Genomic DNA, 56,937 nt, shown 5'->3' on the forward strand with positions numbered 1-56,937 from the left:
TCCGCATGGCTGGATGATGATTGAAGTCGACGTTACCAATCTGGTTCAGCTTCGCAACAAGGTAAAGGATGAATTCATGAAGCGCGAAGGCATTAATCTGACGTATCTGGCCTTCGTCCTGAAGGCTGTCGTTAATGCTTTGAAGGATTTCCCGATCATGAACTCGATGTGGGCCGTCGATAAAATTATCGTTAAGCGGGATATCAATATCTCCCTTGCGGTAGGAACCGAAGAGTCCGTCGCGACACCGGTTATCAAAAATGCCGACCATAAGACGATTGCCGGCCTCGCGCGGGAAATCGATGATCTGGCACGCCGCGGACGCGAAGGCAAGCTGACGCTCAGCGATATGCAGGGCGGTACCTTTACCGTCAACAATACGGGTTCCTTTGGTTCTATCATTACGAATCCGATTATTAACTATCCGCAGGCAGCTATTCTGACCTTTGAATCGATCGTGAAACGCCCTGTCGTGATCAATGACATGATTGCGATCCGATCCATGGCGAATATGTGCTTGTCGCTTGACCACCGCGTACTGGACGGCGTTATTTGCGGCCGCTTCCTGCAGCGCGTGAAAGACAATCTTGAAAGCTTTAACGTCGATACGAAATTGTACTAGAAGAAACGGGGTAATCCAGCATGACTGACACGGCATCTAAACACGTGGAGCGGCATTTGGAAGCCCGATATATACCAATGATCGGTTATGCGGAAGCTTGGGAGATGCAGAAATCGATCGTGCGGCAGATCAGCCAGGAGGAGCGTCAGGAGACGCTTCTCCTTCTTCAGCATCCGCCTACATATACGCTGGGCACGGACCGTCATCACGAGCATTTGCTGCTAAGCGAGGACGAGCTGAACGAGCGCGGAATATCGGTCTTCGAAATCGACCGCGGCGGGGACATTACTTATCATGGGCCGGGACAATTAGTCGGTTATCCGATGCTGTTCCTGCCGATGGAGGGATTGGATCTGCATGCGTACCTGCGCAATGTAGAGCAGGCAATAATAAATTGGCTGGCCGAATATGGTATAGAAGCGGGGAGAAAGCCGGAATATACGGGAGTATGGGTCGGCAATGAGAAAATCGCCGCAATCGGAGTGAAATTCAATCGCGCCCGCGATCGCGGCGGTTTTGTAACAAGCCATGGCTTTGCCTTGAATATCGAGGCGGGAATAGGCAATGAAGGCTTCAGCGGCATTATTCCTTGCGGCATTCAGGAGTATGGGGTAACATCCTTCAACGACTTGTCCGGCGTTACCCTGTCCGTCGAAGAGGCAGCGCGGCAGCTGTTGCCGCATTTCTGCCGTGTATTCGGATTTTCGACTCCCGCCCTGCTAGAGCAGAGAGCTGAGTGAAGCAACAAGCGTCGTAATGACGAGGGCGGTAACAACAAGAATAGCAACTAGACGAATAAGCTTTTGCATTTTCAAGGGTAAAAACTCCTTTCTTTTAAAAAACAAGCTCCCGTCTATTGTAATCGAAAACAGAGAGCGGAGGAAATAGTTATGGTGAATCAGGAACGGATCGTCAGCGAGTTTATCGAACTCGTCAAGGTAGACAGCGAGACGAGATTCGAGCAGGAAATCAGCAAAGTGCTGAAAGCAAAGTTTTCGGAGCTGGGTCTTTCCATTGAGGAAGATGATGCGATGGAAAAAACGGGGCATGGCGCAAACAATTTGTTCGCTTATTTGGAAGGTGCCGGAGAAGCAGGCGCGCCTACGATTTTGTTCACGTCCCATATGGATACCGTAGCGCCTGGAAATGGCATTAAGCCGCAAATTGACAGTGACGGTTACATACGAAGCGATGGCACAACGATACTCGGCAGCGACGATAAAGCAGGTCTTGCCGCCATGCTTGAAGCGATCCGGGTGCTTAAGGAAAACAACATTCCTCATGGACCGATCCAATTTGTCATTACCGTCGGAGAGGAATCCGGACTTCTTGGCGCACGGAATATGGATGCCTCCAAGCTGAAAGCTTCGTTTGGTTATGCGATCGATTCCAACGGTTCGATTGGGGACATGGCCGTAGCAGCGCCTACCCAAGCGAAAGTCATCATGAAGCTGCATGGCAAGTCGGCGCATGCCGGCGTAAATCCGGAAGATGGCATCAGCGCGATTCAAGTAGCCGCAAAAGCAATCTCCCGCATGCCGCTTGGGCGCATCGACAAAGAGACAACGGCTAATATCGGCAGCTTTGAGGGCGGCGGCGCGACCAATGTCGTCTGCGATTTCGTGAAGCTGGTAGCGGAAGCGCGCAGTATCGTGCAGGAGAAGCTGGACCGTCAGGTGGACGCCATGCGCGAGGCGCTGGAGAGTGCGGCGGAGGAGTTTGGGGCAAAAGCGGAATTTGAAAGCCAATTAATTTACCCGGCTTATGTCCATGACGATCATTCGCCGGTTGTCCAACTGGCCAAATCGGCGGCAACGGCCATTGGACTTACGCCGCGCACGTTCCATTCCGGGGGCGGAAGCGACGCGAATATTTTCAATGGTCTCGGCGTGCCTACGGTCAATCTGGCCGTTGGTTACGAGCATATCCATACAACGAAGGAACAGATCAAGGTCGTTGACCTTGTGAAAATTACGGAGTTCGTGATCGAGATCATCAAACAAGCCGCTAAAGGTTAACAACGGTGAATAAACGGCTTGTCCAAGGCAGGATAAGCCGTTTATTTCATTTTTTGCGGGGTAAGCAGCTTTTGAAGCGGGATATCCAGTCGGGAAAGCTTGCGGAGCTGGCTTTGAATTTCCCAGGCTTTGCCGACGAGTCTCAGTTCATTATGCGTTAGATATTGTTTCATCCTTCACACGCTCCTTTGCGTATTTCGTATATGCAATGGATATGTAAGAAGGGGACAAGTTATTCCGTATTTCATCATTCGAAGAACAGGGGAGAATCAGGATGACTCAGAACAACGAGCTTTGGCGGGAAGAAACAATCAGCACGCAACCTATTTTCGAGGGGAAAATGATTACGCTTCAGGTGGACACCGTAGCGATGCCGGATGGCCGTACGGCTACGCGCGAGATTGTAAAGCATCCGGGTGCGGCTGCCGTTATGGCGCTGCTTGACGGCAAGCTGCTAGTTGTCGAACAGTTCCGCAAGCCGCTGGAGAAGTTCCAGATCGAAATTCCCGCAGGCAAGCTGGATGCCGGAGAAGATCCGATGGAAGCCGCGGCACGCGAGCTGGAAGAAGAGACCGGCTACAAGTCTGACAGCCTGAAGCTTGTCAGCGGCTTTTTCACCTCGCCCGGCTTTGCCGACGAGAAGCTGTACCTGTATTTCGCGGAAAATGTGACGGCGGGCACGCAGCATACGGATGAGGATGAGTATTTGCAGGTAGAAGCAATTACGCTGGAGCAAGCGGAGGCTTATATTGCGGAAGGCCGGATCAGCGACGCAAAGACGATACTGGCCGTGTATGCATGGAAGCTTTATCTGTTAACGGGTACGATCTAAAACTTGTCCCGACCGCTCTCTTGGACGTCATACGGTGAATAAAGGGAACATACACTTTATCATCAGGACAAGAAGGGAGAGTGTTCCATGCGTTCGCCAGCTTTTCAAGACGCGGTAAAAAACCAGCTGACCTTGTATGTATTCGTCGCCGTACTGTTTGTTGTAGGAGCCATATTCGGCGGGCTGATGGTCAACGCTTTGACACTGGAGCAGCAGCAGGATTTGGCGGCGGATGTGAATCAATATATCAGGCTGGTGAATGACGGCGTAACGCCCGATGCGGCGCAGTCGTTCTGGGACAGCTTTATCTTTCATGGCAAATGGCTGTTTTTGTTATGGTTTCTTGGCATATCGGTAGTGGGGATTCCGTTCGTGCTGGCGCTGGATTTTCTGAAAGGGGCGTTGGTCGGCTTTGCGGTAGGGTCCTTAATTTCCCAGCATGCCTGGAAAGGCGTGTTGTTCTCGCTCGCCTCCGTCGCTCCGCCGAATCTGATCGTAGTGCCGGCCATTATGATAACGAGCGTTGCGGCCATTACCTTTTCGACCTATGTCATCAAAAATCGCCTGCTCCAGCAAAAAGGAGCTTTGGCTCCTCAAGTCGCGGCGTTTACGTCTACGGCACTGCTTATGCTGCTGCTTTTGGCCGGAGCGTCTTTGCTGGAAGCGTATCTTTCGCCTTACTTCATGCAGTGGGCGGCTCCTTTACTGACAGGGGCTGCAACGGCCGTCTAACGGCAAAATGTTTGACTTTAGGAATGGTTAACCCCTATAATGAAAGCAAACGTTTCCTGATGTTGGCGCAGACATGTGGTAGGGGGGAAATCATGGAAGCCCGGATTGAGAAGATAAAACAACAGTTGCAGTCGCAGGGCTACAAATTAACCCCGCAGCGTGAAGCAACCGTTCGCGTATTGCTTGAGAATGAAGAGGATCACTTAAGCGCCGAGGATGTATTCATGCTCGTAAAGGACAAGGCCCCGGAAATCGGACTCGCTACGGTATACCGTACGCTCGAATTGCTGAGCGAAATGCATGTAGTCGAGAAACTTAACTTTGGTGACGGCGTTGCCCGCTATGACCTTCGTACGGATAGCAGCAAGCACCATCATCATCATCTGATTTGCGTACAGTGCGGCGCAATGGACGAGATCAAGGAAGATTGGCTTCTTCCATTGGAGGAACGGCTGGAGCAGGAATACGGCTTTACCGTTATCGACCATCGTCTCGACTTCCAAGGCGTATGTCACCGTTGCAACGCGAATAATGACAAAACAAATGAATAAACGGCTTTGCTGCCCAGCGTAACTGGACGGCAAAGCCGTTTTGGCGTTTTTTGGGCGTTATATGCGATCCAGCTGCAGGAGGCCGGCTCCTTGTTTGTTCTCGCTCTCGGACGGAAGCGGGTGCGCCCAGCTCTTAAGCTGCTCCGTTACCTGGGTTGGGCTAAGTCCCGACTGCTTGGATAACAGGAGGGCAACGCCGCCGGCTGCATGCGGGGAGGACATACTGGTGCCGGACAGCGACATGTATCCGCCATTCAGCCATGTGGACTTTATTTGCTCGCCCGGTGCGGCAAGGTCAATGCCGGAACCACGGCTGCTAAAGCCGGTTATTTTATCCGACAGGTCGGTAGCGGCGATGGCCATTACTTCCGGAAATGAAGCAGGGGCGTCAATCATGCCGTTATCTTCCGTGCCGGAGTTGCCGGCAGAAGCCACAATGACGATTCCTTGATTATAGGCTTTCGTAATAACGTCCCGCAGCGCTCGGCTTACGGAAGTTCCTACAAGGCCAAAACTCATATTGATGACATCCATCTTGTTGCGGATGCACCAGTCAACGCCGGAAATGATGCTGGATACGTATCCGCCGCCGCGGCTGTCCAGCGCCTTAATGGCATAAAGCTCGACATCGGGGGCTACCCCTTTAATCCCGTCCAAGCCTTGGGCTGCGGTGATTCCCGCGACATGAGTGCCGTGACCGTTATCGTCCGCGTAGCTGCCGCCTCGAATCGTGTTGACTCCTCCCGCGATCCGCAGGTTGGGATGCGCTGCAATTCCCGTATCGATAATCGCGACCTTTATCTTTCCGCCGGTAACCCGCGGCCAGGCTTCATGGGCTTTGACGCGGCATATATTCCATGTCAGCTCGGGCGGGCATGCCGACATTGCATGGACCTTTTTGCTTCTCGCCGATACCTTATGCTTCCTGAAAAGATGAACCCGGATCCGGACATCGCTCTCGACCCTTTTTACTTCCGGGTGCCTCGCAATGGGTCTCCAAGGACGGCGCTTGTCGAAATGGCAGCCGATCGTTCGGAGTGCCGGCATTCGTTTGTAAGGCTTTAAGCCTTTGATACGCAGCTTTCTGAGATATTTTTTATATGATGGACCCGTTTTGAAAGTAATTAATTTACGAAAAGTATTTCTGGATGGGACACGCTTTGAACTAGTGAACAGCAGCTTTTCCAGCTTTGGCATATACATTCTCCTATTCGTTCTATATAAAGATCGTCAAAGCCAATGAAAATGTGCTTGTTCAGTGTATGGAGAGCCAGCCGCGTTCGTTATGGACACCTGTACGGAATAAAAGCACATATTTTTTGATCGGGCTGGAAAAGGTACGCTTATGGGCTAACATTTGTCCCTAAAGCTACATACAACATAGTAGATAGCGCGCCACATTCCAGGAGGGGAAGCTAATGATTATCGGCGTTCCGAAGGAAATTAAATCGAGCGAGTACCGTGTTGCGCTTACCCCGGCGGGCGTAACCATGCTGAAGGCGGCAGGCCATAAGGTGATTGTGGAGACGAAAGCCGGCGAAGGAAGCGGATTTGAGGATCGGGATTACGAGGCGGAAGGTGCGGAGATTCGAGGGAACGCATCGGAGGTGTGGACAGAAGCGGATATGATCATGAAGGTCAAGGAGCCGCTTAAGGAAGAATACGCCTATTTTCGCGAAGGACTGATCTTGTTTACGTATTTGCATCTTGCCGCGGCACCCGAGCTTACGCGAGCTTTGATGGACAGCGGAGTAACGGGGATTGCTTACGAGACGATTCAGCTTGCAAACGGAAGCCTGCCCTTGCTAACGCCGATGAGCGAAGTGGCGGGACGCATGTCCGTACAGGTGGGTTCGCAGTTTCTTGAAGCTTTTAACGGCGGCAGGGGAGTGTTGCTTGGAGGCGTTCCCGGAGTGCCGCCCGCTGAGGTCGTTATTATTGGCGGCGGAATTGTAGGAACCAACGCAGCGAAAATAGCATTAGGCATGGGCGCTAACGTTGTTATTTTGGAAAAAAGCACAGACCGCATGAGATACCTGGATGATGTGTTTGGAGGGCGGCTTCGGACGGTGATGTCGAGTCCCTATAATATTGCGGAAGCTGTAGGAAAAGCGGATCTACTGATTGGAGCGGTCTTGATACCGGGAGCAAAAGCGCCGCATCTGGTAACGGAAACGATGGTGCAATCCATGAAAAAAGGCTCGGTTATTGTCGATGTCGCGGTTGACCAGGGCGGGTCGATTGCAACCGTTGACCGTCCAACCACGCACAAGGATCCCATCTATATCAAACATGGCGTGATCCATTATGCGGTCGCCAACATTCCGGGCGCCGTTCCGCGTACGTCCACCTTTGCTTTAACGAATGTTACGATGCCGTATGCGCTTGATCTTGCAAGCCGGGGATGGGAGGCGATTAGAAGCAGCGTGCCGCTGCAGAAAGGCGTCAACACTCACAGGGGCACTGTCACCTATGAGCCTGTCGCTGAGGCTTCGGGACTCCCCTACACCTCCCTGCAGCGCTGGCTGGACAGCATCGCTTTCGACAATCTGGAGCCTTAACTTCAGGCGATTCCAGGCGTAATTAAAGGTATAACCGCAATGCCTCCTTCATAGATTGTTACGGATGGACAACCGTAAAATTAAAGGAGGAAGGCAGATGGTCCTCTCCCTGCGCAGATGGTTAAGCCGTATCCTGTTTGTTGTGATATTCACCTTATTGCTTTTGATCGTGACGGGCAGCTATCGCTGGCTGGTTGACGCGATTGCGCCCGTCCACCCTTATAGAGAACCCAAAGGCGCTGCATTGAAGGTTTTCCAGGCTGATGCGGAAAAGGGCAGCATGGCGAATCGGCTAAGATGGTTTTATTGGTATGGGGAATGATATAACCTGTTATAAAATAAAGTGAAAAAGCAGGATTTGAACGGCCGGTTGTGGAATAGTTGGTTAGCAGGATAACTTGCCCGCAGACAAGGTCCATAGTCCTATGGCCTTGATCATCCTTCTTGAACGAAAGGAACCGGCATGAAAGCTCAAGTAGAATCCTTTATACAATATTTAATGAACGAGCGCGCCTTATCCAGCAGTACGCTGGAGTCTTACGGACGTGATTTGCAAGGCTTGCTCGACTATCTGGAACAGCAATCGATTGCGAATGTGGCCGACGTGGGGCGTCACCATTTGTCGCATTATTTACTGCGTCTGAAAGAGAGCGGACGCAAGACTTCGACGGTATCGCGGCATATCGCGTCCATACGCGCCTTTTTTCATTATTTGGCGGTAAATGGGTATATTCAGCTGAATCCCGCCATCTACATAGAGTCCCCCAAGCAGGAAAAGAAAGAACCAAGCGTGCTGTCGATGGAGAACGCCGGCCAGCTGCTTGAAACGCCTCAGCCGGTTACGGCTGCCGGGAAGCGGGACAAAGCAATGCTGGAACTCCTGTATGCCACCGGGATACGGGTGTCCGAGCTGATCTCGCTTAATGTGGACAGCGTGAATGCGCAATTAAATATCATTCGATGCGTAGGCAGCGGCATGAAAGAACGGATTATACCGTTTGGGCGAATGGCGGCAGCTGCCCTTGACGATTATTTGTCGAATGGCAGAGCGGAGCTGCTCCGGCAATCGGAGGACGAGCCCGCTTTGTTTCTCAATCAGCTTGGCACCCGGATGACGAGGCAGGGCTTCTGGAAGATGGTTAAGAAATACGCGAAGGAAGCGGGAATCTCCGATGAGATTACACCGCATACTCTCCGGCATTCGTTTGCGGCGCATCTGCTGGAGAACGGGGCTGATCTTCGGGCGGTTCAGGAGCTGCTTGGCCATGCGGACATTTCGACCACCCAGCGTTATACGAAGGTCTCCAAGGTAAAAATGAAGGACATATATTCAAATGCCCATCCCCGGGCTTGATTGCAAGAATGGCAACAAAAAATCGTGTTGCCATTCTTTAGGTTTACGCTTACGAAGCAAGAATGGCAACGAGAAGCGTGTTGCCATTCTTTAGGCTTACGCTTACGAAGCAAGAATGGCAACAAAAAATCGTGTTGCCATTCTTTTTAGGAGGATACCCATGAAATTTGATCGTATTGCAGTAATCGTATTAGACAGCGTCGGCATCGGCGAATTGCCGGATGCGCCGTCCTTCGGAGACAGCGGTTCCCATACCCTTGGCCATATTATCGAACGCGTGCCTTCCATTCAACTTCCGAACCTGCGCCGCTGGGGACTTGACCGGATCGCCGATCTGGCGGACTGGAGGCCGGAAGGCGAAGCAGCCGCTTATTACGGCAAAATGGCTGAAGTCTCGGTTGGCAAAGACACGATGACCGGTCATTGGGAGCTGATGGGGCTTAACATTACCGTACCGTTCCAGACGTTCCCGGAAGGCTTTCCGGCTGAACTGATTCAGGCTTTTGAGGAGCGTACCGGCCGCAAGGTAATCGGCAACAAGCCGGCCAGCGGCACCGAGATTCTGGATGAGTTAGGCGCGGAGCAGATGCAGACAGGGGCCTGGATTGTTTATACGTCCGCCGACAGCGTGTTCCAGATTGCGGCTCACGAGGACGTTATACCGCTCGAGGAGCTGTACCGCGGCTGCGAGATTGCCCGTGAATTAACGATGGACGAGCGGTTTGCCGTTGGACGGGTTATCGCTAGGCCGTATGTCGGATCACCCGGCGCTTTCAAGCGGACGCCGAACCGTCACGATTATGCGGTAAAACCGCCCGAAGCTACCGTCCTGAACCTGCTGAAGGACAACGGGCTCGATACCATCGCCATCGGCAAGATTAACGATATCTTTGACGGCGAAGGGATTACGGCGACAACGTCGACCAAAAGCAACGCCGACGGGATTGCCCGTACGGTTGAAGCATTGAAAAAACCGTTCAAAGGTTTGCTGTTCACCAATCTTGTCGATTTCGATTCCCTGTACGGACACCGGCGCGATCCGGAAGGTTACGCGAGAGCCCTGGAGGAGTTTGACCGTGCGGTACCGGAGCTCGAAAGCACGCTTGGGGAACGAGACCTTCTAATCGTAACGGCCGATCACGGCAATGATCCAACCCATCCGGGAACCGACCATACGCGAGAATACGTACCGATTCTGTTGTACAGCCCGGCATTTGCAAATCCGGAGCGCCTGGACGCAAGAGCAACCTTCTCGGATCTCGGCGCTACAATCGCCGAAAATTTCGGCGTTCCGACGCCGCCAAACGGCGCAAGCTTTTTAAGCTTGCTGAAGACCAAAGAGTAATAAGAATGAATAGGAGGAACTAACGATGAGTTCAACTACAATGACAGCAGCGCAGATTAAGGAGGCTGCTTCTTTTATCGCCGGCAAAGTACAGGTGAAGCCGGAGATTGGCCTGATTATGGGCTCCGGCCTTGGCGTGCTTGGCGATCATATCGAAAACCCGGTTACGATCGACTATAGCGAGATTCCGCATTTCCCGGTTTCGACGGTTGAAGGCCATGCGGGGGAACTGGTAGTCGGAACCCTGTCCGGCAGAGCCGTCGTGCTTATGCGCGGCAGATTCCATATGTACGAAGGATACGGACCTGAGCTGACGGCATTTCCTGTTCGCGTCATGAAGGCGCTTGGCGTGTCGTCCTTGCTGGTAACAAATGCGGCAGGCGGCGTGAATCTCGATTATGAGGCCGGTAACCTGATGTTGATCTCCGACCATCTGAACATGACGGGAAAAAACCCGCTGATCGGTCCTAATGACAATGAGCTAGGCGTAAGATTCCCGGACATGTCCGAAGCCTACAGCAAGCGTCTGCGCGCGATTGCCCGCGAAACGGCGGCTAAACAAGGCCTTAAGCTGCAAGAAGGCGTTTATGCAGGGCTGCTTGGACCAACGTACGAGACGCCTGCCGAAATTCGCATGCTGCGCGTATTGGGTGCGGATGCTGTCGGCATGTCGACTGTTGCGGAAGTCATTGCTGCCCGCCATTCCGGCATTGAGGTTCTCGGTATTTCCTGCATCAGCAATATGGCGGCAGGGGTGTTAGACCAGCCATTGTCGCATGACGAGGTTATAGAAACGACGGAACGCGTAAAAGCTGAATTTTTGGCGCTTGTGAAGGAAGTTATCCGACTTTTTTAGTAGATCTTTGTAATAAAAATGTAACATTCGGCTCGACGGAATATGACAGTATTTGATGGCGTGGTCGTCGTATAATGTCCATGATTATGCGATGATGGAGTGGAGAAAAAGTGGATAAGCTATTACTCGTCGAAATCGAGCAGCTTAGAGGGAAAATGGTTGAAAAAGCAATGAAAAAGAAAACATTTGTACATCGTGAGGTGCTCCAGCTGAGTCAGATGCTGGACGAACTGATCGTTCGGCAACAAATGCTGCGAGCGCATTCTCATAAATGACTGCGCGGCAGAAACGGAGTGAATAACATGCGAGCAGTAGATCTAATACAAAAGAAGCGGGACGGCGGAGAGCTGACTGCAAAAGAATTGACGTTTCTGGTGGATGGCTATTGCGATGGGGACATTCCGGATTATCAGATGTCGGCTTGGGCTATGGCGGTACTCTTCCGGGGAATGACACCGGCCGAGACGGCGGCGCTTACGCTTGCCATGGCGAATTCGGGAGACCAGGTAGATCTGGCTCCGATTGCGGGAGTAAAGGTAGACAAGCACAGCACGGGCGGCGTAGGCGACAAAACAACGCTGATTATTGCCCCGCTTGTTGCATCCGTTGGCGTTCCGGTTGCCAAAATGTCCGGCAGAGGGCTTGGCCATACCGGAGGAACGATTGACAAATTGGAATCGATTGCAGGCTTCCAGACGGAGCTGACGAGGGAGAAATTCCTCGAACAAGTGAATGAGCTTGGATTATCGGTAATCGGACAAAGCGGAAATCTGGCACCGGCAGACAAAAAGCTGTACGCGCTGCGGGATGTGACGGCTACCGTCGAATCCATTCCGTTAATCGCGAGCTCTGTCATGAGCAAGAAGATTGCGGCCGGTGCCGATGCCATCGTGCTGGATGTGAAGACGGGAAGCGGCGCTTTCATGAAAACCGTGGATGATTCCGAGAAGCTGGCCCAGGCCATGGTGGATATCGGTACCGAGGTCGGCCGGCAGACGGCTGCTGTCATTAGCGATATGGATCAGCCGCTTGGCTTCGCTATCGGCAATGCTCTGGAAGTCCGGGAAGCTATTGAAACGCTGCAGGGCAACGGTCCCGCGGATCTTACCGAATTATGTCTTACCTTGGGCGCGCATATGGTTGTTCTTGGCGGAAAAGCTTCGACGGTTGCAGAAGCGAAAGGGCTGCTTCAAAGCCAGCTTGATAATGGCGAAGCCTTAGCCAAATTCAAGCAGTTTGTCGCCGCGCAAGGCGGCGATGCGTCGGTCGTGGATGACGTTAGTCGGTTACCGCAGGCTGCGGAGCTAGTTGAGGTAAAAGCCGCATCCGCAGGGTATATCGCTGCGATTGATGCGGAAGAGCTTGGGATCGCAGCGATGCTGCTGGGCGCCGGCCGGGCAACGAAGGATGCGTCCATAGACTATTCCGTCGGCATCACGATCCGCAAGAAGGTTGGGGATTCGGTGAGCGAAGGCGACACGCTTGCCGTGCTTCATACGCGCGCTCAGGATTCCGCCGTGGAGGAAGTTTTGAATAAAGTCCGCGAAGCTTACGCCGTAGCGGCCGAGAAGCCTGAAGAACGTCCGCTTCTCTTATCCGTAGTTACAGCAGAAGGAACGAAGCGCTACTAGTCCCGTTTCATATACCGCCGTACTCCCTTAGGGAGTACGGCGTTTTTTTGTTAGGTTCGACATCTATTTCCGTGGAATAATTTTCTTGAAAGAGGTCAAGACTGGAGAAGACAATATAGCCCAATTGCGGTGTAAAACTTATGCGACAAGAACCGCATCATCTTTGAAGGAGACCTGCACAATGAAAAAAGTTTGTACGAAGCTGTTCATTCTATTCGCTGCATTTGCCCTAACCGCAATGCCGGCTGCTGCTAACGCCAATGCCGTAACTAGCGCGAAAGAGCCCGTTCCCGGCGCTCAAGGCCAGCAGCAGAACGCATCGCTTGATCTAGCACCTTCCGCGCGCTCCGCGGTCCTGATGGATGCGGATAGCGGAACCGTTATTTACGAGAAGGACAGCAACGTCAAGCTTCCTCCGGCGAGCATTACGAAAGTCATGACGATGCTGCTGATCATGGAAGCATTGGACGACGGGAAAATCAAATTGACCGATAAGGTGCCAACTAGCGAATACGCGGCATCTATGGGCGGTTCCCAAATTTTCCTGGAACCCGGTGAAGAAATGACGGTTGACGAAATGTTGAAAGGGATCGCGATGGCTTCCGGCAACGATGCCTCTGTCGCCATGGCGGAAAAACTCGCGGGTTCCGAGCAGCAATTCGTTGTGTTAATGAATGAGAAGGCGCAGCAGCTTGGCTTGCAAAATACGCATTTTGCCAACTGCAATGGGCTCCCGGCTGCCGATCATTACACTTCCGCGCATGATATTGCCGTCATGTCTCGCGAGCTGCTGAAGCATTCCGAGATTACGAAGTATACCGGGTCCTACCAGGATTATTTGCGCAAGTCATCGGAGAAACCGTTCTGGCTCGTAAATACGAACAAGCTTGTAAGGTTCTACAGCGGTGCCGACGGACTCAAAACAGGCTTCACGAATGAAGCGAAGTTCTGTTTAACGGCAACGGCTAAACGCGATAACCTGCGAGTGATCGCGGTTGTAATGGGCGAGCCGAACACCAAAACAAGAAATGCCGAAGTATCGCAGATGCTGGACTTCACATTCGCGCAATACACGACCCATCCGATCTTCAAAGAAGGAGACACGATGGGAACGATCAAGGTCGAGAAGGGCGCAGTACGGGAAATACCGCTGGTTGCTAAGCATCCTTATAGCATTTTGCTCAAAAAAGGAGCTGCTACGCAGGATATCCGTTACGAGCTGCAAATCGATCAACCGCTTAAAGCGCCGGTTGCGATCGGACAATCCATCGGCAAGCTTGTCGTCTATCAGGGCGACCAGGTTGTGAAGGAGTTCCCGGTAGACGCGCCTCAGTCGATTGATAAAGCCGGTTGGTTCAAACTTCTTAAACGTTCCTTCGGCGGGCTTTTCTCTTAGCGCATTTTGTCAGCTTCTAGCGCTTCTCTTCTAGTTTTGTCGCCGTGCAGGAAACCTGGGGATTCGCGGAGAAATCGTAGTGCGATCCAATAGCGAAGCCCAAAGGAGTTGAACGGCGACAATGAGTCTGCAAGCAGAACTGGAGCATTACCGTAATGTACTGATCGTGCGTCTCCGCGGAGAACTTGACCATCATACGGCGGATATTGTCCGCAATAAGATGGAGGCGGAGATCATGAGAGGGGAAAGCCACCACATTATTCTAAGCCTGAAGGATCTGCAGTTTATGGACAGCTCCGGATTAGGCGTCATTTTGGGCAGATACAAGCAGATTCGCAGCAAAGGCGGCAAAATGGTCGTATGCGACGTGAACCCGAGTGTCTACCGCCTGTTTGAAATGTCGGGCTTATTTAAGATAATGAGCATTTACGACAATGAAAGAATGGCGATTTCTAGTCTGGAGGTGGTCTCGTAATGGGACGCAACGAAATGACGTTATCCTTTAGCGCCCGGTCGGAAAATGAGGCTTTTGCCCGTATTGCGGTGGCATCTTTCGTGTCGCAGCTGGACCCGACGCTTGAAGAACTGAACGATTTGAAGACGGCTGTGTCTGAAGCGGTTACGAATTCGATTATTCACGGCTACGACAGCGATCCTGCCGGCAAAGTAACCATTGAAGCCTCCATTGACGGCGATGTGGTTTCCATTGCGATTTGGGATAATGGCAAGGGAATCGAGGACTTGGAGCTGGCGCGTCAGCCGCTTTTCACCTCTAAGCCGGAAATGGAACGTTCGGGTATGGGCTTTACGATTATGGAAAATTTCATGGACCGTTTCGAAGTAACCAGTGAGCTGGGCCAAGGTACGCGGGTAGCGATGCTTAAGCGTATTGAATCGAAAAAAGCGCTGTATAACTAGCGTATAGGGGTTGAACCTCATGGATGTCGATTTGAAGCAAACGGCTCAGCCGTATTTGGATGATGCGGAAGTCAAACGCTTGATAGCGTTAAGTCAATCCGGCGATACGATCGCCCGGGATACGCTTGTTCAATGTAACATAAGATTGGTTTGGTCAGTCGTGCAGCGGTTCATTAACCGTGGTTACGAGCCGGAGGATTTGTTCCAAATCGGGTGTATCGGGCTGCTGAAGTCCGTCGATAAATTCGACCTGTCCTATGACGTGAAGTTCTCTACCTACGCGGTGCCGATGATTATTGGCGAGATTCAGCGCTTTTTGCGTGATGACGGTACGCTGAAGGTCAGTCGTTCATTGAAAGAGACGGCGAATAAGGTTCGGAAAATGAAGGATGAGCTGTCCAAGACGCTTGGCCGTCTGCCGACGGTCAGCGAAGTGGCGGATCGGCTGGGCATCACGCCGGAGGATGTAGTCTTCGCGCAGGAAGCGAACAAGCCGCCGACTTCCATTCACGAAACCGTATTCGAGAATGACGGCGATCCGATTACCCTGATGGATCAAATAGCGGACGATTCCCAGGAGCGCTGGTTCGACAAGCTTGCCTTAATCGAAGCGATTGAGGGCTTGAGCGAACGCGAGCGCCTGATCGTATACTTGCGTTACTATAGGGATAAAACCCAATCCGAAGTCGCCAGCCGCTTGGGGATATCCCAGGTTCAGGTGTCGAGGTTGGAGAAGAAAATTTTGCAGTCTATACGAGAACAAATTGCGCAATAGTTGCGATTTGTTCTTCGTAAATACGAGAACAAATTGCGCAATAGTTGCGATTTGTTCTTCGTAAATACGTGAACAAATCGCGCAGTAACCGCGCAAAAAGACCAAATGGCCGCAGCCTTTTCAAGGCGCTGCAAAGCCATTTGGTCTTTTCTTTTTTGTCTCGCTGCAGCGGACAACCTTATCTCCATGCTCCTGCAGCTTGGCTTCAAACGCGGTTTTGTTCCGCTCGAAATCGTTTGTCCACTTGAACATCATACGGAGCATATGAAGATCGGGCTTGTAATGACAAGGCTCCAAACCAAGCTTTTGCTTTAAGAAGCGGGATACGATTCTCCAGCGCCGTACCTTGAGCGGCGTATCCACAAAAATAATCTTCTCCGCCATCTGGTAAAGGAATTGGTAGGAGTCCCGATCTGTCCCCTCCAATATCCATGATCCGTTACGGTCAATGTCCATAATGATTTCAAGCTGCTCTTCGGCCGTCCGCTTCGTTCTCCCCGATTCAATGCGATGATGAACGATAGCATCAAGCTCATACCAAGGAATACGAAGCTGCTCGGATAATTGCTTGGCCAGCGTCGTTTTGCCGCTTGCCACGATGCCGACAATAAATATTTTGTTCATCCCCGTTCCTTCCTCAGACGGTTCAAAAAACGTTTGGCCTCGCTTGGCGATTTCAGAACCAAGACCTGCTTTTCATCCGATAATGACTTGTTTAACGAGTTCGTTTTGGACGATAATCTGCTCCTGCCGCGGTACGCCTACCCAATTCGGCTTCCAGAATAACGCATCCAGGTGAGCAACCTCGCTTTTAAGCGCCAGGCCAAGCTGCCTCGCCAAAGTGGATTTGCCCGCTCCGCCCGATCCTATGATGGCAATTCGTTTCATGGTGTCCTCCAAAAGTTGTGATGTTCTTTCACTTATTCCATCCGTCGAAGGTTAATCCTTGCGGGAGTTTCAATTTTTTACCTTTATAAGCATGACTATCCGGTATCTCCTTTTCTCATACTAACAGGGAAGTAAACCCTAAGCGGGAACAAAGGAATGATGACAGATGGAAGCAACTGAGCCATCCGCCCTCTATCTGCGACTAAAGAAGAAAGTAAGCATCCGGCCGGAGCGCAGCGTAACGCTGGGACAGGTGTCCAGGATGCTGGCGCCTAACGAGAAGCTGGAACAGGAGCTTAGCGAGCTTGTGCTGTACCGCCATCACAAGGGGGATGGTAACCGGGTCGTCATTGATCTGCTTCAGATCGTGCGGGTAGTCAGGGAAGCAGCCCCGGAACTATCCGTGGAAGCTTACGGCGATCCGCAGGTTCTTATCATGATATCCCCCAAACCGCAGAAGCCGCGTATTGCCGTGCTTATTTTCGCCTGGCTGCTGCTCTTTTTCGGAGCGGGACTCGCGATTATGAACTTCCACACGGATGTCAGCATGAAGGAGGTTCATATCCGAATCGTCGAGCTTCTGACCGGCAAGCGGACCGATCACCCTTTATGGTTCCAGATCCCGTATTCGATCGGAATTGGCCTAGGCATGATTCTGTTTTTTAACCATCTCTTCAAGAAGCGGTTCAACGAAGAACCCAATCCTCTGGAGGTGGAGCTGTATACGTATCAGGAAAATGTAAATGCCTACGTTATCGCGGACGAGATGCGCAAAAAAAACCGCCAGCACGGAGAACGGTGCGATGACGATGGGTGATTGGCTGATGCACATATTCGTGATGCTGCTCGGTCTCTCCGGAGGGCTTGCGGTCGGCAGCGGGCTGGTCGCGTTTTTGATCATACTCGATCTTATCCCTAGGCTTGCCCAGATCGCATACGCCTATCGCGTGTCCGTATGGTTTGAGACGGCTGTTATTTGCGGTTCGATGTACTGGACGTTCGCCGACTTTCTGGATTGGCGGTTAACGCTGCCGAAAGCGATTATTCTGACGGTTTCCGGTCTGATGACCGGCATGTTCGTCGGCATGCTGGCTGGAGCATTGACCGAGGTTATGAACGTGCTGCCGATTCTGGCGAAACGAATGAATCTATCCGATTATCTGGTTGGTCTTGTGATGGCAATGGTGCTGGGCAAAACACTGGGTTCTTTGTTTGATTGGCTGTATTTCCAGTGGTAGCAAGTAAAACAGACACGAAAGGTTGATGACGATGACGGACCGGGAGAAGGACAGGGAGAAGGACCGGGAACATTCGAGCGGGGAACCCCCGTTTATGTACATACCTGAAGCGCAGAAAAACGAAGAGCAGGGAATAGCTATCCCGACGCCACCTTTCGAATTAACCGAGCGGACGGCTAAACACGGTCAGGCGCTTGCGAGGCATGACAAGGCCGAGGGCAAGGATGATGTGATCCCCGACAGTCTGGACGAGGTCTTTGAGCGGCTTGAGAACGAAGTCGGTTATAAAGTAAGCTTTGATATCGTCGTGCGCGAAATGACGTTTGGAGAAAGGCGCGTTGCCTTTTTCTACATGAATGGCCTCGCCAAAGATACGATCCTGACCGAAATTCTCAAACGGCTCACTTATTTGCAGCCCGACGATGTCTCCGGTGATGCTTTTCATGATTTCCTGCATTTGTATGTGCCTGCCGCGCAGGTGGATAAGAAGGATAAATGGAATGAGATGCTGACCTTCGTCCTATCCGGAGCGACTGCCATGTTTATTGACAAAGAGCCGCATGCCATCATTATTGATGCCAAAGCCTTCCCGGCGCGCAACCCGGAGGAGCCGACTCTTGAACGCGTTGTGCGCGGCAGCCGCGACGGCTTTGTCGAGACACTTATGACCAACATCTCGCTTGTGCGCAGGCGCCTGCGCGATCCTCAGCTCCGTTACGAGCTTCTCAGAGTTGGTGAGCGTACGCAGTCCGATATTTGCATTGCTTATATCAACGACCTTGCGGATCCGGAGTTAGTCAAATCGATTAAGGATAAAATCAAACTGGTCCATATTGACGGGCTGCCGCTTGCGGATAAGCAGCTGGAGGAAGCGACCGTTCAACGGGGGTGGAATCCATTCCCACTCGTGAGGTATTCCGAACGCCCGGATGTAGTTGCGGCCCATCTGCTGGAAGGCTCCGTTGTGGTGTTTGTGGATACTTCGCCAAGCGCGATGCTTCTGCCGACAACTTTCTTTGACTTGATTCAGCATGCCGAGGAAAACCGGCAGACTCCGTTTATCGGAACGTACCTGCGATGGGTTCGTTTTCTCGGAATATTCTCCTCGTTGTTCCTGTTGCCTTTATGGCTGCTGTTCGTAGTGCATCCGGAGCTTAAGCCGCAGGTTCTAGCCTTCCTGGGACCGGAGAAAATCGGCAAGCTGCCGCTGATCGTGCAGTTTCTGATCGTGGAGGTTGGCGTCGATCTGATGAGGCTCGCTTCGGTGCATACGCCGTCAACGCTGGCGACCGCCGTATCCCTCGTTGCGGCTATCATGGTTGGCGATATCGCGGTGAAGACAGGGCTTTTCATCAATGAGGTTATTCTCTATATGGCGATAGCCGCCGTCGGAATGTTTGCGACGCCAAGCTATGAGCTGGGGCTGGCGAACCGTATCGTCAGGCTTGTGCTGATCATAGCCGTATCGTTGTTTAACGCGCCGGGATTTGTCATTGCGACAACCGCGATTCTGATGATGCTGAGCATGCAGCGTTCGTTCAACCGCCCGTATATGTGGCCGTTTATTCCGTTTGATTACAGAGCGATGTGGAACATCATCGTGAGGAAGCCGGTGCTCAAAAACCGTACTCGTCCCAACCTGCTCCGACCGCAGCAAAGCGACAAAATGCCGAGGACCGAATAGCGACCAAGAAATACAAATGAAATGTGAATTTATCCATTTCTCTCAAGGGTAGATTGCGATATACTGTGGCTATTGGTGCAAATCGTAATCAACTTCTATTACGTTCCTGTAGTAGATATCTGAGGGGGAGCATAATTCGTGTACTTACATGGCACAAGCAAAATTAATGCCCAGGGACATTTGGAGATTGGCGGAGTTGATGTAACGGATCTGGCGAAAGAGTACGGCACTCCGTTATACATCGTCGACGAGACGCTAATTCGTCAACGGGCGAATGAATATGTATCCGCATTTAAGGAATCCGGTCTGAAATTCCAGGTTGCCTACGCTAGCAAAGCATTCTCGGTTATGGCGATGTGCGCTATTGCCGATCAAGAGGGCTTGTCGCTCGACGTTGTATCCGACGGAGAGCTGTATACCGCTCTGCAAGCAGGCTTTCCTGCAGCCCGCATTCATTTCCACGGCAACAACAAAACGCCGGACGAAATCAACATGGCGCTGGACGCCAACATCGGATGCTTCGTTGTAGACAACTTTGTCGAGCTTCACCTGCTGAACGCGCTTGCGGCGGACAAAGGCAAAAAAGTAAAAATCCTGTTCCGCATTACGCCGGGCGTAGAAGCGCATACGCATGAATATATTTCGACTGGCCAGGAAGACTCGAAGTTTGGCTTTGACCTTGGCAACGGTGCCGCGAAGCAGGCCATTCAGGAAGCCCTTCAGCTTTCGAATCTCGAAATTTTGGGCGTGCATTCCCATATCGGTTCCCAGATTTTCGAAGTCGACGGTTTCCGCATGGCGGTAGACAAGGTTGTAGCTTTCGCGGTACAAATCCGCGACGAGCTGGGACTAACCTTCAAGGTGATCAATCTTGGCGGCGGCTTTGGCATCCGTTACGTGGAAGGCGACACTCCGCTTCCTGTAGCCCAATATGTGGCTGCCATTACCGACTCGGTTATTTCGAATTTTTCGGCCGCAAACTTCCCGCTGCCCGAGATTTGGGTTGAGCCGGGCCGCAGCATCGTTGGGGATGCAGGCACAACGCTGTATACCGTAGGCACTATGAAAGACATTCCGGGCGTACGCAAATATATCGCGGTGGACGGCGGCATGATGGATAACCCGCGTCCGGCTCTGTATCAATCCCAGTACGAAGCGATTCTGGCGAACCGCGCGAACGAAGCGAATGCGGAAACCGTTACAATCGCGGGCAAAGCTTGCGAGAGCGGCGACAAGCTTATCATCGACCTCGAGCTGCCCAAAGCGGTAACGGGCGATTTGCTTGCCGTTTCCTGCACGGGAGCTTATAACTACTCGATGGCGAGCAATTACAACCGTTTCCGCCGTCCTGCCGTTGTCTTCGTAAAAGACGGCCAATCCGACCTCGTCGTGCAGCGCGAATCGCTTGAAAATATCGTCGGCAACGACGTAATTCCGGCAAGACTTCTCAAATCGCTTGCTAAGTGAGGGAGATTTTTGGTAACGTAGTCTTATTCGACATAGAAAGGTAGATGTTAGACATGGCTAAACAAGCAAAAATCACACTTGAGAACGGCGCAGAGGTTATTCTCGATCTGTTCGACCAAGATGCTCCAAATACGGTAGCAAACTTCGAAAAACTTGCAAACGAAGGCTTCTATAACGGCGTGGTATTCCACCGCGTTATCCCTGGTTTCGTTGCGCAAGGCGGCTGCCCTAACGGCACAGGCACTGGCGGTCCAGGCTACACCATCAACTGCGAGATCAACCCGAACAAGCATGAACGCGGTACTCTCGCTATGGCACACGCGGGCCGCAACACAGGCGGAAGCCAATTCTACATCTGCTATCAGCCGCAGCCTCATCTTGACGGCCAACATACCGTTTTCGGCAAAGTTGCTAAAGGCATGGAGCATGTTGACGCGTTCAAAGGACGCGATAAAATGCAAAAGGTTGAAGTTTACGAAGTTTAATGTTAAGATACTAACAAATTTATAGTTTGTGGCTTACCTTCGGGGCAGGGTGAAAATCCCAACCGGCGGTGATCGAGCGGCGCTTGCACAACAGGAATCACCTGCGTGCGGCGCTTACTCGTCAGTCCGTGACCCGGGCCATCCCAGGCAAGAGCGATTCATCGCATTGCGTGGGGAGGAACGGTGGACCTGGTGCAAATCCGGGACCGACAGTATAGTCTGGATGGGAGAAGGGGACACATTTGATGCGATTGCGTCTGAGCGTTCATGCTTATTTTTCTTGTGCTTATTTTCACAAGTGAGATAGGTTTGTTTGAAATATAAGAAAGTATATATTCTTTATATTTTTATACTGGGCTTATATTTCTTCCGCGAAACATTTGCGGTTCCCTATTGGGACGGCAACATCGTTTGCGTTTGAACCGTTTCTTTTTGCAAGCATTTAATGGTTATTTTTCCCACCCCCGTTGGCTAAGCTGGCTAATGGGGGTGTTTTTGCATTTATGGAAATTTTAAACGATTCGTATTATATGAATCTTGCTCTTGAGCTAGCCGCCAAAGCCTCCGGTCAGACCGGCATTAATCCGGTTGTCGGCTGCGTCGTTGTGAAGGATGGACGCATTATTGGCGTTGGTACCCACCTTAAGCGGGGAACAGGTCACGCGGAGGTGCATGCGCTGCAGATGGCCGGCGACGAAGCGGAAGGGGCCACGGTGTATGTAACGCTAGAGCCGTGCAGCCATTACGGCAAAACGCCGCCATGCTGCGAGCGGATTATCAATGCGAAGGCTGCCCGCGTCGTTGTGGCGACCACGGATCCCAATCCGCAGGTTGCGGGCAGAGGGATCGCGCGTCTCCGGGAGGAAGGCATCGAGGTAGAGGTTGGACTGTTAGAAGAGCAATCCCGGAGCATGAACGAGAAATTCAACAAGTACATTACGTCCCGGCTGCCTTACGTAACGCTGAAGACGGCAAGCACGCTGGATGGGAAAATCGCTTCCCATACGGGAGACAGCCGCTGGATTACGGGATCAGCCGCTCGCGAACAGGTGCATACGCTGCGCCACCAGCACGAGGCGATTATGGTGGGCATCGGAACTTTGCTGGCGGATGATCCTCAGCTTACGACCCGCGCGGCTGTTCCGGCGATACATCCGGTTCGGATTATCGTGGACAGCAAGCTTCGGCTACCGCAGGACGCAAGGGTAGTGACGGACGGCTTAACCCGCACGATTGTACTAGCTTCTTCGAAAGCTGATCCGGCTCGCGAGAAGGCGCTCACCGAAGCCGGCGTTGAGGTCATCCGATGCGGTGACGGCGAGCAAGTCGATCTGGCTGAAGCGATGCGCAAGCTTGGCGAGCTGGAGATTGGTTCGATCCTTCTGGAGGGCGGCGGCAAGCTTAACGGCGCCATGCTGGAAGCCGGACTAATCGATAAGATCATGATCTACATGGCAACCAAGATTATCGGCGGCTTTGACTCCCCCGGCACCTTTACGTTCGCCGGGTTCGAGAAAATGTCGCAGGCCATTGAACTGGACAATGTGAAGGTGGAAATGGCAGGAGAAGATATTTGCATATCGGGATATCCGGTATACGGTAATGAATAGATTGGGGGAGTGCCCGTGTTTACCGGCCTGATTGAGGAAGTTGGCACTTTAAGACGGGTTAAGAAGCAAGGCGAAGCGATGGTTCTGACGGTAGAAGCTTCCAAGGTTACGGAAGGCGTTGCCCTTGGCGACAGCATTTCCGTAAACGGCGTGTGTTTAACCGTCATTGCCTTCGACCGGACATCGTTTGACGCGGACGTGATGCCGGAAACCTACCGGAAGTCCAATCTGCATCAGCTCCGCCCGGGCCAGGACGTGAATCTGGAGCGGGCGATGATGGCCGGGGGGCGGTTCGGCGGTCACATCGTGCAGGGGCATGTCGACGGGGTTGGCGTGATCACCGGCCGGGAGACGGATGCGAACGCGGTTGTATTCGCCATACGGCTGTCTGACGACGAAATGATGAGGTATGTCATTCCGAAGGGCTCTATTACGATTGACGGAATCAGCCTAACGGTAGTCGGTACCAATGCCACTGGCTTCTCGGTATCGGTGATCCCGCATACGTTGGGAGAAACCGCGCTGATGAACAAGAAAGCCGGCGATTCGGTTAATATCGAATGCGATGTCATCGGCAAATACGTCGATCATCTGCTGCATTACAAACCCTCCGGCAGACCGGGTTCTTCCGGGCGGACCGAATCAAAGCTCAGCGCAGCTTTTTTAAGCGAAAATGGTTTTTTGTAAATACGAGGGTAACCGGATAGCAGGGAGGGAAATTGATGAATAGACAAGAGTTGGAACTGCAAGAAGATCTGTTTGACTCGATGGAAGCCGCGCTGGAGGATTTGAAGGCCGGCAAGCCGATTATCGTAGTGGACGACGAGGACCGCGAGAATGAGGGAGATTTAATTGCCCTGGCGGAGACCGCGTCGCCGGAAGTTATTAATTTCATGATTACGGAAGCACGCGGCTTGGTCTGCGTCCCTATTACGCGGGAGCGCGCCGAGCAGCTTGATCTGCCGCCGATGGTTCAGCATAATACGGACTATCACGGCACGGCTTTTACGGTATCCGTGGATCACGTTTCCACGACGACGGGCATCTCGGCTTACGAGCGCTCGCAGACGGTTAAAGCGTTGATTGACCCGGCGACGAAAGCAACGGATTTCCGCAAGCCGGGACATATTTTCCCGCTGGTTGCGAAGGATGGCGGCGTCATCCGCCGTGCGGGCCATACGGAAGCCGGTATCGATCTCGCGCGCATGTGCGGCTCGGAGCCCGCTGCAGTCATTTGCGAGATAATCAAAGAGGACGGGACGATGGCCCGCCTTCCGGATCTTATCACTTTCAAGGAGAAGCATAACCTGAAGCTGATTACCATCCAAGGAATGATTGCTTACCGCAACGCCATGGAAAAGCTTGTCGACCGCATCGTAGAGGTTGACATGCCAACGGACTTCGGAAACTTCCGGGCAATTGCCTTCTCCAATCAGGCAGACGGCAAAGAGCATATCGCGTTTGTCAAAGGCAAGATTGCTTCTGATAAGCCGGTGCTTGTCCGCGTCCATTCGGAATGCCTGACGGGGGACGTTTTCCATTCGCACCGCTGCCAATGCGGCCCGCAGCTGCAGTCGGCGCTGGAACAAATCAATGAGGAAGGCAGCGGCATTCTTCTTTATATGCGCCAGGACAGTCAAGGACTCGTGAACAAGCTGAAAAATTATGCCCAGCTTGACCAAGGCGCGGACAAAGAAGAGGTTAAGCCCAAGATGGATCTTCGCGATTACGGCGTAGGTGCTCAAATTTTGCGTGACCTGGGTGTCCGCCAAATGCGCCTGCTCACGAATAACCCGCGCAAGATCAGAGGCCTTGAGGGTCACGGAATCGAGATCGTGGAACGGGTACCGATTGAAATTCGCGAAGGCGGCAAGAAATAAAGCAAGCTAAAATATTAAACATAATGATCAGGAGGGCTTAACATGCCAAACGTATTTGAAGCAAGCGTAGTATCGGAAGGACTTCGATTTGGGGTAGTTGTAGGACGTTTTAACGAATTTATCTCGGGTAAGCTGCTCAGCGGTGCGCTTGACGGATTCAAGCGCCATGGCGCGCAAGATAACGACGTGGATATCGCTTGGGTGCCGGGCGCATTCGAAATTCCTCTTATCGCGCAAAAAATGGCGGAAAGCGGAAAATACGATGCCGTTATTACGCTTGGCGCCGTTATCCGGGGATCAACTCCGCACTTTGACTACGTGTGCAACGAAGCCGCAAAAGGCGTTGCCGCAATTGCCCTGAAAACAGGCGTGCCAACGATTTTTGGCGTATTGACGGTGGATTCGATCGAGCAAGCCATTGAGCGTGCGGGCACAAAAGCGGGAAATAAAGGCTATGAAGCGGCTGTTTCTGCAATAGAGATGGCAAATTTGTCGAAATTACTGCATAATTAGAGTAATAGCTCAAATTATGCTGCGTTACTTGTTATAGGACGTCAGCCATTTGCGCATGGCAGGGGGATCGTAAGAAGTGACGATGCACTACAAGTTGGAATCCTTTGAAGGACCGCTCGATTTGCTGCTTCATCTTATCGATAAGTCAGAAATCGACATCCACGAGATTTCGATTAGTGAAATAACGGATCAATACATGGATTATTTAAATGCGATGAAGGAATTGGAGCTGGAGCTGACAAGCGAGTTCCTTGTTATGGCCGCTACGCTGCTGGCCATCAAGAGCAATCAGCTGCTGCCCAAACCTCCCGTGTTCGAGGATTTCTATGAAGAGTGGCCGGATGACGGCCTTGATCCGAGGGACGAGCTTATTCAGAAGCTGGTCGAATATCGTAAATTCAAGCAAATTGCAGAGCAGCTTCGGGAGAAGGAACTGGAGCGCAGCCTTATTTATTCCCGAGAGCCGGATGATATGACGCCGTATATGAAAGAAGAGATCGTCAATCCGCTCGAGGGCTTGCATATATCCGATCTGATTGCCGCATTCCAGCGGGCGCTGCGCAGAGCGGCGCGACGCAATATCGTGGCAACCGTGCAGAGGGATGAAATCTCGGTTAAGGACCGGATTCGGGACATTGTTGAGGTTCTGAAGCAGTTCGAGACCGTACGGTTCTCCCGTCTGATCCGCGAGAATATGAACAAGCATGAGGTTGTTGTGACGTTCCTTGCTATTCTGGAGCTGATGAAGATGAAACATATTCGCTGCTTCCAGCATCAGCTGTTTGATGACATCGTCATTCATTGGAGAGGAGAAGCGGCGGACAATGGATTATCCGAAGTTGAAATCGATTATTGAAGGCCTGTTATTCATGGCGGGCGACGAAGGACTAAACAAACGGCAGTTAGCCGATATTTTGCAGCTTGAGGCTGATCTGGCAGCGGATCTTGTGTACGACCTTCACAGGGATCTGGCTCGCGAGCAGCGCGGGGTGCAGGTAACGGAGGTAGCCGGGGCGTACCGGATGACTACGAATCCGGACCATGCCGCCTACTTTGAACGCATGGCGTATACGCCTACGCGTTCCCAGCTGTCGCAGGCTGCGCTTGAGACCTTATCTATTGTGGCCTATCGCCAGCCGATAACCCGTATCGATATTGAGGAGATCCGGGGCGTCAAGAGCGACCGGGCGATTCAATCGCTTGTGTCCAAGGATTTAATTGAGGAGGTCGGGCGGGCCGAGGCAATCGGCAGGCCGATTTTATACGGAACCACGAAATCATTCCTGGATTATTTTGGATTGCCGAATATTAAAGCCTTGCCGGAGCCTAAACAAGTCGATATCGAAGAGGCGCTCGAGGATCAGACGCAAATGCTGTTCGAGCGTCTGGGCGAACGCCAAACAACGATTGACGAGTTTATTCCGGTTCATGACGACAAGGAATAACCGGATTGTCAGGTTTTCCTAAAGAATGGTCGAAATGTTGAACAATTGGTCCGTTATTTCCCGCTGAAGCGGGATAACGGACTTTTTTACTTTTTTATCTAGTGACAATTGCGTTGAAAGTTGGTTATAATGGCGGTTGTCCTTTTTTTAAAGGAAAGGATGAACCTGTTTGATCAGGGGATTCTAGCTGTAATGGCATACGATGGATAGCAGGAGGTAATACCACTGATTGAGCTTCTGGACATAAGAAAAACTTACGGAAATAGCGTGGAAGCTGTTAAAAATATAAGCCTGACCATTCATAAAGGTGAAATATTCGGCATTATCGGACATTCCGGGGCAGGCAAGAGCACTTTGCTCCGCTGCGTGAATTTGCTTGAGCGCCCGACGTCGGGGACGGTGAAGGTAGGCGAAGTGGAGCTGACCCGGCTGTCGTCCACGCAGCTGCAGAAGGAACGCCGTCGAATCGGAATGATATTTCAGCACTTTAATCTCTTGTCGATGGCGACTGTGCGCGATAACGTCGCGTTTCCGCTTGAGCTTGCGAAGCTGCCAAGAACAGCCGTTAAACAACGAGTCGACGAGCTGCTTAAGCTTGTAGGGCTGGAGCAGCATGCGGATAAATATCCGGCGCAGCTTTCGGGCGGTCAGAAGCAGCGCGTGGGGATCGCCAGAGCGCTGGCGAACAACCCGGATGTACTGCTGTGCGACGAGGCTACCTCGGCGCTTGATCCGCAGACGACAAACGCGATTCTGTCGCTTCTGATGGACATTAATCAAAAGCTGGGCATCACGATTCTGCTCATAACGCACGAGATGCATGTCATCCGCGCAATCTGCGACCGCGTTGCCGTTATTGACGGCGGCGAGATCGTCGAGATGGGGGATGTCCTCGATGTCTTCCTGAAGCCGCAGCATTCGATTACGAAGGATTTCGTCAGCCAGATTGCGGACTCCTTCGATCCGCGCGAGCTTATTAACACGAGGAGCGGCCGTCTTATCAAAATCAACTACGTTGGCGAGATTACGTACGAGCCGCTGCTGTTTAACGCAGTCAAATCGACCTCGGTTCAATTTACGATCCTGCAGGGAACCGTCTCCCGCATGAAAAATACGCCTTATGGGCAGCTGGTCATCGAATTTATCGGCAATGACGGTGAAATTGACAGGGTGCTCGACGAGCTTCGGGCGAAAGGGCTGGAAGTAGGTGATTTGAAATGATGCTGAAGCAGAACATTGACTGGAGCCAGGTGCGCTGGGAAGATATTTGGCCGGCAACCAAAGACACCTTGACGATGATTGGCGCTTCGCTGCTATTTACCGTCATTCTCGGTTTGTTAATCGGGATCATCCTTTTCCTGACCTCCAGAAAGCAGCTACTGGAACAGCCTGTCGTGTATGGATTATTATCGCTTGTTGTAAATATTCTGCGATCGGTACCTTTTGTCATTCTAATGATTCTGATCATGCCGTTTACAAAGCTGCTGACCGGTACGACGTTAGGAGTACAGGGCACGATTCCGCCGCTTGTCGTTGCGGCAGCGCCGTTTTTCGCCAGATTGGTGGAAACGTCTCTCCGCGAGGTGGACAAGGGCGTTATCGAGGCAGCGCAGGCAATGGGCGCTTCCAGATGGGATATCGTCAGACGCGTCCTTCTGCTTGAAGCAAGACCGGGCTTGCTGGCGGGAATTACGATTACGGCCGTTACGCTTGTATCTTATACGGCGATGGCCGGCGTTATTGGCGGCGGCGGTCTAGGTGACTTGGCCTTGCGTTACGGTTATCAAAGATTCCAGCTGAGCGTTATGATTGTTACGGTTCTAATGCTTATTTTTTTGGTTCAACTCCTGCAGATGGCAGGCGACCATTTGGTTCGCCGGTTCAGCCGGAAGTAAGGTGGACATCATAGAAGCAACATACAGAAGATGGAGGAAAGGGAAATGAAGAAATTTGGTTTTATCCTGCTTGCCCTTACGCTTGTCATCGCGTTATCCGCATGCGGCGCTAAGAAAGAAGAGAACGGCACGAACAACACTTCTGCCGGCAATGGCGGCAATGAAGTAAAAGAAGTAACCCTGAAGGTTGGCGCAACGCCGGTACCGCACGCTGAAATTCTTAATTTCATCAAGCCTGCCTTGAAGGAACAAGGCATTAATCTTGAAGTCGTGGAATTCAACGACTATATTCAGCCGAATACGCAACTGTACGAGAAAGAACTGGACGCAAACTTCTTCCAGCATACGCCGTACCTTGACCAATTCAACAAAGACAAAGGTTACAACCTTGTAAGCGTTGCGGGCGTGCATATTGAGCCAATGGGCGCTTATTCCAAAAAAATCAAAAGCGCGGATGAACTGAAAGACGGCGCTAAAGTGGTTATTCCGAATGACCCGACCAACGGCGGCCGCGCGCTTCAGCTGCTTGCCGCTAATAATGTGATCAAGCTGAAAGACGGCGTTGGCGTATCCGCAACCGTTCACGACATTACCGAAAATCCGAAAAACCTGAAAATTACCGAGGTAGAAGCCGCTACTCTTCCGCGCGTTCTGGGCGAAGTCGATCTTGCTCTGATCAACTCCAACTTTGCGCTTGAAGCGGATCTTGTTCCTACGAAGGATGCAATCTTCATCGAAGGCAGCGATTCTCCATACGTAAATATTCTGGTTGCCCGTCCGGACAACAAAGATTCCGATGCCATGAAGAAGCTGGCTGCGGCGCTGCAATCCCCGGATGTGAAGAAATTTATCGAAGACAAATATGCGGGCGCAATCGTGCCGGCGTTTAAATAATCGTTCTTTAAATAAACCGTACAGATTAATCTGTACGGTTTATTTTTTTGTCTATCAATCTAGAACATTACCAGATTTACTGTGACAGCCTTGTATTCTGAGGGGGTGCATTAAATCCGGTAGCCAAGCCATACTACAAGTAACCTATTTTTCATAAAGCTGGAGGAAGCATGGAATGATCGGTTATCCGTATATTTGGGTACTCGCGGCCGGTCTCATTATTGTGCTTTTCCTTCTCATTGCCTTGGTATCGCCGGTTACGATCCAGGGAGAGATGAGACGCGATGGGGAAAATGACGACATCGAGATCAATTTCAAGGCGCTCTTCGGATTATTGCGCTATAAGCTGAAGATTCGCTCGATTGATTTCAGCGGCAAGGCGATCCGTCTGCATGAGCATTTAATGGGTACAAGCATCGGCATGAGCAGCAAGGACGAGAAGCACGATGAAATTGACACTCACCGCGTAATGGTTGGAATCGAGAAATATAAACGAGCCGCTGCATTGACGTACAATCTCTCTCATTGGGCCAAACAAACGTTAGCGAAGATCAGGCTGGAAGAGTGGAAGTGGTCGACTGCCGTAGGCACGGGAGATGCGATGTGGACAGCAATGGCAACGGGTGCGCTCTGGTCGGTCAAAACAACGACCTTGGGCGTGTTATCCCAATTCGTGAAGCTGAGGGCCGAGCCGAGAGTGGATGTGCAGCCCGTGTATGCGCAGGCTTGCTTCCGAACGGAATGGAATTGTATCGCCAAAATTGGATTGGGCAATGCCATCATGGCAGGCTTGCACCTCCTTGTTCGCCTCAGAAATGCAAAAGAAGGCGTTCAGGCTTGGCGAAGCTTACTGTTTAAAGCATAAAACGCTTAGGGCTAATTCAAGACAGACGGTTGGTTTCATACATAGTCCGTTACCGGAATGAGCAGAATACCAAAAGTGTAGGCGAGTCCTCATCCTTTACGCACAAACACAAATTCACTTCAGGAGGAGTCACAATGCCAGAACATCCGATTCAAGGCCTCATGCAGACCGCAATGGAAAATATCAAAGAGATGGTCGACGTTAACACGATCGTCGGCGATCCTGTTCAAACGCCTGACGGTAGCATTATTATGCCGATCTCCAAGGTTGGCTTCGGCTTCGTGGCTGGCGGCAGCGATATCCGCTTCGACGGTTCAGCTTCGCATGATCACTCTTCGTCTTCATCCGATGGCCACAACCATCATAATGCAGGGGTTGCGGGTCCGTTTGGCGGCGGCAGCGGCGGAGGCGTCTCGATTACCCCAATTGCCTTCCTTGTGGTTGGCACGCATGGCGTGAAGATTGTACCGCTTGATAACCAAACGCATCTGATGGAGCGCATTATCGATTCGGCTCCTGTCGTATTCGATAAAGTGCAGCATATGTTCAGGACATCAGCCAACAAACATGAACATCATGACTATATCACAGATGGTAACGACACCCTCATCTAGGGAAACTGCCCGCAAGGGCAGTTTTTCGTTTTAGGGCATGTCTTAATTTGCCCCTTCTAAGCATATACTGTACAAGGTGAGGGCTGACGATAGGAAAGGAGCAGCGAAAGACGTGATAGGAAGACAGCTTCGCCGAATAGGAATCGCCTTATGGGCGGCAAGTTTGATTTGGGGGACAAGCTTTACGGCATCCGTGCATGCGGCGCCGAATCCGTATCGCACAAGCGCGAAAGCCTCGGCGCTGGTTGATGTGAAATCGGGTAGAATTCTTTACAGCGAGAATGGAGACCAATCGATGCGAATTGCCAGTCTGACCAAAATCATGACGGCGATTGTTGCGATCGAGCATGGCAAGCTGTCGGATCAAGTGAAGACAAGCAACAGAGCGGTTGGCAAAGAAGGCTCTTCCATTTATCTGCAGCTGGGCGAGGAAATGACCCTTCTCAATATGCTATACGGTCTTATGCTGCGTTCAGGCAATGATGCGGCGACGGCAATCGCCGAGCATGTTGGAGGCTCGGAGGAAGGTTTTGTCCATCTCATGAACGAGAAAGCCGAAATGCTTGGTTTGACGAATACCCAATTCAAAAACCCGCATGGTCTGGATGCAGAAGGACATTACTCATCCGCCAATGACCTTGCCAAGCTGACGGCATACGCGCTCCGTAATCCCGTATTTGCCGAAATCGTGAGCACCAAGGTCAAAAGCGTCCCGAATCCTCATGAGAAGTGGCAATACAGCTGGACGAACAAAAACAAAATGCTGGCGATGTATGAGGGTGCGGATGGCGTTAAAACCGGATATACCAAAAAAGCGCTGCGCTGTCTGGTCAGCTCGGCGACACGTAACGGACAGCAGCTGGCTGCCGTTACTCTGAATGACCGCGATGACTGGGTAGATCACAGTCAGATGCTAGACTGGGGCTTTAAACATTATCCGCTGATGGAAGTGGCAAGCAAAGGTCAATCGATTGCCGGGTATCCGTTAGCCGTTGGTAATTCCTTTTATTATCCGTTAGCCGAAGAGGAGCGGGGCAGTCTGCAATCCCGGCTGGTCGTTCTTGATATGGCAACGATGAACTATAAGCTTGGGGAACGCGGTGCGCTTGAATGGTATTTAAACGATAAGAAAATCGGATCCATTCCCGTTTACGATATCGGAAGCACGAGAATGAGCCTGCCCGAACGTAAGCCGATGTCGGATGCCGCATTGCTTCTCGATTACAAAAAAGCTTCCAGAGGGCATGAAAGCTTCATACATTCGATAACTGCTGTTATCGGTGCACTATTTTGAAATATAGGCTATTTACGCGGCTTGTATTTCGCACGCGAAACGAATGCTGCTTATTGCAGCCGTTTACGCTTGGCTAATCGGGGGAGGTAAGCCAATTATGGTGAACTGGATATGGTTGTTTTTTATTGTTGTAAGCGTGGTTGTGGCGGCTGTTAACGGACGGATTGATGCGGTGACGCAGGCGGCATTCGATGGCGCCAAATCCGGGGTGACCATCAGCTTCGGGTTAATCAGCATTATGGTATTCTGGCTGGGGATGATGCGGATTGCGGAGGATGCAGGGGTGCTGAAAAAAATGGCCAAGCTGTTGAGTCCGGTTGTACGCTGGTTATTTCCGGACGTTCCGGCCAATCATCCGGCAATGGGCTATATCATGAGCAACCTAAGCGCTAATCTGTTCGGATTAGGCAACGCCGCCACGCCAATGGGGATTAAAGCCATGCAGGAGCTGCAAAAGCTTAATCCGGATCAAGAGACGGCAACGCCCGCTATGTGCACGCTTCTTGCGTTAAATACATCCAGCATTACGCTTGTTCCTACTACTTTAATTGCAATCCGGATGAATTACGGTTCGGCTAATCCTGCGGAGATCGTTGGTACGACGCTTGCGGCAACCTTTGTTGCGACAGGCGCCGCTATTCTTGCGGACCGATGGTACCGCAGGAGGTCGGGACCGCCTCCGGCAAATAAACAATACACCTCGGGTAAAACATCCGGCAAGGCATTGCCGGCTCATACCGCCATGGATCCTCCGATATCGGCCGTCTCGACGGTTAAGGGAGGTGGCGATCGTGTTTGAGTGGTTTACCCGCGTTTCAGCTTGGCTTATTCCCGCCATTATCGTATTTATTCCTTTATATGCGGCATTCCGGAAAGTCCCTGTATACGAAACCTTTGTAGAAGGCGCAAAAGACGGCTTTGGCACGGCCATTAACATCATTCCCTCCTTGGTTGGCATGATGGTAGCCATCAGTATGTTCCGCGCGTCTGGCGCCATGGATTTGATGCTTGGCGCCGTGCGTCCGTTGTTTGATTGGCTCAGCATTCCGACGGAAGTTTTGCCGCTAGGCATTTTGCGGCCGCTTACGGGAGCGGGCTCGCTTGCATTTACGGCCGATCTTATCGCCACGCATGGACCGGATTCCATGATTGGCCGCATTGCGTCCACGATTCAAGGCAGCACGGATACAACCCTTTACGTGCTGACGGTTTATTTTGGCGCCATTGGCATCCGCAAGACCAAATACGCGTTAAAAGTGGGCTTATTCTCGGATTTAGTCGGATTTTTGGCCGCAATTATGATCTGCATGTACATATTCAAGTAGCTCGCGCTTGTGCTTTCCCTCCCATATCGTTATGATGGAGGTTGAGGTGAAAGCATTGGAACGTTTACAGAAAATATTAGCGCAAGCGGGCGTCGCATCCCGTCGAAAATGCGAAGAGCTTATTCTTGCCGGTGCCGTTGAGGTCAATGGCGAGAAAGTGACGACGCTCGGAGTAAAAGCGGATCCGGCAACGGATGAAATTACGGTGAATGGCAAGCCGATCCGCAGCGAGAAAAAAATTTATTTGATGCTGAACAAACCAAGAGGTGTCATCACAAGCGCCAAGGATCCGCAAGGGCGCAAAGTGGTGGCTGATTTTTTGCCCGGCATCAGAGAGCGCGTGTATCCGGTCGGACGTTTGGATTACGATACGGAAGGACTGCTGCTTCTTACGAATGACGGGGAGTTCGCTAACCTCCTTACGCATCCGAGTCATCACGTGCCTAAGACCTATTACGCAACCGTAAAAGGCGTACCGCACGGATCGCTTCTGGATCAGCTGAAGAAGGGCGTTATGCTGGAGGATGGCATGACGGCGCCAGCGGAGGTCGAATATCAGGATATCGACGAAGAGAAAAATATGTCGACCATCCGCATTACCATCTACGAGGGACGCAACCGTCAGGTGCGCCGCATGTTTGATGCGATCAAGCATCCGGTTCTGAAGCTGAGACGCGTGAAATTCGGCGAACTTGGGCTTCGCACGCTAGCCAGAGGACAGTTCAGACACCTTACTCCGGTTGAGGTTAAGGAGCTTCGGGACCAGGCTCGCAAGACACATAAAGTTCATAAAAAGTAAACGGCGGCAGCGGTTATTGCCGCCCATTTTTCGTTATAATGAGTGTATTATTAGCTGACATCAATGGTGAAATGTAGGTGATGGGACGGGAATGGGCAAGTATCGAAAAACGGTGCAAATTGTCATTCTGCTTGCCGTGCTAGTTGTAGGCGGATATGCCATTGGCAATACCCTATTCGCCGCTAGAGACGAAGGGATCCCGAAGATCGGGGAACAGCCGCCCGAGTTTACGCTGGCCAATTTGCAGGGCAATACGCACAATCTTTCCGATTATAAAGGCAAGGCCGTTGTCATTAACTTCTGGGGGAGCTTCTGCCCGCCTTGCGTGAAGGAAATGCCGGAATTCGAGCGCCAGTTCGAGAAATGGAAGGACTCGGGTCTTGAGGTGCTTGCGATCAACCTAAGCGAAGATACGCTTACGGTTAACAACTTCGTGCGCAGATTTGACCTGAGTTATCCGATATTGCGCGACGTGAACCGAAAGACGGAGCGGAAATACGGGCTGGAATCCTACCCGACAACCTTTTTTGTCAAGCCGGACGGGACCATTCAGGATGTATTTGTAGGCGGGATGAGCGAGCAGGACATCGATTCCCGTGTAGACAAACTGCTGCAGTAAAGCTGACTAGGAGGTTTCACGGTGTTATCGCTACATAACACGAAATGCGAATGCGGGCATCAGAATGCGGTTGGAACGGTCTTGTGCGAGAGCTGCGGCAAGCCGCTCATGGAAGACGCAGAGAATGATGCCCCTCTTGAAATGCGTTACGACGGTGTTGCTCGCCGGTCGCAGAAGAGCAATCCGAACCCGATCGATAAAATTTGGAATTTCTTCTCGTCCGTCAAAATCGCCGTTTACTTAATCGTAATTACGCTGGTAACGGCTATGCTGGGTACGATCTACCCGCAGGAAGGGTCCTTCCTGAACAATTTCAAGCCTTCCGTGTATTACGAGGAAACCTACGGGCTGCCCGGCAAGATTTATTATAAGCTAGGCTTGTCTCATACATACGATTCATGGTGGTTTATCACGCTGCTGGTCATGATCGGCACATCGCTCGTCATCTGCAGTCTCGACCGCGTGCTGCCGCTGTATAGAGCGCTCAGCAAGCAGCAAATCCGCAAGCATCTGCGTTTTATTAACAGACAAAAGGCGGTTTACAACGGTCAGTTGGAAGGTGACGCGGAAGAATGGGTCAAGCAGTTCTCCGCGCATCTGAAGAAAAAGCATTACAAGATCCATACGGACGGTACGGCCATGCTTGCCGAGAAGAACCGTTTCAGCCGCTGGGGTCCTTATATTAATCACATCGGTCTTATCTTGTTCCTGCTGGCTATCCTTGCCCGGAGTCTTCCGGGATGGCAAATGGACAGTTACGTCAGTATTCCCGATGGCGACACGGTGCAAATCGAAGGTACGAATTACTTCGTGAAGAACGAGAAGTTCTCCGTCGAATATTACAAGGATGAAGAGCTGCCGCCCGAGCTCAAAGGAACGATCCGCGCAAAGCGTTACGAGACGGCCGCGATCCTCTATAAATGCACGGAGAATTGCGGGGACAATGCCGCAGGCGAACCGGTTCTGAAGGAAATAAAGAAACAGGAAATCCTGGTCAACCATCCTCTTAAATACGACGGAATCAAGCTGTATCAATTCGATTACGACGTAACGCCTAAGCTGAAGAGCGTAAGCCCAGTTCTTTTGAACAAGGAAACGGGAGAATCTTACGGGCCGTTTGAGCTTCCGATGAAGGATGCGCCGCTGGATTATACGCTTGGACCGTACAAAATGAAGCTTGCCGCCAATTACATGGAATTCGGCATCGGGGAAGACGGGGAACCCGTTACGCTCAGCCGGGATCCGAATGCGCCTGCTTTTATTTTCTTGATTACGGGTCCTGGCTTGCCGGAGAAAGGCCAGCCTTATATTTATTTCCCGATGCAAAAGGATAAAGAAAAGTTTGATCAGGACAAGCTTAATGCTTCCATCGCGGACAAACTGGAGATCAAGGTAAACGGCATGGAAAACGTTCATTTTGCCGAAGCCTCCACCTATCTGAATGTCCGCAAAGACAAAGCCTTGACTTATGTCTGGTACGGCGCCGCCATTTCGATGCTTGGCCTGCTGCTTGGCTCTTATTGGCAGCACCGGCGGATCTGGCTGCGCATAGATGACGGCAAGCTGTCGCTTGGCGCGCATACAAACAAAAACTGGTACGGCATGCGAGCAGACGTGGCTTACGCGCTCCGGAAATCCGGAATTGACGTAGATCCGAAGTCGCTCGATAACGGAGGGAATAACGCGTGAGTTATGTCGATTTCAGCAGCGATGCCTTTATCGCCGCCTTCTTCCTGTATTGCTTTGCATTCCTGTTCTATGTGGTAACGATCGCAGGGAAAAAATGGAGCAATCGCGATCCGATTAAGCACGAACAACGCTGGTCGCGAATTTCGTTCGTCACCTCGACGCTTGGCCTTATCGCTCATCTGACCTTCTTCTTCACACGGTGGATCGGAAGCGGCCAAATTCCGACAAGCAACATGTACGAATTTATTACCTTCCTTGGCATGGCTATTATGATCGCGTTTACAATCGTATATGCGATCTACCGCAAGCCCTTGCTCGGGATGTTCGCTTTGCCGCTGGTCGTCCTGGTTGTCGCTTATGCCTCGGTATTCCCGCAGGAAGTGCAGCCGCTTATTCCGGCGCTAAGCTCCATCTGGCTGAAAGTGCACGTAACGACCGCGGCGCTTGGCGAAGCCTTCTTCGCCGTAGGCTTTGCGGCCGGTCTGATGTACTTGCTTCGCGTGGTCGATTTCAAGCAAACCTCGAAGGAAGCTAAACGGGATCAGTTTTGGGTAGAATTCTCTTTATATACGATTGTTCTTGTCATTGGATTCATCGCTATCGTATTTATTTTCAGAGGGGCAGGGTATCAGGCTACCTTTACGCAAGAGAATGTCACGATCGACAGCAAAGGCGTGGATCACTCCTCGACGGATACGGCGGAATATACCCTGCCGCCAATCGTAAAGCCTTATAACAGCACGGCAGACCATATGGATTCTTTCCTTGGCATGGATAAGCCGCTGTTTGAAGCGCCTAGCTGGATGAAAGGCGTTAACGCCGGACGGAAGCTTAATACGGTTATCTGGTCGGTTATTGCGGGCTCGATTCTTTACGGCCTTATTCGTCTCTTGTTCCGCAAACGGATCGGAGCCGTCATTCATCCGCTTATGGGAGATATTGATCCGGATGATCTCGACGAGATCAGCTACCGGGCAATCGCCATCGGCTTCCCGGTCTTTACGTTAGGCGCGCTTATCTTCGCGATGATCTGGGCGAATATCGCCTGGGGCCGCTTCTGGGGATGGGATCCGAAGGAAGTATGGGCGCTTATCTCATGGCTGTACTACAGCGCTTATCTGCATTTCCGTTTATCGCGCGGCTGGCAGGGCAAACGTTCTTCTTGGCTCGCGGTTATCGGCTTTGTCGTCATTCTATTCACCTTGGTTGGGGTTAACCTTGTCATCGCTGGTTTACACTCCTACGCAGGCGTATAATATCTTATAGAAATTGTTTTGAAAGGAGCAACACCGCATGTCCGACTATGCAAGCCGTATTCTTGTGGTAGATGACGAGGAACGGATTCGTCGTTTGCTGAAAATGTATTTGGAGAAGGAAGGCTATTTAATCGATGAAGCGGAAGACGGTGAGACGGCGCTTCGGCTCGCTACCGTAACCGATTATGCGCTTATTCTGCTCGATGTCATGCTTCCGGGCATTGACGGCGTGGAGGTGTGCTCCCGTTTGCGGCAAGTAAAAGCAACGCCTGTAATTATGCTCACGGCCAAAGGGGAAGAAATGAACCGGGTGCAAGGATTCGAAGTTGGCGCAGACGACTACGTCGTCAAGCCGTTTAGTCCCCGGGAGGTCATCTATCGGGTGAAGGCGATTTTGCGCCGCTCGTCGGCCACGGCCTTTTTGACAAAAGAAGTGAACTCGAGCAACAACATCGTATTCCCTCACCTTGTTATCGAGCATGATGCGCACCGCGTATCGGCCGGCGGACAAGAGGTAAGCTTAACGCCAAAGGAATACGAGCTGCTTCATTACCTGGCCGTATCGCCTGACAAAGTTTTCTCGCGCGAAGAGCTGCTGAAGGATGTATGGAACTATGAGTTCTTTGGCGATCTTCGGACGGTTGACACTCATGTGAAACGTCTTCGCGAGAAATTGAACAAAGTATCGCCCGATGCGGCTTCCATGATTACAACGGTATGGGGCGTCGGATACAAGCTTGAGGTGCCGAAGTAATGAGGCTGCTGAAGCGCTGGGGGCATTTCGCCCTGCATACGGTGGTCGGGAAGCTGTGGTGGACGATTATGTTTCTCGTCGCCCTTGTCCTTGTTATTTTGGGGACATTCCTGCTCCAGTATATCGATATTGCCTTTAAAGATTCCCAGCATCAGATCAAAGTGCTGTTTATTGTGGTGGCAATTCTTGGCTTCCTGCTATCTACGTTCTTTGCTTTCTTCTTATCGTCTAGGATTCAACAGCCTTTGCTGCAGTTGAAGAGAGCAGCGGATTCCATCGCAGGCGGCAATTATAAGACGCGGGTACAAATCCGGTCTTCGGATGAAATCGGCGATCTGGCCAAAACCTTTAACCATATGACCGAGCAGTTAGGTACGCTGATCGACGACTTGAATCACGAGAAAGAGCATCTGTCCAGCATATTGCGGAGTATGGGGGATGCGGTGATCACGTTTGACGCCGATGGGGAGGTCATTCTGACGAACCCGCCGGGGCATATGCTGGTAAGCCGGTGGTCCGATCTGGAGATGGACATCGATTGGGAAGAGGAGGAAGCACCTCCGTTCCACAGCGTGCCCGGCCCTCTGCGAGATACGTTTGAGCGCGTGATGCAATCCGGACGCGACTGTACCAATAAAGTACAGGTTATCAACAACGTATGGTCCGTTGTGATGGCCCCTCTGCAAAATGACGGGGTTGTCCGCGGTGCGGTTGCCGTGATCCGGAATGTAACGGAGGAGCATAAGCTTGAGAAGCTGCGCCGGGATTTTGTCGCGAATGTTTCGCACGAGATCCGAACGCCGCTCTCCATGCTGCAGGGATACAGCGAAGCGCTGCTCGACGATATCGTTGCTTCGCCGGAAGAAAGGAAAGAGCTCGTCCAGGTTATCTACGATGAATCGCTTCGGATGGGCAGACTTGTTAACGACTTCCTTGACATGGCCCGGATGGAAGCCGGTCACGTGGAGCTTAGCCTGCAGGAATTCGATCTGCGCAATGTCATCCGCCGGGTTCACCGGAAGTTCCAGGTGTATGCGAAGGAACGCGACGTCAGCTTGATTGCCGATCTTCCGGATACGCCGCTTGCCGTACGCGAAGCGGACGAAGACCGTATTGAGCAGGTATTGACGAATCTGATGGATAATGCGCTTCGTCATACGCCAGCCGGCAAATCCATTAAGATAGCAGGTCAATTGGCTACGATCAATAACCTTAAGTTTGTAAAGCTGATTGTAGCGGATGAAGGGCAAGGGATCCCAAGCGAGGATGTGCCTTATATCTTCGAACGGTTCTACAAAGCCGACAAGGCCCGCAAACGTGGTGCATCGGGCGGTACGGGACTTGGACTTGCCATCGTTAAAAACATAATTACGCAGCATAACGGCCGCATTGAAGTCGACAGCGTCCTTGGAAAAGGCACGACATTCACCTTGCTGCTGCCTGTCGAATCCAATCAATAGATGTCAATACGCTCCCTTCGGGGGCGTTTTTTTGTTGAATGAGGGGGATTAATCTTGTTGTTCGTGGAACATGGCGTGGTTTTTGTTGTTTCGCGGCGGAGTGCTTGTCGCGTGAGCAGGGGAGAGGGGCTCTATGGCTCGGGGACCGGGGGAACGCTCCTTCGGCCGCTGTTGCCGGTCCATTACCTCGGATTGGAATTGGGCTGGGGTAGGCAATGGACGCGACAAAGGCGGACGCTGCGCTCCGAAAGGAGCGTTCCCCCTAACCCCTCGCGAGCCCCTCGGCCGTGCGCGCTTCGCGCTGGCCTCGAAAAGACAAATGCCACACAATGAAGTGGTGTGGCGGGGGAAAGCAAGAGCAAGAGCGAAGATACAAGCGAGACAGACCGGATTTAGTGAGTGTGAGGCATAACAACAAAGCCGCCCGCGCTTCTTGTTTTAAGAACAGCTATTAATTGATCCTTCATGGTTTCAGGACAGGTCAATTGAATAACAACCTCGCTTTTGCGGCTGGAAGTGAATTTTAGTTTTTTCTTATTAACAGCTAACTCGATGGCCAGTCCAATCAAGAAACCAATAAATAACCCAATCAGCCCCCAGATCACAGGCCCCCAATGCCATATAAAACCGTAGATCGTTCCAAGTACCATAAAGACCGTTCCGCCTACCATAGCTCCATCAAGAATACTTCTGCCGTCGACGCGGTGTATGGAATCAATGACATGCGTTTGCGGTTCAAGGTTCTCAAGGGGTAAAGCAATAATTCTTTCGGATGGTATGCCAAGCTTTTCCATATCGTGAATGGCGATTTCCACATAAGGGGAATGTTCAAAGGTAGCGAAGATTTTCACTAAGTTGTTATCCATGGCGTTTAATTGTCCCAAGTTTTCAGCCCTCATTCTTAAGTACCGTATTTGCTCAATGTCAAACAAAATATTGTTTTCATTTACAGATGCAAAAGCTTGATAGAGAGCGAACACGTACATTGAAGGCAGGAAGAGGAACCATTGCCAGTCGACTAAGGAAGTCATGCTCTCGAAATCGCCAAGAAACGAATAAAGCCAGGCGCGAACGGCAATAGCCTTATAACAGACAAATATCCACCACGCTAAAATAAATGTGCCAACGACTGTACTGCCGCTATAAAGCTGCCCTAATCCAGGCGATAAGGCAGACCAGACCAATCCAGCCCAAGGATGCTTTTTGTCCAGGATTACAACATCAAAAAAGCTTACATCAGAAGGTGCAACGGGTGCATCTTCAATCTCTGATAGCGTATGGCTTTTGTTATTTTCTACCGCGCAGCGGTAACTGTCCCATATGCTGTACGCAAACACGGCCACGTATAGCAAGAGCCAGTCCTGGTTTAATTGAGCCTTAGCCTCCTCGAACCGGCCTTGAAAGGAGAGGGCGATACCCATGTTGAGGTTCGACTTGTTATTGACGACCAGCTCCCAAATAATCAGGACCAAACCGTGAAGGTATTTTCCTAGAAACATATGTCCAAACCCGGGAAATGCGATCGACCACCAGGCCGCAACCCAAGGGGGGCGGGGATAGACCGAATTAATTCCGAGAACGGAAATATGCCCTTTGGAATATCTCGGTTTGATGCTGGCGGACTGGAATTTGTGATGTGGCATCGATGATCTTCTCCTGAACGATGGTGGTCTTTCTCTAACCTTTCCAATAACCGCCTTTTTTATCTGTAGAAAAATAAAATGGGATACCCGGTAAATATCATTAGGGGATATCTATCAATTACAGATAGAAGATGGTTTTCATAGAGCTCGGGTGATAGACCAGTACGAGCTATTTATCATGTACATATAAATACAGTATATCGTTACTTATAACCAGTTCGAGTGAAGGGAGTGCATCTATGAAAGCATGAAAAGCTAGATTTCTAGATTAATAACGAAATGAGTGAGTTGAGCATGAAGAGAGGTTAGAGCATGAATGATTTAATGACGATCATTACCATTTGTACCTTCTTCCTTACGATTGGCTTTATATTCTGGAAACCCAATATTAATGAAGCGATTCCGGCATCCGTGGGAGCCCTAATCATACTTTTAACCGGAACCGTATCTTTGGCCAACCTCGGAGAGATCACGGAAACGATAAGCGGAGCAGCGATTACGATTATAGCTACGATCGTAATGGCTATCGTATTAGAAAGCTTCGGTTTTTTTCAATGGGCGGCCGAGATTTTGGTTCGGAAAGCAAGGGGATCGGGCATTCGGTTATTTTGGCTGACGAACCTATTTTGTTTTCTAATGACGTTATTCGTAAACAATGATGGCAGTATTCTCATTACGACCCCAATTTTATTAATGCTGCTTAATAGCATGGGACTTAGAAATCATCAAAAAATCCCCTATTTGATTTCCGGCGCACTTGTCGCGACAGCATCCAGCGCTCCGATCGGAGTCAGCAATATTGTCAATCTCATTGCTCTCAAGATCGTTCACATGGATCTCTATATGCATACGGCGATGATGTTCGTTCCTGCATCCCTTGGCCTCGCATTTATGACAGTTCTCCTCTTTACCCTTTTTTACCGTACCCTTCCGAAAAAACTGCCTCCAGTAGCACCGTGGAGCTTAAAACCAGGCGGCCATCCACTTAAGGGAGAATCCAATGAAGTCAAAGTTAGAAGCACGAAATTCATGCGCAATGTGCTGATATTCGTTTTCTGCGTGCGTGCAAGCCTGTTTGTTGCGTCATATATTCATTTTCCGGTATCTTTGATGGCGGTTATCGGATCTGCTATACTGCTCGCTTGGCGATGGATTTATTTGAAGATTCCGCCTGTGGATATGATAAAGAAAACGCCTTGGTATATACTCGTTTTTGCATTCGGGATGTATGTCATCATCTATGGCCTGCGAAATCTTGGACTTACGGAGTGGCTTATCCAATTGTTGCAGCCGCTTGTCGCCGGCAGTCTGGTGCACGCCAGCGTCCTCATGGGGCTGCTGCTGACGATTCTGTCCAACCTGTTCAACAATCACCCGGCATTAATGGTAGGAACATTGACGTTAACCAACATGGGACTTGATCCGATTACGCTTAAGATCTCTTACCTCGCAAGTGTCATCGGCAGCGATATGGGATCGCTAATCCTTCCGATAGGCACGCTTGCTACGATTATGTGGATGCACATCCTTAGAAAAGGCGGCGTTAAAATAAGCTGGGGCCAGTACTTGAAAGTTACGATAGTCGTCATACCGATTACCGTTATCGTCACGTTAATCTTGTTAAGCTTCTGGGTATCGTGGTTGTTCTGATGGCCGAATGGCTCAAGAACCCGGCGCATGCTTCTCATTTAACAAAAAAAAGCATGTAAAAACGCCGGGCATAAGCTGATCGCAGCTTCATGCCCGGCGTTTTTTTACTAGAACAATGTAATTTCTTTTGCTGTATTCAGTTCAGGCAGGCTAGTCAATTGCTCAAGGATGTCTTTGCCTGCGTTTTTATCAACAGTGAGAACCATGATCGCGGAACCGCCAGCGAGCTGACGACCTACTTGCATCGTAGCGATGTTCACGTCGTTGTTGCCAAGAAGCGTACCAACGCGGCCGATGATGCCCGGTTTGTCGTTGTGGGAGATCAGGATCAGGTTGCCTTCCGGCGTAACGTCAACCGGGAACTTGTCGATTTGAACGACGCGCTCGCCGTAACCGGTAAGCAGTGTGCCAGCTACGATACGCTCTTCTTGTTTCGTGCGGAGCGATACCGTTACCAGGTTCGTAAAATCTTTGGAAGCCTGGGATTTTTGCTGAACGATGTTCAAGTCGCGAACTTTAGCAAGGTGCATCGAGTTAACCACGTTTACTTGGTCGGAGCCAAGGTGATGCGAGAGCACGCCTTTTACAATGTAACGAGTCAGCGGCTGTGTATCTACCTCTGCAAGCTCGCCGGAGTAACGCACGGTAATTTCCTGTACGGCACCTTCCGTAATTTGCGCAACCAGGCTGCCGAGCTTCTCGCCCAGCGAGTAGTATGGCTGCAGCTTGCTTTGCAGGTTAGCCGGGATAGGAGGCATGTTAACCGCATTGCTGAACGGCTCATTGCGCAGGATGTGCAAGACTTGCTCCGATACGTCGATTGCCACGTTCTCTTGAGCTTCAACCGTGGAAGCGCCAAGATGCGGAGTTACGATGATTTTAGGATGCTTCAGGAATGGATGGTCCTCTGCAGGAGGCTCCACTTCAAATACGTCGAATGCCGCGCCGGCTACGATGCCGGCATCGATTGCTTCGACAAGGGCAAGCTCGTCGATGATACCGCCTCGCGCACAGTTGATAATGCGCATGCCAGGCTTCATAACTTCGAATTGTTTCTTGCCGATCATGTGACGGGTTTCCGGAGTAAGCGGAGTATGAACCGTCATGAAGTCCGCATTGCGAACGATTTCGTCAACGGTAGCCAGCTTAATGCCAAGCTTCTCTGCACGCTCTTCCGTCATGAACGGGTCATAACCCATGATTTCCATGCCAAATGCTTTAGCGCGTTTTGCAACTTCGCTGCCGATACGGCCCATGCCAAGAACACCAAGGGTTTTGTTGCGAAGCTCAACGCCCAGGAACGATTTACGGTCCCAAACGCCGCCAACGGTTTTCAGGTAGGCTTGCGGGATGTGACGGGCAACCGCCATCATCATGGCAAAAGTATGCTCACAGGTTGTAATCGTATTGCCGTCTGGTGCATTGATAACGATAATACCGCGTTGAGTTGCTGCTTCCAAATCGATATTGTCTACGCCTACGCCTGCGCGGCCTACAACCTTGAGCTGTTTGCCTGCTTCCATAATACGCGGTGTTACGCGTGTCTGGCTGCGCACGAGCAGGGCGTCGTATTCGCCGATAATGCTCACCAATTCGTCTTCGCTTAGTCCGGGCTTTTTGTCGACTGCTACATCTTGCGCGTCTACAAGCTGTTGAATGCCCAGATCACTGATGGGATCCGATACTAACACTTTAAACATATGTAGATTGCCTCCTAAAATTTTTGTGAAGTGCCGACATAAGGAGCAAACAGGGGTTTGCTTCTTATGTCGGCACTTCACGTCCATTTGTATTCTGATCGTTTGTTGCTAAAACAAAAAACCCCGTCCCGGCACAGTAACGAGAGCGAGCCGGACGAGAGGTTCGTCTAAATTGCGGGCAATCGTAAATGGCAGTTGTTGTCTCCGATGTGTGAAAAAATGCACGATTTATATCAATACGAAACGTGATTAAACCGATATGGACAACCGTTATTATTTTATAGCAAGGTGGTGGACAAATGCAATGTATAAACTTGATCAAATGTGAAATTTTCGTTATGATTCAAAGCATTACAAGAGATATTAACAGGTCGGGGGAGAGAAAGGCATTGATTGAGTGGAAGGAATTGGATCCGGAGCTGCTGCTGCGCATGCTTGCGGACGGACAGATTGAACCGGAGCAAATCATCGACGTACGCGAAGCTTACGAATGGGATTATTATCATTTGGAATCATCCCGGTTAATACCCATGAATACGATCCCCTACAGTCTCGGAACCATTTCGGACGACAAACCGTTATATATAGTATGCGCGCATGGGGTACGCAGTGCGGCCGTTTGCAATTATTTAGAAGAACAAGGCTACGGCAACCTCCACAATGTTACCGGCGGAATGGCTGCCATAGCCTCGTTGCAAGGGTTTCAATACGACTAAAAAAGCTTAAGTTAAGAGAAGAACGGTAGCTGAGGCAGAAGATCTTTATTGTAGAGCTTCGAGCGATTCTCGGTGAAGTCCCCGCTGCGGACGGCCTCCGTATCGATCAGCAGATCGGCAATTGCGGATACCGTCTTCAAATTCAGCTTCGCGGACTGGCCGGAAGCGATAAAATCATCGATGCGGCTTGTCAGATCCTGCGGATAATAAGCCGTGAATTGCTGACGCGAAGCCATTTGATCCGCCATCAGCTTGTTTTTCACGATCAGAGGCAGGCTTGACCATTTGTTGATTTCGATTACCTTAGGCATTGTATAATTAGCAGGGATGTTTGGTTCAACCGTTGCTCCCCATTTCATCATGGCGGTGTAGTAAGCTTGTTGAGCAGCCAGTGCCTGCTTGACGGCAGACTGGTAAGAACCCAATTGCTTAATGCTGTTTTGAAGCTTGGCTGCATCCCCGGATTTCGAGCTTGCAGCCGCTGCCTTCGCTGCCTGTTCGAATTGCTCCAGACTTCTGATATAATTCGTTTGGGCATCGCCGAGAAGCGGGGACTTCTGCATATCGAAATTGGAAGCCGCGGTTCTTTTCGAGCGGGCGAGCTCCGCTAAATTTTTTAGGGTAGACGAAGCGCTGCCGCCTTGGCCTTTCGCGAAGTCGTCCATCGCATCATCCCATTCGGATTGAAATTCACGGTAAGACAAAAATACGGTATGATAGAAAGAGACAAGATCCTGCTGCTGATAGGGGCTGCTTTTTTGAACCGCTGCCGCCTGCAATTCTTTCATTTCGTACTTGGTTTCCGTTTTGGACGTTCCGAGCTTTACGCCGTAGAAGAATGCACCAACCGCGCAGACGAGCATAAAGACAAACCCCAAACTAAATATCATTGCGGAACGAGGTAAACGTTTCTCCATCACAAATCTCCTTCTATGTATTAGATATGCCGTCGTTTGTGCCCTATCAGTATAGGTGAAATGATCATAAAAGGAAATATGACCTACTTAGACAGGCGGGAAGCTATGAAAAAATTCGATCTCCGTAATATCCGCGTGCGTCAACTATCCGTAGATGAGATAGACGACCGCATGCTGCTAGTAAATCTTTACGTTACGCAAGCGATTACTATTATTATCGGTTTGGTGTGGGCATTATTTCAGCGTTCCAATCCATTTCTGTTGTTACAATTTCCAGACAGCCTCTCTTTTTTATGGTGGGGACTGGGATTAGGCGCCGCGGTCATTGCGGTTGACCTGCTGATTTCCAGATGGGTACCCGAGGAAGCAACCGATGACGGGGGTATTAATGAACGGATATTCAAGAACAGACCGGTGTGGCATATTGCCGTTATTTCGTTAGTGGTCGCCATTTGCGAAGAGGTATTGTTCCGGGGGGCTGTGCAGCACTCCTTTGGACCTTATTGGACAAGCATTATTTTTGCTGCCATTCATGTCCGTTATTTGAGGCATTGGATCCCAACGGGTCTTGTCTTTTCGATTAGTTATGGGTTAGGCTGGATTTATATCCAGTCGGGAACATTGTGGGCACCGATTGTTGCGCATTTCCTTGTGGATTTCATTATGGGGCTGATTATCCGATTTAGGAGGGAGCAAACAGAGCAGTGATGAGCAGAGTGGAGAAATTCGGTAGCTCAAGAGGAAGAAGACAACATGAACAGGCGGCAGTTCAGCCTGGCATCGCGACCGACACGAATGCAGAGGCGCTGCCGCCAAGACGTAAAGTACACCCTTCCCATTCCTATAAAGTGACCAAATGGTATTATAATGTATTATTTTTATTATTCGTATGTCTGGTGGCAGGGCTGTTCTGGTATGGCGTCCGGTTTACGGACTGACCTGAATCGTCTCGGGATCGATAAAGGAATACCCCTTATCCTCAAGCTTTGCGAGCAAGCCGTCGAGCGCGGCAGCCGTCCATTTTAATTCGTGCATTAGAATATTGGCGCCGGGATGTAGCTGCTCCAGCACGTTGCCGATTACTTTGTCCGGATCGCCGGGAGCTTTCTGCTCCCAATCGAGTGAACCATTCGACCACGTCATGAACAGCATGCCGTGGTTTTTTGCTGCTTCCTTCACCGTATCTCCGCCGGACCCGTAAGGCGGCCTGAAAAATTTCGGTTCCTTGCCGGTTAAGGCTTTAACCTCTGCTTGGACATCCGCAATTTGCGTCTCCACCTTGCCAGGTTCCTCTTTCTTAAGATCGATATGGTCCCAGGAATGATTGCCGATCGTCTGGCCGCGGTCATGGATCAGCTTTAACAGCTCGGGGTGCTGCTTCACCCGATAGCCGTTAACGAAAAAAATCGCTTTTGCCTTGTGCTTGTCCAAGGTATCAAGCAGGCTGTTTATCACCTCTTTATTATGGGGAGCATCGTCAAAGGTAAGCAAAACGGCTTTTTTAGATGCAGTTGACTCGTCAATAGGGACGAACCGATAGACGGCAGTCATTTTATACAGCGGCGCCATGACCTTGGGAGAAGGACTGGACTCTGCCGCGGGAGTTGCCGAAAGCGCCGGGGTTTCAGGGGCAGGCAATGTCTGCCGGCTCGGCGGCGACTGGGCGTCTGCCGATTGGGCAGCAGGCAGTGCGTTTGCGCTTCCGGAGGTCGTCTCGGACGCTGAACCGCAAGAGGTCAATAGGGCTGTAAGGGCAAAAACGGCACAGATCGTATTCATCGTTGTTTTCGTCATTGGTTTTCCCGCCTTGTTGTCAATTGTTGGCTAGTCTAAAGCCATATTACCATAACGAGCGGTACCGATTCCTATTTCCGCTTTCCTTAATTTGTGGAGGATGCCGCAGGTTTTGAAGGAGAAAATATATGTTGCAACTATCCCCGAAGGAGGTAACGAAAGCCATGAGAATCGGCGGGTTTATGTTAGGCGCCGTCGCAGGACTTGCGGCAGCCGTGTACGTATCGCGCAAAAGACCAGGTATGGCGGCGTGGGCATCCAGCTCGCTAGCGGGCGCATGCTCATCCATTGGCAGAAGTGCCGCATCGATGATGATGAGACGAGGAATGAATAAAGCAATGGCGGCAACCAATATGGCCCCAAAGCATTCAGACGATACCGCCGGAAAGCAAGGAGGAGGCTGGGAGCAGGTTGAGAAGCTGATCAACAACGATCCCGGACTTAAGGAGCAGGCGAGCCAGATCATGGCGGAATCGTCTTTCAAACCGCATTAAATGAAGCTGTTTTTGGAATCGGTTGATGTACGCGCCTTAAGCTGGTGCTGCACAAACGATTCTTTTTTTGCCTATTTTAGGTGCAATCCGGGGACAGACATGTTAAAGTAAATACATAGTACGATTTGATCATTTTTGATCTTTTTGATCACATCCTGCTAATAATTTCATACGCTGTTTACAACAGATGCTGCAGAGGAGGGATCCTGTCATGAAAATCGAACGGCTTAGTCAGGACAAGATACGGATTTTCCTGACGTTCGACGACCTGCTCGAGCGTGGGATCCAGAAGGAAGACATGTGGCGCGAAATTCCCAAAGTACACGATCTTTTCAGTGAAATGATGGAACAAGCATACAGTGAACTTGGTTTCGATGCCAGCGGCCCTCTTGCGGTCGAAGTGTTTGCACTCCCCGCCCAAGGTATGGTGGTGATTGTCACCCGTGGCAAGATGAACGGTCATTCCGATGAACGGGCAACCGATGATGAAGACACGGAAGACGAGATATACGAGATGGAAGTTACGATGGAGCAGAGCGATATCGTGATGTATTCATTCCGGGATTTTGAGGATGTCATTAATGTATGCAAACAGCTCCAGGCAGCTTCGCTTACAGAGGATGGACGCTTGTATTCCTACAACGGAAAATGGATCCTGGCCCTTGAACCGGCTTTGATCGAGACGGCGCGCCATAACGCGGTTATCGCGCTGCTGGCCGAATACGGAGAAGCGACATCCGTTACCTACGCGATGCTGGAGGAGTACGGCAAGGTTATTATGCCATCTCAAGCTGTCCGGGAAATTTGCACTCATTTCTATAATTGAGCAGCACATGAATGTGGAGCATCGGCAGACAATATTGTCTGCAGGTGCTCTTCTTGCATGTTCTGGCCCCCTTTTGGAATATCGTGATGTATACACGCTCATATTACAAGTAGACAAAGGCGGGTGAACTTGAAATTATGGCGGATAACAACGATGTGCTCAAATCAACACAGGTAGTTATTGAAGAAGCCCTATTGAAGCTTGGCTATAAAGAGGATATGATTGAACTCTTGAAGGAACCGATGCGTATCTTGAGTGTCAGGATACCCGTCAAGATGGATGACGGGAAGACGAAGGTGTTTACCGGTTACCGGGCTCAGCATAACGATGCGGTTGGTCCAACAAAAGGCGGAGTCCGCTTCCATCCGGCCGTAACGGAGAACGAAGTAAAGGCTTTATCCATCTGGATGAGCTTAAAATGCGGAATCGCCGATCTGCCTTATGGCGGAGGTAAAGGCGGAGTTATCTGCGATCCTAGAAAAATGTCTTTCGGGGAGCTGGAACGGCTCAGCCGCGGATACGTCCGCGCCGTGAGCCAGATTGTGGGTCCAACGAAAGACATCCCGGCTCCAGACGTCATGACGAATTCGCAAATTATGGCATGGATGCTGGATGAATACAGCCGGATTAGGGAATTCGACTCACCCGGTTTTATTACCGGGAAGCCAATCGTGCTCGGCGGCTCCAGAGGACGGGAGACGGCTACTGCACGCGGCGTTGTCATTATGATCCATGAGGCGCTTGCCCTTAAAGGCATAGAGCTGAATAAGGCAAGAATTGTCATTCAAGGCTTCGGCAATGCCGGAAGTTACCTTGCCAAATTCATGCATGAGGCCGGTGCGCGCGTAATTGGTATATCCGATGTGAACGGAGCGTTGTATAATGAAGATGGATTAGATATTCCTTACTTGCTCGACCGTAGAGATTCCTTCGGCAATGTAACGAATCTATTCCCCCAGACGATATCCAACACCGATCTGCTCGAGCTGGAATGCGATGTGCTTGTACCGGCTGCCATCGAGAATCAGATTACCGAGGATAATGCTCCGCGTATCAAGGCGACTATTGTCGTAGAAGCGGCTAACGGCCCTACGACACTCGAAGCGACTAGGATTTTAACCGAACGGGGCATTCTTCTTGTTCCGGATGTTCTGGCAAGCGCCGGAGGGGTTATCGTTTCTTATTTCGAATGGGTCCAGAATAATCAGGGCTTTTACTGGGATGAACAAGAAGTGGATGACCGGCTGCGCGTCATGATGATCCGCGGCTTTAACCAAGTATATGAGATTCATAAATCAAGAAACGTGAACATGCGGCTTGCCGCCTATATGGCAGGCGTACGCAAAATGGCAGAGGCGGTGCGTTATCGCGGCTGGGTGTAACCGGCGGCTGCGCAGCCGCCGGATGCCTGGGAGGTGAAACATCGAATTGCTATTGTTTTCTGTGCTGACTGCCGCGGTGGCTCCGGGTATATCACTGCTTACGTATTTGTATCTGAAGGACCGTTATGACGCAGAGCCGATTCATATGGTCGTTCGCATGTTTCTGCTCGGCGTCCTCATTGTCGTGCCGATTGTAGTCATCCAGCGAGGGCTGCAGCTTTGGTTCGGCGACCATCAGCCCATGCTGTTCTCTTTTGTGGAGTCGGCCGGCATTGAGGAATTTCTGAAATGGTTCGTGCTCTACCATATGATTTATAACCACACGGAGTTCGACGAGCCGTATGACGGGATTGTCTACGCGGCTTCGATCTCGCTTGGCTTTGCAACGCTCGAAAATGTATTGTACGCAATTTACTCGCCGGCCACGTTCGGAACCCTGCTCATGCGCGCGCTGCTGCCCGTCTCCGGGCACGCGCTGTTTGGCGTCATGATGGGTTATTACGTCGGCAAGGCGAAGTTCGCTACTTCATCCAAGCGCAATATTTATTTGGCGATTTCGTTAGGTCTTCCGCTGCTGCTGCACGGAACGTACGACTACATCATGATTTCGTTCAAAACCAACTGGATTTACGTCATCATTCCGTTTATGGTGGCCTTGTGGGTATGGGGCCTCCGTAAAATGAATCGTGCCAATTCGCGCTCGCCGTTCCGCTTCATCAGCCGCGAAGATGAGGTTAAATTGTAAGCCTTTCGTCTATAATGACTAGTAATAATTGTTAATTAACGGAGGCAAGGAATGGAACCGAGAGTTAAGGTAACGATCCGGTGCAACGTATGCGGCGAGAAGTTTGTACTTCGCGGCAAACGGGAAAAAGGAATGATCGACACCGGCTTCAAGCAATGTATTTGCAACAATACAAACGACCTCGATATCGAGGAACACAGCATTTGACACAGATGCATAAAGCTCCCTTCCGCAAACCAAACTAACGCTAGGTTTTGCAGAAGAAAGGAGCTTTTTTGTTATGTACAAACGTCTAAGCGCGGTGTTGTTCCCCATCATGACGCTTTTCTTAATCGGCTCAGTGTATTGGGGCTATCAAGAGCACCAAGAGAAAAATTCGATTCTCATAAAGGCCGAAAACCAATACCAGCGTGCTTTCCATGATCTCACCTATCATGTCGAGCAGCTGCATCAGCAGCTCGGCAACACGCTGGCGGTCAACTCCACCTCCCAAAGCTACCATCGCAAAGGGCTAGTTAACGTGTGGCGTCTGACAAGCCAAGCACAGAACGAAATCAACCAGCTTCCTTTGACAATGCTGCCTTTCAACGAAGCGGAAGACTTCTTGTCGCATATTTCCAATTTTGCCTACAAAACTTCCGTGAGGGATTTGACCAAGCAACCTTTGTCCCAAGACGAATTCAAGACGCTGAAAACCTTGTATGCCAAATCGGAGGATATCTCCAAGGATTTGTATAAAATGCAGGAGAAGGTGCTGAGCGACCATCTGCGCTGGATGGATGTGGAGGTAGCTCTCGCAAAGCAGAACTCGCCAAATGACAATACCATTATCGACGGGTTCAAAACGGTAGACAAAAAGGTAAGCGAGTACCCTGAGATCAACTGGGGTCCTTCGGTCGCAAGCATGTACCAGAAGCGTACCATCAATATGCTTAGCGGCAGCATGGTTACGGCGGAGGACGTGAAAAATCGCGTAACAGAATTCCTCGGCACGAAGCCTGCGGACATCCGCGTGGTCGAGAATGGCAAAGGCACGGAGTATTCTTCGTACTCCGCTACGGTCACAGAGCCGAAGTCGGGCCGAAAGCTGCAGATGGATTTTACGCAAAGAGGCGGCAAACTCATCTGGTTTATGGATTCCCGGGATATTGGCGAGAAAAAGCTAGGTCAGAGAGAGGCCCAAGCTTCTGCTGAGCAGTTTTTGAATGACCATGGGTTTAAAGGCATGAAGGCGGTCAGCTACAACATGTTTGATAATACGGGCGCCTTTACCTTTGTCAGCACGCAGAACGGCGTTCTTATCTATCCGGAGAAGCTCACCGTCAAGGTTGCGCTGGATAATGGAGAAGCGGTGGGTCTTCAGGCGAATGACTACGTGTACGAGCAGCATAAGCGCAGCATTCCGGCAGCCAAGCTGTCCAAAGCCGAAGCCCGCAAAGCGCTTAATCCCGAATTCAAGGTAGCAAATGACCAGATGGCCCTGATCATGAACGAATTGGGCGAAGAAACCTTGTGTTACGAATTTACGGGCGGCATTAACGGCAGCGATTACCGGATTTACATCAATGCGGAGAGCGGTGTCGAAGAAGCGATAGAAGAGCTGTCACCGCTCGACAAACGGACAAGTTCCGGCAAATAACGATATGGCTCCCCTCAAATTGACGTGTTATAATAAACACCAATATGGGAGGGGAGCCAATTGTTGCCTAGAGTAAACCAAATGTTGTTTTTCGAGATCGCGTCTGCTGATGAAGAAGAGGCAGCTGTAGAATACAAAGCGAGAATTGCGGATGAGCTGGAAGACGGTTTACTTATCGAGAATCCGCTTAATATCACATCGGGTCGGATGAAACGGCTTTATTTGGGGGACGAGCTGTCGGTTTATTACGTATCCGATGAGGGTATAAAGCATTATTTCGACTCGCATGTCATTGGCTTCCGGGACGATGTCGTTAAGCTGATCAAGATCCGCAAGCCGGATCCCGAACGGATTACAAAGATCCAACGCCGGCATTTCCTTCGCGTGTCCGCTGATCTTGAGATCGCCGTAAACCTGTCGGGCAATGTCCGCTTCGTTACGGTTACCGACGATGTAGGCGGCGGAGGGATTTCCTTCCTATGCGACGGGAAATGGCCGATTACATCCGGCATGGAAATGGACTGCTGGCTGTTGATTCCCTATAAGAACGGTACGCTTGAGCATGCCTCCTTCAAGGCGGAGGTTGTAAGGGTAGTTGATCTCGCCACGGGACGCAAGCAGGTCATGAGCAAATTTATTGCCATCAGCGACAGCGAACGGCAAAAAATAATCAGATTCTGCTTCGAAAGACAGCTGGAATTCCGCGGAAGATAACGCTGTATAAAGTAGACGCCGGCTACGCATCCTATTCGGAAAAGACAGGAAAAGGATGGAAGCGGCGATGCGGATTGCAGAGGACGAAGAAGAGTTGAAAAAGCAAATGGATGCCGTGTCGAAACGGCTGGTCCGCTTTGCTTTTATACTTATAATCGGCGTGGTGTTAACGCAAATTTTGCTTCAAAACGACATGGTTCGACATTGGGTGACAGCCGTCGAGCATTGGGAAGGCGAAGCTTACCGTTAGCTTGTTAAGCCCTAAGGAACAGCGTTTTCGGGCAATTGCCGTTTTTGCATCTGCGTATATTGTGTGGTATAATTTTCACGATCGCAGGCGGTGCCTGCTTTTTTCTTGAAATTCTAAGTTTTTCTTGGAATTTGCCGGAAATGATACATATTCCCGGTTATTATCAAATGGGCTGCGGCCTATTTGGTCCGGCCAAGCCGTTTAATGCCTGAGAAGCAGAAGCCCGCATCAGCATTCGGCCAGCCGTTTGATTAAGCTTAGGCTATCGATGCAAGAATCAACACGAACAGCCTGAACCGGGCTGCCAGTGTGTTAATTCTTTTGAGGAGGTAGAATGTTGGTGATGCAGCAAGACGGTGACAGCGACCGGATCAACATTGCGATAGACGGTCCTGCCGGCGCAGGAAAGAGTACGGTCGCACGCAAGGTTGCCGAACAGCTAGACTACATCTATATCGATACGGGAGCGATGTATCGGGCTGTTACACTTAGTGCCCAGAGGGCGGGAATTGAGCCTCGGGACAATGAAAGACTGGCTAAGCACGCAAGGACGCTGGATATCAAGCTGGCGCCGGGCGAGAAAGGTCAAGCCGTCTTTTTGAATAGCGAGAATATAACGGATCTGATCCGTTCCAGGGAAGTCACGCTTGCCGTCTCGCATATCGCGGCAAATGAAACCGTAAGAGAATTGCTTAGCAAGCTACAGCGGCAATTGGCAGAGCGCAAAGGCGTTGTCATGGACGGCCGGGATATCGGCTCGCATGTGCTGCCGAACGCTGAATTGAAAATTTTCCTCACCGCATCCGTACAAGAACGCGCACAGCGGCGCTACAAAGAGATTGCGGGAACGCAGTCGATTACCTTGGAGCAGCTTGAACGGGAAATTGCGGAACGCGACCGCCTGGATGAGCAACGCGAGATTTCACCGCTCATTTGCGCGAAGGACGCAATCGTTCTGGACAGTACGTCGATGTCAATCGATGAAGTTGCGGCTTCCATTGTGAAATTAAGCCGAACCAAATTGGCGGAGGCGAAGTAAACTAATGTTATACGGCATTTTTAAAGCAGTGTTTAATGTCCTTTACGGATTATTGTTCCGCCTTGAAGTCCGGGGATTGGAGAATATTCCGAAGGAAGGATCCGTGATCCTGTGTTCCAACCATATCAGCCTGCTTGATCCTCCTGCTGTCGGCATCAGGGTGCCGCGCAAGGTTCACTATATGGCCAAAGCCGAGTTGTTCAAAATCCCGGTATTCGGACCTTTGATTCGGGCATGGGGCGCCTTTCCCGTAAAACGGGGCGTCGGCAAGGACGCGATCCGCTCCGCGCTTAACCTTCTTGGCGAAGGAAAAGTGATGGGGATATTCCCGGAGGGCACGCGCAACAGCGACGGCGCAGCGGCAAAGAAGGGCGCAGCGATGATTGCTTACCGCAGCGGAGCAGCGATTATTCCCGTAGCGGTAGTAGGCCATTATAAGCTTTTCCGTAAAATGAGAGTTTTCTACGGCAAACCGGTTGATATTTCTGCTATCATAAATGAATCCTCGCCGGATAAGCTGGACCTTATTACGGATGCCATTATGTCTCGCATTTATGAGATGATTGAGAAGAACAAATAACAGGTGTTTTAAATACTGCTTTTCATCGTGAAAGCGGATTTAAATAAAGTTGGGGTATGAATTGAGGAGGTTATTTCCATGTCAGAAGAAATCAATGTTCAAGACCAAGCAGCAATGGACAACTTTGTGTCCTTGAAAAAAGGCGATACTGTAAAAGGTACAATCATCAAAATCGATGATAACCAAGCTTATGTAAGCCTTGGATATAAATATGACGGCGTCATTCCGGTTCGCGAGCTTTCCGCGGTGCAGCTGGATAACGCGAGCGATGCCGTTCAAGTTGGCCAAGAGGTTGAATTGAAAGTTGTCAGCATCGACGACGAGAAAGAAAAGCTTGTTCTTTCGAAGCGTCTGATCGACGGCGAGAAGGCTTGGGACGTTCTGCAAAGCCGTTTCGAAAGCGGAGAAGTATTCGAAGTAGCGGTTGCCGACGTTGTAAAAGGCGGCCTTGTGGCTGACGTTGGCGTACGCGGCTTTATTCCCGCTTCGATGGTAGAGCGCCATTTCGTTGAAGATTTCAGCGATTACAAAGGCCGCACGCTCCGCGTTAAAGTGAAAGAAATCGACCGCGAGAACAACAAAG

At 50.9% G+C, this 56,937-nt stretch carries 64 protein-coding genes, 1 pseudogene and 1 riboswitch (2 of these 66 cut by a window edge); of the genes and pseudogenes, 57 read left to right on the plus strand and 8 right to left on the minus strand.

The window, feature by feature from the left end; all coding sequences use genetic code 11:
* From CFI03_RS01870 to CFI03_RS01880, 3 genes are all read left to right on the plus strand, one after another.
* On the plus strand, positions 1-622 hold the final stretch of the coding sequence (locus CFI03_RS01870) for a dihydrolipoamide acetyltransferase family protein (RefSeq protein WP_248756304.1). Its footprint begins 689 nt before the window's first position; the window shows 622 of its 1,311 coding nt (coding positions 690-1,311); its start codon lies beyond the left edge, outside the window; it ends in the stop codon at positions 620-622.
* A gap of 20 nt (positions 623-642) precedes the next feature.
* Entirely contained in the window at positions 643-1,362 is a 720-nt protein-coding gene (gene lipB / locus CFI03_RS01875) for a lipoyl(octanoyl) transferase LipB (RefSeq protein WP_201003632.1), read from the plus strand.
* 150 nt (positions 1,363-1,512) lie between these two features.
* Complete coding sequence (locus tag CFI03_RS01880; protein ID WP_248756305.1) at positions 1,513-2,640, plus strand: M20/M25/M40 family metallo-hydrolase; 1,128 nt, start codon at positions 1,513-1,515, stop codon at positions 2,638-2,640.
* 41 nt (positions 2,641-2,681) lie between these two features.
* Here the strand turns inward: CFI03_RS01880 and mciZ are convergent, their stop codons facing one another.
* Positions 2,682-2,813 (minus strand): Z-ring formation inhibitor MciZ, encoded by a 132-nt coding sequence (gene mciZ / locus CFI03_RS01885; RefSeq protein ID WP_248756306.1) that lies wholly within the window; start codon positions 2,811-2,813, stop codon positions 2,682-2,684.
* 101 nt (positions 2,814-2,914) lie between these two features.
* On the opposite strand from mciZ, the gene CFI03_RS01890 reads away from it, so the two are divergent.
* From CFI03_RS01890 to fur, 3 genes are all read left to right on the plus strand, one after another.
* Entirely contained in the window at positions 2,915-3,472 is a 558-nt protein-coding gene (locus CFI03_RS01890; RefSeq protein ID WP_248756307.1) for an NUDIX domain-containing protein, read from the plus strand.
* A gap of 87 nt (positions 3,473-3,559) precedes the next feature.
* The gene (gene spoIIM / locus CFI03_RS01895; RefSeq protein WP_248756308.1) at positions 3,560-4,204 is read left to right on the plus strand and encodes a stage II sporulation protein M; all 645 of its coding nucleotides are present in this window, start codon (positions 3,560-3,562) and stop codon (positions 4,202-4,204) included.
* A 92-nt stretch (positions 4,205-4,296) separates the two neighbouring features.
* On the plus strand, positions 4,297-4,755 hold the full coding sequence (fur, locus tag CFI03_RS01900) for a ferric iron uptake transcriptional regulator (RefSeq protein WP_127494308.1): 459 nt from the start codon (positions 4,297-4,299) through the stop codon (positions 4,753-4,755).
* A 57-nt stretch (positions 4,756-4,812) separates the two neighbouring features.
* Here the strand turns inward: fur and CFI03_RS01905 are convergent, their stop codons facing one another.
* A complete protein-coding gene (locus CFI03_RS01905; protein WP_248756309.1) occupies positions 4,813-5,952 on the minus strand; it encodes a S8 family peptidase in 1,140 nt (379 codons plus the stop codon).
* A 221-nt stretch (positions 5,953-6,173) separates the two neighbouring features.
* Between CFI03_RS01905 and ald the strand changes: the two genes are divergently transcribed.
* From ald to sigF, 11 genes are all read left to right on the plus strand, one after another.
* On the plus strand, positions 6,174-7,316 hold the full coding sequence (gene ald / locus CFI03_RS01910) for an alanine dehydrogenase (protein WP_127494303.1): 1,143 nt from the start codon (positions 6,174-6,176) through the stop codon (positions 7,314-7,316).
* A gap of 97 nt (positions 7,317-7,413) precedes the next feature.
* Positions 7,414-7,638, plus strand: a complete 225-nt coding sequence (locus CFI03_RS01915; protein ID WP_248756310.1) for a YqzK family protein — start codon at positions 7,414-7,416, stop codon at positions 7,636-7,638.
* Between the two features lie 141 nt (positions 7,639-7,779).
* Positions 7,780-8,670, plus strand: a complete 891-nt coding sequence (gene xerD / locus CFI03_RS01920) for a site-specific tyrosine recombinase XerD (protein ID WP_127494299.1) — start codon at positions 7,780-7,782, stop codon at positions 8,668-8,670.
* Positions 8,671-8,830: 160 nt separating this feature from the next.
* A complete protein-coding gene (deoB, locus tag CFI03_RS01925; protein WP_248756311.1) occupies positions 8,831-10,015 on the plus strand; it encodes a phosphopentomutase in 1,185 nt (394 codons plus the stop codon).
* A gap of 25 nt (positions 10,016-10,040) precedes the next feature.
* A complete protein-coding gene (locus CFI03_RS01930; protein WP_174806547.1) occupies positions 10,041-10,871 on the plus strand; it encodes a purine-nucleoside phosphorylase in 831 nt (276 codons plus the stop codon).
* Positions 10,872-10,981: 110 nt separating this feature from the next.
* Positions 10,982-11,146: an aspartyl-phosphate phosphatase Spo0E family protein gene (locus CFI03_RS01935; RefSeq protein WP_015843935.1), complete on the plus strand. Its 165-nt coding sequence runs from the start codon at positions 10,982-10,984 to the stop codon at positions 11,144-11,146.
* A gap of 27 nt (positions 11,147-11,173) precedes the next feature.
* Complete coding sequence (locus tag CFI03_RS01940; protein ID WP_248756312.1) at positions 11,174-12,502, plus strand: pyrimidine-nucleoside phosphorylase; 1,329 nt, start codon at positions 11,174-11,176, stop codon at positions 12,500-12,502.
* Between the two features lie 181 nt (positions 12,503-12,683).
* Positions 12,684-13,898: a D-alanyl-D-alanine carboxypeptidase family protein gene (locus tag CFI03_RS01945; RefSeq protein WP_248756313.1), complete on the plus strand. Its 1,215-nt coding sequence runs from the start codon at positions 12,684-12,686 to the stop codon at positions 13,896-13,898.
* Positions 13,899-14,019: 121 nt separating this feature from the next.
* The gene (gene spoIIAA, locus CFI03_RS01950) at positions 14,020-14,373 is read left to right on the plus strand and encodes an anti-sigma F factor antagonist (RefSeq protein ID WP_015843938.1); all 354 of its coding nucleotides are present in this window, start codon (positions 14,020-14,022) and stop codon (positions 14,371-14,373) included.
* On the plus strand, positions 14,373-14,816 hold the full coding sequence (gene spoIIAB, locus CFI03_RS01955) for an anti-sigma F factor (protein WP_127494291.1): 444 nt from the start codon (positions 14,373-14,375) through the stop codon (positions 14,814-14,816). The genes spoIIAA and spoIIAB overlap by 1 nt, the downstream gene beginning before the upstream one ends.
* A gap of 19 nt (positions 14,817-14,835) precedes the next feature.
* On the plus strand, positions 14,836-15,591 hold the full coding sequence (gene sigF / locus CFI03_RS01960; RefSeq protein WP_015843940.1) for an RNA polymerase sporulation sigma factor SigF: 756 nt from the start codon (positions 14,836-14,838) through the stop codon (positions 15,589-15,591).
* 120 nt (positions 15,592-15,711) lie between these two features.
* Here the strand turns inward: sigF and CFI03_RS01965 are convergent, their stop codons facing one another.
* Together CFI03_RS01965 and CFI03_RS01970 are read right to left on the minus strand one after the other, a co-directional pair.
* Positions 15,712-16,215, minus strand: a complete 504-nt coding sequence (locus tag CFI03_RS01965) for a P-loop NTPase family protein (protein ID WP_248756314.1) — start codon at positions 16,213-16,215, stop codon at positions 15,712-15,714.
* A 90-nt stretch (positions 16,216-16,305) separates the two neighbouring features.
* Positions 16,306-16,479, minus strand: a pseudogene (locus CFI03_RS01970) (AAA family ATPase); the annotation flags it as partial.
* Positions 16,480-16,645: 166 nt separating this feature from the next.
* Between CFI03_RS01970 and CFI03_RS01975 the strand changes: the two are divergent.
* The 25 genes from CFI03_RS01975 (at position 16,646) to CFI03_RS02095 (ending at position 40,265) form a co-directional block, all read left to right on the plus strand.
* Positions 16,646-17,296, plus strand: a complete 651-nt coding sequence (locus tag CFI03_RS01975; RefSeq protein ID WP_127494287.1) for a stage V sporulation protein AA — start codon at positions 16,646-16,648, stop codon at positions 17,294-17,296.
* Positions 17,283-17,717 carry a stage V sporulation protein AB gene (locus CFI03_RS01980; protein WP_248756315.1) on the plus strand — a complete coding sequence of 145 codons (435 nt, stop codon included), beginning with the start codon at positions 17,283-17,285 and terminating at the stop codon, positions 17,715-17,717. Before CFI03_RS01975 ends, CFI03_RS01980 begins: the two co-directional genes overlap by 14 nt.
* Positions 17,718-17,742: 25 nt before the next feature.
* Positions 17,743-19,401 (plus strand): spore germination protein, encoded by a 1,659-nt coding sequence (locus tag CFI03_RS01985; protein WP_481857646.1) that lies wholly within the window; start codon positions 17,743-17,745, stop codon positions 19,399-19,401.
* A gap of 138 nt (positions 19,402-19,539) precedes the next feature.
* Positions 19,540-20,868 (plus strand): diaminopimelate decarboxylase, encoded by a 1,329-nt coding sequence (lysA, locus tag CFI03_RS01990; protein ID WP_248756316.1) that lies wholly within the window; start codon positions 19,540-19,542, stop codon positions 20,866-20,868.
* Between the two features lie 53 nt (positions 20,869-20,921).
* Positions 20,922-21,353 carry a peptidylprolyl isomerase gene (locus tag CFI03_RS01995; RefSeq protein ID WP_127494281.1) on the plus strand — a complete coding sequence of 144 codons (432 nt, stop codon included), beginning with the start codon at positions 20,922-20,924 and terminating at the stop codon, positions 21,351-21,353.
* Between the two features lie 31 nt (positions 21,354-21,384).
* A riboswitch (FMN riboswitch) is annotated at positions 21,385-21,592 on the plus strand.
* Positions 21,593-21,856: 264 nt separating this feature from the next.
* Positions 21,857-22,963 (plus strand): bifunctional diaminohydroxyphosphoribosylaminopyrimidine deaminase/5-amino-6-(5-phosphoribosylamino)uracil reductase RibD, encoded by a 1,107-nt coding sequence (ribD, locus tag CFI03_RS02000; protein WP_248756317.1) that lies wholly within the window; start codon positions 21,857-21,859, stop codon positions 22,961-22,963.
* A gap of 15 nt (positions 22,964-22,978) precedes the next feature.
* Entirely contained in the window at positions 22,979-23,650 is a 672-nt protein-coding gene (gene ribE, locus CFI03_RS02005; RefSeq protein WP_127494276.1) for a riboflavin synthase, read from the plus strand.
* A gap of 35 nt (positions 23,651-23,685) precedes the next feature.
* Entirely contained in the window at positions 23,686-24,843 is a 1,158-nt protein-coding gene (gene ribB, locus CFI03_RS02010) for a 3,4-dihydroxy-2-butanone-4-phosphate synthase (protein ID WP_283094376.1), read from the plus strand.
* 42 nt (positions 24,844-24,885) lie between these two features.
* Complete coding sequence (ribH, locus tag CFI03_RS02015; protein WP_015843951.1) at positions 24,886-25,356, plus strand: 6,7-dimethyl-8-ribityllumazine synthase; 471 nt, start codon at positions 24,886-24,888, stop codon at positions 25,354-25,356.
* Between the two features lie 76 nt (positions 25,357-25,432).
* Positions 25,433-26,212 carry a segregation and condensation protein A gene (locus CFI03_RS02020; protein WP_127494272.1) on the plus strand — a complete coding sequence of 260 codons (780 nt, stop codon included), beginning with the start codon at positions 25,433-25,435 and terminating at the stop codon, positions 26,210-26,212.
* A complete protein-coding gene (scpB, locus tag CFI03_RS02025; RefSeq protein WP_248756318.1) occupies positions 26,181-26,801 on the plus strand; it encodes an SMC-Scp complex subunit ScpB in 621 nt (206 codons plus the stop codon). Before CFI03_RS02020 ends, scpB begins: the two co-directional genes overlap by 32 nt.
* A 225-nt stretch (positions 26,802-27,026) precedes the next feature.
* Complete coding sequence (locus tag CFI03_RS02030; protein ID WP_248756405.1) at positions 27,027-28,022, plus strand: methionine ABC transporter ATP-binding protein; 996 nt, start codon at positions 27,027-27,029, stop codon at positions 28,020-28,022.
* On the plus strand, positions 28,019-28,696 hold the full coding sequence (locus tag CFI03_RS02035) for a methionine ABC transporter permease (RefSeq protein WP_201003603.1): 678 nt from the start codon (positions 28,019-28,021) through the stop codon (positions 28,694-28,696). The genes CFI03_RS02030 and CFI03_RS02035 overlap by 4 nt, the downstream gene beginning before the upstream one ends.
* Before the next feature lie 45 nt (positions 28,697-28,741).
* On the plus strand, positions 28,742-29,590 hold the full coding sequence (locus tag CFI03_RS02040) for a MetQ/NlpA family ABC transporter substrate-binding protein (protein WP_248756319.1): 849 nt from the start codon (positions 28,742-28,744) through the stop codon (positions 29,588-29,590).
* 175 nt (positions 29,591-29,765) lie between these two features.
* Positions 29,766-30,455: a DUF2953 domain-containing protein gene (locus tag CFI03_RS02045; RefSeq protein WP_248756320.1), complete on the plus strand. Its 690-nt coding sequence runs from the start codon at positions 29,766-29,768 to the stop codon at positions 30,453-30,455.
* Positions 30,456-30,589: 134 nt separating this feature from the next.
* Entirely contained in the window at positions 30,590-31,069 is a 480-nt protein-coding gene (ytfJ, locus tag CFI03_RS02050) for a GerW family sporulation protein (RefSeq protein ID WP_248756321.1), read from the plus strand.
* Between the two features lie 112 nt (positions 31,070-31,181).
* Positions 31,182-32,363, plus strand: a complete 1,182-nt coding sequence (locus CFI03_RS02055; protein ID WP_481857644.1) for a D-alanyl-D-alanine carboxypeptidase family protein — start codon at positions 31,182-31,184, stop codon at positions 32,361-32,363.
* A gap of 97 nt (positions 32,364-32,460) precedes the next feature.
* Positions 32,461-33,162: a nucleoside recognition domain-containing protein gene (locus tag CFI03_RS02060; RefSeq protein ID WP_201003593.1), complete on the plus strand. Its 702-nt coding sequence runs from the start codon at positions 32,461-32,463 to the stop codon at positions 33,160-33,162.
* On the plus strand, positions 33,155-33,688 hold the full coding sequence (locus CFI03_RS02065; RefSeq protein WP_127494255.1) for a spore maturation protein: 534 nt from the start codon (positions 33,155-33,157) through the stop codon (positions 33,686-33,688). The genes CFI03_RS02060 and CFI03_RS02065 overlap by 8 nt, the downstream gene beginning before the upstream one ends.
* A gap of 55 nt (positions 33,689-33,743) precedes the next feature.
* Positions 33,744-34,487: a pseudouridine synthase gene (locus tag CFI03_RS02070; protein ID WP_127494253.1), complete on the plus strand. Its 744-nt coding sequence runs from the start codon at positions 33,744-33,746 to the stop codon at positions 34,485-34,487.
* Positions 34,488-34,578: 91 nt separating this feature from the next.
* Positions 34,579-35,106 carry a redoxin domain-containing protein gene (locus CFI03_RS02075; RefSeq protein ID WP_248756322.1) on the plus strand — a complete coding sequence of 176 codons (528 nt, stop codon included), beginning with the start codon at positions 34,579-34,581 and terminating at the stop codon, positions 35,104-35,106.
* 21 nt (positions 35,107-35,127) lie between these two features.
* On the plus strand, positions 35,128-36,795 hold the full coding sequence (gene resB, locus CFI03_RS02080; protein WP_248756323.1) for a cytochrome c biogenesis protein ResB: 1,668 nt from the start codon (positions 35,128-35,130) through the stop codon (positions 36,793-36,795).
* Entirely contained in the window at positions 36,792-38,051 is a 1,260-nt protein-coding gene (gene ccsA / locus CFI03_RS02085; protein WP_127494247.1) for a cytochrome c biogenesis protein CcsA, read from the plus strand. Before resB ends, ccsA begins: the two co-directional genes overlap by 4 nt.
* A 37-nt stretch (positions 38,052-38,088) precedes the next feature.
* Positions 38,089-38,805 (plus strand): response regulator transcription factor, encoded by a 717-nt coding sequence (locus CFI03_RS02090; protein WP_015843966.1) that lies wholly within the window; start codon positions 38,089-38,091, stop codon positions 38,803-38,805.
* Positions 38,805-40,265 carry a HAMP domain-containing sensor histidine kinase gene (locus tag CFI03_RS02095; protein ID WP_248756324.1) on the plus strand — a complete coding sequence of 487 codons (1,461 nt, stop codon included), beginning with the start codon at positions 38,805-38,807 and terminating at the stop codon, positions 40,263-40,265. Before CFI03_RS02090 ends, CFI03_RS02095 begins: the two co-directional genes overlap by 1 nt.
* A 392-nt stretch (positions 40,266-40,657) precedes the next feature.
* On the opposite strand, the gene CFI03_RS02100 is transcribed toward CFI03_RS02095, so the two are convergent.
* Positions 40,658-41,908 carry a hypothetical protein gene (locus CFI03_RS02100; RefSeq protein ID WP_248756325.1) on the minus strand — a complete coding sequence of 417 codons (1,251 nt, stop codon included), beginning with the start codon at positions 41,906-41,908 and terminating at the stop codon, positions 40,658-40,660.
* A gap of 312 nt (positions 41,909-42,220) precedes the next feature.
* Here CFI03_RS02100 and CFI03_RS02105 point away from each other — a divergent pair, with 312 nt between their 5' ends.
* A complete protein-coding gene (locus tag CFI03_RS02105; protein ID WP_248756326.1) occupies positions 42,221-43,558 on the plus strand; it encodes an arsenic transporter in 1,338 nt (445 codons plus the stop codon).
* Positions 43,559-43,665: 107 nt separating this feature from the next.
* On the opposite strand, the gene serA is transcribed toward CFI03_RS02105, so the two are convergent.
* Positions 43,666-45,258, minus strand: a complete 1,593-nt coding sequence (gene serA, locus CFI03_RS02110) for a phosphoglycerate dehydrogenase (RefSeq protein ID WP_127494240.1) — start codon at positions 45,256-45,258, stop codon at positions 43,666-43,668.
* A 389-nt stretch (positions 45,259-45,647) separates the two neighbouring features.
* Here serA and CFI03_RS02115 point away from each other — a divergent pair, with 389 nt between their 5' ends.
* Positions 45,648-45,974, plus strand: a complete 327-nt coding sequence (locus CFI03_RS02115; RefSeq protein ID WP_244935562.1) for a rhodanese-like domain-containing protein — start codon at positions 45,648-45,650, stop codon at positions 45,972-45,974.
* A gap of 11 nt (positions 45,975-45,985) precedes the next feature.
* On the opposite strand, the gene CFI03_RS02120 is transcribed toward CFI03_RS02115, so the two are convergent.
* Complete coding sequence (locus CFI03_RS02120) at positions 45,986-46,891, minus strand: hypothetical protein (protein WP_127494235.1); 906 nt, start codon at positions 46,889-46,891, stop codon at positions 45,986-45,988.
* 105 nt (positions 46,892-46,996) lie between these two features.
* Here CFI03_RS02120 and CFI03_RS02125 point away from each other — a divergent pair, with 105 nt between their 5' ends.
* Both CFI03_RS02125 and CFI03_RS02130 read left to right on the plus strand, forming a co-directional pair.
* Complete coding sequence (locus CFI03_RS02125) at positions 46,997-47,599, plus strand: CPBP family intramembrane glutamic endopeptidase (RefSeq protein ID WP_127494232.1); 603 nt, start codon at positions 46,997-46,999, stop codon at positions 47,597-47,599.
* Entirely contained in the window at positions 47,596-47,829 is a 234-nt protein-coding gene (locus CFI03_RS02130; protein WP_248756327.1) for a hypothetical protein, read from the plus strand. The genes CFI03_RS02125 and CFI03_RS02130 overlap by 4 nt, the downstream gene beginning before the upstream one ends.
* Here CFI03_RS02130 and CFI03_RS02135 read toward each other — a convergent pair.
* Positions 47,819-48,685: a polysaccharide deacetylase family protein gene (locus CFI03_RS02135; protein ID WP_248756328.1), complete on the minus strand. Its 867-nt coding sequence runs from the start codon at positions 48,683-48,685 to the stop codon at positions 47,819-47,821. The genes CFI03_RS02130 and CFI03_RS02135 overlap by 11 nt on opposite strands.
* A 128-nt stretch (positions 48,686-48,813) precedes the next feature.
* Between CFI03_RS02135 and CFI03_RS02140 the strand changes: the two genes are divergently transcribed.
* From CFI03_RS02140 to rpsA, 11 genes are all read left to right on the plus strand, one after another.
* The gene (locus tag CFI03_RS02140) at positions 48,814-49,179 is read left to right on the plus strand and encodes a hypothetical protein (RefSeq protein ID WP_127494227.1); all 366 of its coding nucleotides are present in this window, start codon (positions 48,814-48,816) and stop codon (positions 49,177-49,179) included.
* Between the two features lie 211 nt (positions 49,180-49,390).
* Entirely contained in the window at positions 49,391-50,005 is a 615-nt protein-coding gene (locus CFI03_RS02145; protein ID WP_015843976.1) for a genetic competence negative regulator, read from the plus strand.
* Positions 50,006-50,142: 137 nt separating this feature from the next.
* Complete coding sequence (locus CFI03_RS02150) at positions 50,143-51,387, plus strand: Glu/Leu/Phe/Val family dehydrogenase (protein ID WP_127494224.1); 1,245 nt, start codon at positions 50,143-50,145, stop codon at positions 51,385-51,387.
* A 46-nt stretch (positions 51,388-51,433) separates the two neighbouring features.
* A complete protein-coding gene (gene prsW / locus CFI03_RS02155; protein ID WP_248756329.1) occupies positions 51,434-52,132 on the plus strand; it encodes a glutamic-type intramembrane protease PrsW in 699 nt (232 codons plus the stop codon).
* A gap of 51 nt (positions 52,133-52,183) precedes the next feature.
* The gene (locus CFI03_RS02160; protein ID WP_015843979.1) at positions 52,184-52,339 is read left to right on the plus strand and encodes a hypothetical protein; all 156 of its coding nucleotides are present in this window, start codon (positions 52,184-52,186) and stop codon (positions 52,337-52,339) included.
* Between the two features lie 73 nt (positions 52,340-52,412).
* The gene (gene ypeB / locus CFI03_RS02165) at positions 52,413-53,771 is read left to right on the plus strand and encodes a germination protein YpeB (protein ID WP_201003576.1); all 1,359 of its coding nucleotides are present in this window, start codon (positions 52,413-52,415) and stop codon (positions 53,769-53,771) included.
* Between the two features lie 60 nt (positions 53,772-53,831).
* Positions 53,832-54,485, plus strand: a complete 654-nt coding sequence (locus tag CFI03_RS02170; RefSeq protein ID WP_127494218.1) for a flagellar brake protein — start codon at positions 53,832-53,834, stop codon at positions 54,483-54,485.
* 67 nt (positions 54,486-54,552) lie between these two features.
* The gene (locus tag CFI03_RS02175; RefSeq protein ID WP_127494216.1) at positions 54,553-54,735 is read left to right on the plus strand and encodes a hypothetical protein; all 183 of its coding nucleotides are present in this window, start codon (positions 54,553-54,555) and stop codon (positions 54,733-54,735) included.
* Positions 54,736-55,069: 334 nt separating this feature from the next.
* On the plus strand, positions 55,070-55,774 hold the full coding sequence (gene cmk, locus CFI03_RS02180) for a (d)CMP kinase (RefSeq protein WP_174806546.1): 705 nt from the start codon (positions 55,070-55,072) through the stop codon (positions 55,772-55,774).
* Between the two features lie 4 nt (positions 55,775-55,778).
* On the plus strand, positions 55,779-56,354 hold the full coding sequence (locus CFI03_RS02185) for a lysophospholipid acyltransferase family protein (protein ID WP_127494214.1): 576 nt from the start codon (positions 55,779-55,781) through the stop codon (positions 56,352-56,354).
* Between the two features lie 78 nt (positions 56,355-56,432).
* Positions 56,433-56,937 carry the 5' portion of a 30S ribosomal protein S1 gene (gene rpsA, locus CFI03_RS02190; RefSeq protein WP_248756330.1) on the plus strand. The gene runs 734 nt beyond the window's last position, so 505 of the gene's 1,239 nt are visible here — the first part of the coding sequence; the start codon lies at positions 56,433-56,435; its stop codon lies off the right edge, out of view.

Source organism: Paenibacillus sp. ATY16, assembly GCF_003399985.2.
GTDB lineage: Bacteria > Bacillota > Bacilli > Paenibacillales > Paenibacillaceae > Pristimantibacillus > Pristimantibacillus glycanilyticus.

Coding starts and splice junctions, on each gene's coding strand:
- spoIIAB (WP_127494291.1), top strand. CDS start 14,373: ATGGGACGCAACGAAATGACGTTATCCTTTAGCGCCCGGTCGGAAAAT.
- CFI03_RS02120 (WP_127494235.1), bottom strand. CDS start 46,891: ATGGAGAAACGTTTACCTCGTTCCGCAATGATATTTAGTTTGGGGTTT.
- CFI03_RS02100 (WP_248756325.1), bottom strand. CDS start 41,908: ATGCCACATCACAAATTCCAGTCCGCCAGCATCAAACCGAGATATTCC.
- CFI03_RS02045 (WP_248756320.1), top strand. CDS start 29,766: ATGATCGGTTATCCGTATATTTGGGTACTCGCGGCCGGTCTCATTATT.
- CFI03_RS01945 (WP_248756313.1), top strand. CDS start 12,684: ATGAAAAAAGTTTGTACGAAGCTGTTCATTCTATTCGCTGCATTTGCC.
- ribH (WP_015843951.1), top strand. CDS start 24,886: ATGCCAAACGTATTTGAAGCAAGCGTAGTATCGGAAGGACTTCGATTT.
- CFI03_RS02125 (WP_127494232.1), top strand. CDS start 46,997: ATGAAAAAATTCGATCTCCGTAATATCCGCGTGCGTCAACTATCCGTA.
- CFI03_RS02175 (WP_127494216.1), top strand. CDS start 54,553: ATGCGGATTGCAGAGGACGAAGAAGAGTTGAAAAAGCAAATGGATGCC.
- CFI03_RS02150 (WP_127494224.1), top strand. CDS start 50,143: ATGGCGGATAACAACGATGTGCTCAAATCAACACAGGTAGTTATTGAA.
- CFI03_RS01980 (WP_248756315.1), top strand. CDS start 17,283: ATGACGATGGGTGATTGGCTGATGCACATATTCGTGATGCTGCTCGGT.
- deoB (WP_248756311.1), top strand. CDS start 8,831: ATGAAATTTGATCGTATTGCAGTAATCGTATTAGACAGCGTCGGCATC.
- CFI03_RS01995 (WP_127494281.1), top strand. CDS start 20,922: ATGGCTAAACAAGCAAAAATCACACTTGAGAACGGCGCAGAGGTTATT.
- lipB (WP_201003632.1), top strand. CDS start 643: ATGACTGACACGGCATCTAAACACGTGGAGCGGCATTTGGAAGCCCGA.
- cmk (WP_174806546.1), top strand. CDS start 55,070: ATGTTGGTGATGCAGCAAGACGGTGACAGCGACCGGATCAACATTGCG.
- CFI03_RS01880 (WP_248756305.1), top strand. CDS start 1,513: ATGGTGAATCAGGAACGGATCGTCAGCGAGTTTATCGAACTCGTCAAG.
- CFI03_RS02160 (WP_015843979.1), top strand. CDS start 52,184: ATGGAACCGAGAGTTAAGGTAACGATCCGGTGCAACGTATGCGGCGAG.
- scpB (WP_248756318.1), top strand. CDS start 26,181: ATGGATTATCCGAAGTTGAAATCGATTATTGAAGGCCTGTTATTCATG.
- spoIIM (WP_248756308.1), top strand. CDS start 3,560: ATGCGTTCGCCAGCTTTTCAAGACGCGGTAAAAAACCAGCTGACCTTG.
- CFI03_RS02140 (WP_127494227.1), top strand. CDS start 48,814: ATGTTGCAACTATCCCCGAAGGAGGTAACGAAAGCCATGAGAATCGGC.
- CFI03_RS02075 (WP_248756322.1), top strand. CDS start 34,579: ATGGGCAAGTATCGAAAAACGGTGCAAATTGTCATTCTGCTTGCCGTG.
- CFI03_RS02095 (WP_248756324.1), top strand. CDS start 38,805: ATGAGGCTGCTGAAGCGCTGGGGGCATTTCGCCCTGCATACGGTGGTC.
- CFI03_RS02035 (WP_201003603.1), top strand. CDS start 28,019: ATGATGCTGAAGCAGAACATTGACTGGAGCCAGGTGCGCTGGGAAGAT.
- spoIIAA (WP_015843938.1), top strand. CDS start 14,020: ATGAGTCTGCAAGCAGAACTGGAGCATTACCGTAATGTACTGATCGTG.
- CFI03_RS01985 (WP_481857646.1), top strand. CDS start 17,743: ATGACGATGACGGACCGGGAGAAGGACAGGGAGAAGGACCGGGAACAT.
- sigF (WP_015843940.1), top strand. CDS start 14,836: ATGGATGTCGATTTGAAGCAAACGGCTCAGCCGTATTTGGATGATGCG.
- xerD (WP_127494299.1), top strand. CDS start 7,780: ATGAAAGCTCAAGTAGAATCCTTTATACAATATTTAATGAACGAGCGC.
- CFI03_RS02040 (WP_248756319.1), top strand. CDS start 28,742: ATGAAGAAATTTGGTTTTATCCTGCTTGCCCTTACGCTTGTCATCGCG.
- CFI03_RS02105 (WP_248756326.1), top strand. CDS start 42,221: ATGAATGATTTAATGACGATCATTACCATTTGTACCTTCTTCCTTACG.
- CFI03_RS01930 (WP_174806547.1), top strand. CDS start 10,041: ATGAGTTCAACTACAATGACAGCAGCGCAGATTAAGGAGGCTGCTTCT.
- CFI03_RS02090 (WP_015843966.1), top strand. CDS start 38,089: ATGTCCGACTATGCAAGCCGTATTCTTGTGGTAGATGACGAGGAACGG.
- serA (WP_127494240.1), bottom strand. CDS start 45,258: ATGTTTAAAGTGTTAGTATCGGATCCCATCAGTGATCTGGGCATTCAA.
- ypeB (WP_201003576.1), top strand. CDS start 52,413: ATGTACAAACGTCTAAGCGCGGTGTTGTTCCCCATCATGACGCTTTTC.
- ytfJ (WP_248756321.1), top strand. CDS start 30,590: ATGCCAGAACATCCGATTCAAGGCCTCATGCAGACCGCAATGGAAAAT.
- CFI03_RS02185 (WP_127494214.1), top strand. CDS start 55,779: ATGTTATACGGCATTTTTAAAGCAGTGTTTAATGTCCTTTACGGATTA.
- ribB (WP_283094376.1), top strand. CDS start 23,686: ATGAATAGACAAGAGTTGGAACTGCAAGAAGATCTGTTTGACTCGATG.
- CFI03_RS01915 (WP_248756310.1), top strand. CDS start 7,414: ATGGTCCTCTCCCTGCGCAGATGGTTAAGCCGTATCCTGTTTGTTGTG.
- CFI03_RS01975 (WP_127494287.1), top strand. CDS start 16,646: ATGGAAGCAACTGAGCCATCCGCCCTCTATCTGCGACTAAAGAAGAAA.
- ribD (WP_248756317.1), top strand. CDS start 21,857: ATGGAAATTTTAAACGATTCGTATTATATGAATCTTGCTCTTGAGCTA.
- CFI03_RS01905 (WP_248756309.1), bottom strand. CDS start 5,952: ATGCCAAAGCTGGAAAAGCTGCTGTTCACTAGTTCAAAGCGTGTCCCA.
- ald (WP_127494303.1), top strand. CDS start 6,174: ATGATTATCGGCGTTCCGAAGGAAATTAAATCGAGCGAGTACCGTGTT.
- CFI03_RS02135 (WP_248756328.1), bottom strand. CDS start 48,685: ATGACGAAAACAACGATGAATACGATCTGTGCCGTTTTTGCCCTTACA.
- fur (WP_127494308.1), top strand. CDS start 4,297: ATGGAAGCCCGGATTGAGAAGATAAAACAACAGTTGCAGTCGCAGGGC.
- CFI03_RS02060 (WP_201003593.1), top strand. CDS start 32,461: ATGGTGAACTGGATATGGTTGTTTTTTATTGTTGTAAGCGTGGTTGTG.
- CFI03_RS02145 (WP_015843976.1), top strand. CDS start 49,391: ATGAAAATCGAACGGCTTAGTCAGGACAAGATACGGATTTTCCTGACG.
- CFI03_RS01940 (WP_248756312.1), top strand. CDS start 11,174: ATGCGAGCAGTAGATCTAATACAAAAGAAGCGGGACGGCGGAGAGCTG.
- CFI03_RS01890 (WP_248756307.1), top strand. CDS start 2,915: ATGACTCAGAACAACGAGCTTTGGCGGGAAGAAACAATCAGCACGCAA.
- CFI03_RS01965 (WP_248756314.1), bottom strand. CDS start 16,215: ATGAACAAAATATTTATTGTCGGCATCGTGGCAAGCGGCAAAACGACG.
- mciZ (WP_248756306.1), bottom strand. CDS start 2,813: ATGAAACAATATCTAACGCATAATGAACTGAGACTCGTCGGCAAAGCC.